The sequence below is a fragment of the Streptomyces sp. NPDC041122 genome (assembly GCF_055592445.1).
In genome coordinates this window covers 873794-930220 of sequence record NZ_JBVIYQ010000001.1, presented here as the reverse complement: position 1 = coordinate 930220, position 56427 = coordinate 873794, and the positions used below count along the sequence as shown (strand labels likewise).

The 56427-nt window shown below is 72.2% G+C and carries 52 protein-coding genes and 1 tRNA gene (2 of these 53 only partly in view); 36 read left to right on the top strand and 17 right to left on the bottom strand.

Annotated elements, in window-relative coordinates:
- The 4 genes from ACZ6B8_RS04075 to ACZ6B8_RS04060 all read left to right on the top strand — a co-directional run.
- On the top strand, positions 1–595 hold the end of the coding sequence (locus tag ACZ6B8_RS04075) for an acyltransferase family protein (RefSeq protein ID WP_471606462.1). 650 nt of this gene lie to the left of the window's left edge; only the last 595 of its 1245 coding nucleotides appear in the window; the start codon falls outside the window, past its left edge; it ends in the stop codon at positions 593–595.
- A gap of 373 nt (positions 596–968) precedes the next feature.
- The gene (locus tag ACZ6B8_RS04070; protein WP_471606208.1) at positions 969–1565 is read left to right on the top strand and encodes a hypothetical protein; all 597 of its coding nucleotides are present in this window, start codon (positions 969–971) and stop codon (positions 1563–1565) included.
- Between the two features lie 180 nt (positions 1566–1745).
- Positions 1746–2414, top strand: a complete 669-nt coding sequence (locus ACZ6B8_RS04065) for a hypothetical protein (RefSeq protein ID WP_471606207.1) — start codon at positions 1746–1748, stop codon at positions 2412–2414.
- 50 nt (positions 2415–2464) lie between these two features.
- Positions 2465–3454, top strand: coding sequence for a hypothetical protein (locus ACZ6B8_RS04060; protein ID WP_471606206.1), 990 nt, complete (start codon positions 2465–2467; stop codon positions 3452–3454).
- 42 nt (positions 3455–3496) lie between these two features.
- Here ACZ6B8_RS04060 and ACZ6B8_RS04055 read toward each other — a convergent pair whose 3' ends face one another.
- Both ACZ6B8_RS04055 and ACZ6B8_RS04050 read right to left on the bottom strand, forming a co-directional pair.
- Positions 3497–4150 (bottom strand): NAD(P)-dependent oxidoreductase, encoded by a 654-nt coding sequence (locus ACZ6B8_RS04055; protein ID WP_471606205.1) that lies wholly within the window; start codon positions 4148–4150, stop codon positions 3497–3499.
- Between the two features lie 113 nt (positions 4151–4263).
- The gene (locus ACZ6B8_RS04050; RefSeq protein ID WP_471606204.1) at positions 4264–5280 is read right to left on the bottom strand and encodes an EamA family transporter; all 1017 of its coding nucleotides are present in this window, start codon (positions 5278–5280) and stop codon (positions 4264–4266) included.
- 126 nt (positions 5281–5406) lie between these two features.
- Here ACZ6B8_RS04050 and ACZ6B8_RS04045 point away from each other — a divergent pair, with 126 nt between their 5' ends.
- The 9 genes from ACZ6B8_RS04045 (at position 5407) to ACZ6B8_RS04005 (ending at position 16132) form a co-directional block, all read left to right on the top strand.
- Positions 5407–5976 carry a MarR family winged helix-turn-helix transcriptional regulator gene (locus tag ACZ6B8_RS04045; RefSeq protein ID WP_471606203.1) on the top strand — a complete coding sequence of 190 codons (570 nt, stop codon included), beginning with the start codon at positions 5407–5409 and terminating at the stop codon, positions 5974–5976.
- Positions 5977–6147: 171 nt separating this feature from the next.
- On the top strand, positions 6148–7518 hold the full coding sequence (locus ACZ6B8_RS04040) for a nitrate/nitrite transporter (RefSeq protein WP_471606202.1): 1371 nt from the start codon (positions 6148–6150) through the stop codon (positions 7516–7518).
- Between the two features lie 151 nt (positions 7519–7669).
- On the top strand, positions 7670–8854 hold the full coding sequence (locus ACZ6B8_RS04035; RefSeq protein ID WP_471606201.1) for a uroporphyrinogen-III synthase: 1185 nt from the start codon (positions 7670–7672) through the stop codon (positions 8852–8854).
- Positions 8855–9016: 162 nt separating this feature from the next.
- Positions 9017–9610 (top strand): CGNR zinc finger domain-containing protein, encoded by a 594-nt coding sequence (locus tag ACZ6B8_RS04030; RefSeq protein WP_471088885.1) that lies wholly within the window; start codon positions 9017–9019, stop codon positions 9608–9610.
- Between the two features lie 143 nt (positions 9611–9753).
- Positions 9754–10329 (top strand): sigma-70 family RNA polymerase sigma factor, encoded by a 576-nt coding sequence (locus tag ACZ6B8_RS04025; RefSeq protein WP_471606200.1) that lies wholly within the window; start codon positions 9754–9756, stop codon positions 10327–10329.
- A complete protein-coding gene (locus ACZ6B8_RS04020; RefSeq protein WP_471606199.1) occupies positions 10326–11213 on the top strand; it encodes an anti-sigma factor family protein in 888 nt (295 codons plus the stop codon). The genes ACZ6B8_RS04025 and ACZ6B8_RS04020 overlap by 4 nt, the downstream gene beginning before the upstream one ends.
- A gap of 151 nt (positions 11214–11364) precedes the next feature.
- The gene (locus ACZ6B8_RS04015; RefSeq protein WP_471606461.1) at positions 11365–13737 is read left to right on the top strand and encodes a HelD family protein; all 2373 of its coding nucleotides are present in this window, start codon (positions 11365–11367) and stop codon (positions 13735–13737) included.
- 380 nt (positions 13738–14117) lie between these two features.
- Complete coding sequence (locus ACZ6B8_RS04010; protein ID WP_471088889.1) at positions 14118–15548, top strand: NAD-dependent malic enzyme; 1431 nt, start codon at positions 14118–14120, stop codon at positions 15546–15548.
- Between the two features lie 302 nt (positions 15549–15850).
- The gene (locus ACZ6B8_RS04005; protein WP_016645140.1) at positions 15851–16132 is read left to right on the top strand and encodes an HU family DNA-binding protein; all 282 of its coding nucleotides are present in this window, start codon (positions 15851–15853) and stop codon (positions 16130–16132) included.
- Positions 16133–16212: 80 nt separating this feature from the next.
- Here the strand turns inward: ACZ6B8_RS04005 and murA are convergent, their stop codons facing one another.
- Complete coding sequence (gene murA / locus ACZ6B8_RS04000) at positions 16213–17562, bottom strand: UDP-N-acetylglucosamine 1-carboxyvinyltransferase (protein WP_362368515.1); 1350 nt, start codon at positions 17560–17562, stop codon at positions 16213–16215.
- Between the two features lie 253 nt (positions 17563–17815).
- On the opposite strand from murA, the gene ACZ6B8_RS03995 reads away from it, so the two are divergent.
- Complete coding sequence (locus ACZ6B8_RS03995; protein WP_471088892.1) at positions 17816–18415, top strand: YqgE/AlgH family protein; 600 nt, start codon at positions 17816–17818, stop codon at positions 18413–18415.
- On the opposite strand, the gene ACZ6B8_RS03990 is transcribed toward ACZ6B8_RS03995, so the two are convergent.
- Positions 18388–19347, bottom strand: a complete 960-nt coding sequence (locus ACZ6B8_RS03990; RefSeq protein WP_471606198.1) for a LysR family transcriptional regulator — start codon at positions 19345–19347, stop codon at positions 18388–18390. The two genes, ACZ6B8_RS03995 and ACZ6B8_RS03990, sit on opposite strands and share 28 nt — an antisense overlap.
- Before the next feature lie 111 nt (positions 19348–19458).
- Between ACZ6B8_RS03990 and ACZ6B8_RS03985 the strand changes: the two genes are divergently transcribed.
- The 6 genes from ACZ6B8_RS03985 (at position 19459) to ACZ6B8_RS03960 (ending at position 28413) form a co-directional block, all read left to right on the top strand.
- Positions 19459–20619 carry an MFS transporter gene (locus ACZ6B8_RS03985; RefSeq protein WP_471606197.1) on the top strand — a complete coding sequence of 387 codons (1161 nt, stop codon included), beginning with the start codon at positions 19459–19461 and terminating at the stop codon, positions 20617–20619.
- Between the two features lie 15 nt (positions 20620–20634).
- Positions 20635–20943, top strand: a complete 309-nt coding sequence (locus ACZ6B8_RS03980) for a DUF3039 domain-containing protein (protein WP_471088898.1) — start codon at positions 20635–20637, stop codon at positions 20941–20943.
- A gap of 97 nt (positions 20944–21040) precedes the next feature.
- A complete protein-coding gene (locus ACZ6B8_RS03975; protein ID WP_471606196.1) occupies positions 21041–22666 on the top strand; it encodes a beta-N-acetylhexosaminidase in 1626 nt (541 codons plus the stop codon).
- Between the two features lie 364 nt (positions 22667–23030).
- On the top strand, positions 23031–23936 hold the full coding sequence (locus tag ACZ6B8_RS03970; protein ID WP_471088902.1) for an FAD binding domain-containing protein: 906 nt from the start codon (positions 23031–23033) through the stop codon (positions 23934–23936).
- Positions 23933–26125, top strand: coding sequence for a (2Fe-2S)-binding protein (locus ACZ6B8_RS03965; protein WP_471606195.1), 2193 nt, complete (start codon positions 23933–23935; stop codon positions 26123–26125). Before ACZ6B8_RS03970 ends, ACZ6B8_RS03965 begins: the two co-directional genes overlap by 4 nt.
- Complete coding sequence (locus ACZ6B8_RS03960) at positions 26122–28413, top strand: xanthine dehydrogenase family protein molybdopterin-binding subunit (RefSeq protein ID WP_471606194.1); 2292 nt, start codon at positions 26122–26124, stop codon at positions 28411–28413. Before ACZ6B8_RS03965 ends, ACZ6B8_RS03960 begins: the two co-directional genes overlap by 4 nt.
- Positions 28414–28441: 28 nt before the next feature.
- Here ACZ6B8_RS03960 and ACZ6B8_RS03955 read toward each other — a convergent pair whose 3' ends face one another.
- From ACZ6B8_RS03955 to ACZ6B8_RS03945, 3 genes are all read right to left on the bottom strand, one after another.
- A complete protein-coding gene (locus ACZ6B8_RS03955) occupies positions 28442–29281 on the bottom strand; it encodes a hypothetical protein (RefSeq protein WP_471606193.1) in 840 nt (279 codons plus the stop codon).
- Between the two features lie 103 nt (positions 29282–29384).
- Positions 29385–29456: transfer RNA gene (locus ACZ6B8_RS03950), tRNA-Cys, on the bottom strand.
- A 1620-nt stretch (positions 29457–31076) separates the two neighbouring features.
- Positions 31077–31832: a VOC family protein gene (locus tag ACZ6B8_RS03945; protein WP_471088909.1), complete on the bottom strand. Its 756-nt coding sequence runs from the start codon at positions 31830–31832 to the stop codon at positions 31077–31079.
- Between the two features lie 231 nt (positions 31833–32063).
- On the opposite strand from ACZ6B8_RS03945, the gene ACZ6B8_RS03940 reads away from it, so the two are divergent.
- Positions 32064–32444, top strand: coding sequence for a hypothetical protein (locus ACZ6B8_RS03940; protein ID WP_471606192.1), 381 nt, complete (start codon positions 32064–32066; stop codon positions 32442–32444).
- A 190-nt stretch (positions 32445–32634) separates the two neighbouring features.
- On the opposite strand, the gene ACZ6B8_RS03935 is transcribed toward ACZ6B8_RS03940, so the two are convergent.
- Entirely contained in the window at positions 32635–33063 is a 429-nt protein-coding gene (locus tag ACZ6B8_RS03935; protein ID WP_471606191.1) for an ATP-binding protein, read from the bottom strand.
- Positions 33064–33203: 140 nt separating this feature from the next.
- Between ACZ6B8_RS03935 and ACZ6B8_RS03930 the strand changes: the two genes are divergently transcribed.
- The 6 genes from ACZ6B8_RS03930 (at position 33204) to ACZ6B8_RS03905 (ending at position 39737) form a co-directional block, all read left to right on the top strand.
- Positions 33204–34055 (top strand): helix-turn-helix domain-containing protein, encoded by an 852-nt coding sequence (locus ACZ6B8_RS03930; RefSeq protein WP_471606190.1) that lies wholly within the window; start codon positions 33204–33206, stop codon positions 34053–34055.
- On the top strand, positions 34052–34270 hold the full coding sequence (locus ACZ6B8_RS03925) for a DUF397 domain-containing protein (RefSeq protein ID WP_471606189.1): 219 nt from the start codon (positions 34052–34054) through the stop codon (positions 34268–34270). Before ACZ6B8_RS03930 ends, ACZ6B8_RS03925 begins: the two co-directional genes overlap by 4 nt.
- An 80-nt stretch (positions 34271–34350) precedes the next feature.
- Positions 34351–35904, top strand: coding sequence for an MFS transporter (locus ACZ6B8_RS03920; RefSeq protein ID WP_471088917.1), 1554 nt, complete (start codon positions 34351–34353; stop codon positions 35902–35904).
- A gap of 160 nt (positions 35905–36064) precedes the next feature.
- Positions 36065–37864 carry a DEAD/DEAH box helicase gene (locus ACZ6B8_RS03915; RefSeq protein ID WP_471088919.1) on the top strand — a complete coding sequence of 600 codons (1800 nt, stop codon included), beginning with the start codon at positions 36065–36067 and terminating at the stop codon, positions 37862–37864.
- A gap of 314 nt (positions 37865–38178) precedes the next feature.
- Complete coding sequence (locus tag ACZ6B8_RS03910) at positions 38179–38820, top strand: IclR family transcriptional regulator (RefSeq protein ID WP_471088921.1); 642 nt, start codon at positions 38179–38181, stop codon at positions 38818–38820.
- Positions 38821–38930: 110 nt separating this feature from the next.
- On the top strand, positions 38931–39737 hold the full coding sequence (locus tag ACZ6B8_RS03905; protein WP_471606188.1) for a S16 family serine protease: 807 nt from the start codon (positions 38931–38933) through the stop codon (positions 39735–39737).
- Between the two features lie 13 nt (positions 39738–39750).
- On the opposite strand, the gene ACZ6B8_RS03900 is transcribed toward ACZ6B8_RS03905, so the two are convergent.
- The 5 genes from ACZ6B8_RS03900 to ACZ6B8_RS03880 form a co-directional block, all read right to left on the bottom strand.
- Entirely contained in the window at positions 39751–40719 is a 969-nt protein-coding gene (locus tag ACZ6B8_RS03900) for a glycine betaine ABC transporter substrate-binding protein (RefSeq protein WP_471606187.1), read from the bottom strand.
- A complete protein-coding gene (locus ACZ6B8_RS03895; protein ID WP_471089190.1) occupies positions 40716–41588 on the bottom strand; it encodes an ABC transporter permease in 873 nt (290 codons plus the stop codon). The genes ACZ6B8_RS03900 and ACZ6B8_RS03895 overlap by 4 nt, the downstream gene beginning before the upstream one ends.
- A 26-nt stretch (positions 41589–41614) precedes the next feature.
- Entirely contained in the window at positions 41615–42916 is a 1302-nt protein-coding gene (locus tag ACZ6B8_RS03890; RefSeq protein WP_471606186.1) for a betaine/proline/choline family ABC transporter ATP-binding protein, read from the bottom strand.
- Complete coding sequence (locus ACZ6B8_RS03885; RefSeq protein ID WP_471089192.1) at positions 42909–43556, bottom strand: ABC transporter permease; 648 nt, start codon at positions 43554–43556, stop codon at positions 42909–42911. The genes ACZ6B8_RS03890 and ACZ6B8_RS03885 overlap by 8 nt, the downstream gene beginning before the upstream one ends.
- Positions 43557–43620: 64 nt before the next feature.
- On the bottom strand, positions 43621–44091 hold the full coding sequence (locus ACZ6B8_RS03880) for an Lrp/AsnC family transcriptional regulator (RefSeq protein WP_355816871.1): 471 nt from the start codon (positions 44089–44091) through the stop codon (positions 43621–43623).
- Positions 44092–44212: 121 nt separating this feature from the next.
- Between ACZ6B8_RS03880 and hppD the strand changes: the two genes are divergently transcribed.
- The 4 genes from hppD to nthA all read left to right on the top strand — a co-directional run bounded on the left by hppD (position 44213) and on the right by nthA (position 46595).
- Positions 44213–45361, top strand: coding sequence for a 4-hydroxyphenylpyruvate dioxygenase (hppD, locus tag ACZ6B8_RS03875; protein ID WP_471606185.1), 1149 nt, complete (start codon positions 44213–44215; stop codon positions 45359–45361).
- 97 nt (positions 45362–45458) lie between these two features.
- Positions 45459–45740: a hypothetical protein gene (locus ACZ6B8_RS03870; RefSeq protein ID WP_471088931.1), complete on the top strand. Its 282-nt coding sequence runs from the start codon at positions 45459–45461 to the stop codon at positions 45738–45740.
- Complete coding sequence (locus ACZ6B8_RS03865; RefSeq protein ID WP_471088933.1) at positions 45733–46011, top strand: SH3-like domain-containing protein; 279 nt, start codon at positions 45733–45735, stop codon at positions 46009–46011. The genes ACZ6B8_RS03870 and ACZ6B8_RS03865 overlap by 8 nt, the downstream gene beginning before the upstream one ends.
- Positions 46008–46595, top strand: a complete 588-nt coding sequence (gene nthA / locus ACZ6B8_RS03860) for a nitrile hydratase subunit alpha (RefSeq protein WP_471088935.1) — start codon at positions 46008–46010, stop codon at positions 46593–46595. Before ACZ6B8_RS03865 ends, nthA begins: the two co-directional genes overlap by 4 nt.
- On the opposite strand, the gene ACZ6B8_RS03855 is transcribed toward nthA, so the two are convergent.
- The gene (locus ACZ6B8_RS03855) at positions 46592–47167 is read right to left on the bottom strand and encodes a quercetin 2,3-dioxygenase (protein WP_471088937.1); all 576 of its coding nucleotides are present in this window, start codon (positions 47165–47167) and stop codon (positions 46592–46594) included. The genes nthA and ACZ6B8_RS03855 overlap by 4 nt on opposite strands.
- Before the next feature lie 47 nt (positions 47168–47214).
- On the opposite strand from ACZ6B8_RS03855, the gene ACZ6B8_RS03850 reads away from it, so the two are divergent.
- A complete protein-coding gene (locus ACZ6B8_RS03850) occupies positions 47215–47682 on the top strand; it encodes a MarR family winged helix-turn-helix transcriptional regulator (protein ID WP_471088939.1) in 468 nt (155 codons plus the stop codon).
- Position 47683: 1 nt separating this feature from the next.
- On the opposite strand, the gene ACZ6B8_RS03845 is transcribed toward ACZ6B8_RS03850, so the two are convergent.
- Entirely contained in the window at positions 47684–49279 is a 1596-nt protein-coding gene (locus ACZ6B8_RS03845; protein ID WP_471606184.1) for a tetratricopeptide repeat protein, read from the bottom strand.
- 97 nt (positions 49280–49376) lie between these two features.
- Between ACZ6B8_RS03845 and ACZ6B8_RS03840 the strand changes: the two genes are divergently transcribed.
- A complete protein-coding gene (locus ACZ6B8_RS03840) occupies positions 49377–50747 on the top strand; it encodes an FAD-binding oxidoreductase (protein WP_471088943.1) in 1371 nt (456 codons plus the stop codon).
- 52 nt (positions 50748–50799) lie between these two features.
- Here ACZ6B8_RS03840 and ACZ6B8_RS03835 read toward each other — a convergent pair whose 3' ends face one another.
- Complete coding sequence (locus ACZ6B8_RS03835; RefSeq protein WP_471088945.1) at positions 50800–51285, bottom strand: SsgA family sporulation/cell division regulator; 486 nt, start codon at positions 51283–51285, stop codon at positions 50800–50802.
- Positions 51286–51552: 267 nt separating this feature from the next.
- Between ACZ6B8_RS03835 and ACZ6B8_RS03830 the strand changes: the two genes are divergently transcribed.
- Together ACZ6B8_RS03830 and ACZ6B8_RS03825 are read left to right on the top strand one after the other, a co-directional pair.
- Positions 51553–53169, top strand: a complete 1617-nt coding sequence (locus ACZ6B8_RS03830; RefSeq protein WP_471606183.1) for an RDD family protein — start codon at positions 51553–51555, stop codon at positions 53167–53169.
- A gap of 86 nt (positions 53170–53255) precedes the next feature.
- On the top strand, positions 53256–53972 hold the full coding sequence (locus tag ACZ6B8_RS03825; protein ID WP_471088949.1) for an RDD family protein: 717 nt from the start codon (positions 53256–53258) through the stop codon (positions 53970–53972).
- 65 nt (positions 53973–54037) lie between these two features.
- Here ACZ6B8_RS03825 and ACZ6B8_RS03820 read toward each other — a convergent pair whose 3' ends face one another.
- Positions 54038–54325 carry a hypothetical protein gene (locus ACZ6B8_RS03820; protein WP_471088951.1) on the bottom strand — a complete coding sequence of 96 codons (288 nt, stop codon included), beginning with the start codon at positions 54323–54325 and terminating at the stop codon, positions 54038–54040.
- A gap of 552 nt (positions 54326–54877) precedes the next feature.
- Here ACZ6B8_RS03820 and ACZ6B8_RS03815 point away from each other — a divergent pair.
- On the top strand, positions 54878–56427 hold the 5' portion of the coding sequence (locus tag ACZ6B8_RS03815) for an immune inhibitor A domain-containing protein (protein WP_471606460.1). The gene runs 817 nt beyond the window's last position; only the first 1550 of its 2367 coding nucleotides appear in the window; it begins with the start codon at positions 54878–54880; the stop codon falls past the right edge of the window.

The window sequence follows — 56427 nt, the reverse complement described above, 5'->3', positions numbered from 1 at the left end:
CGGCGAGACGGGCAACGCGGTCTCCGACTTCGCGGTGTACGGCAGCTGCTGGGTCCTGGGGTTCGCGCACCAGGACGGCCTGCTGGCGAAGGTGCCGCGCTACCTCGCGGTGTCGGGGTCGGCCCTCGTCATGGCCTTCGGCCTGTGGTGGGCGTCGGGGCACCTCGGGCCCGACGGCTGGGACCTCAACGACATCCCGCTGGCGCAGGCGGCCTGGTCGTTCGGCTTCGTGGTGATCCTGCTCCAGTACGCGCCGTCGTGGCAGGAGCTGCCGGGCCGGCTGGCGAAGTGGGACAAGCTGGTCACGCTCTCCAACAACCGCGCGGTCACGATCTACCTCTGGCACAACTTCCTCATCATGGCGACGGTGCCGATCATCGACCTGGCGTACGACCTGCCCGTCATGGAGAACGAGAGCTGGAGCTCGGCGCTCGACACGACGTACATGCTGTGGATGACCGTCCTCGTCTGGCCGTTGATAGGGCTGATGGTGGTGGCGGTGGGCTGGGTCGAGGACCTGGCGGCGAAGCGGCGGCCGCGGTTGTGGCCGAACGGGGCGCGGCGGAGGTCCGGAGGACGGCGGGCGGCGGCGTAACGAGGCGGCCGGAGTGGAGGAGTCGGCCGCCGGCTCCATGCGTTGTGTGACTGTTATGTAGCGGCAGCTGACCGCAATGCTCTGAAATGCCGTGCAAAAGGCGGGCGTCGGGAGCGGCGACCGCGTACCGCGCGGCGCCCGCACAGGCATTGCGCTTCGCTCCAGCGAACGTGCCGGTCGCCGAAGTCCGCTGTGCGCGGCGAGGTTGGGGGCGGCCTCGCGCGATGCGTTGCAATCGCCAACGCGCGTCCGGTGGTGGGCCGTAACGATCTCGACGCGCCCAGTGACCAACTCCTAAGCTGACGGCTCTCCCTGCCGCCCATGGGTCTTCTGTGCGCCGAGCGGCAGGCCCACCCTCTGCCAGGAGATCTCTTTGCTGAACCGGAAGTCCGTGCTGCGCGCGGCCGCGCCCGTCGCCGTACTCGCCCTCGCCCTGACCGCCTGCGGCGGCGGTGACGACAAGAAGTCGGACGACAAGAAGACGGACGCGTCCACGTCCCAGAACAAGCCCGCGGAGCCGACCTCCCTGAAGGCCGGCGAGAAGACCACGGGCAAGGTGAAGGAGGGCGACGTCGCCGTCACGTACGACGTCGCCGCGGAGAAGGTCGACCTGGGCACGGAGGCCGAGACCAAGAAGCTCGTCTCGGACCCGAAGCGGGCGAAGGGCCTGGTCGCGGCGACCGCCCACATGAAGATCACGCACAAGGCCGGCGCCCCGGTCAAGGACGTCCCGGACGTGGCCGACACCACGGAGATCTACGCGGACGGCACCCGCGGCGGCCTGCTCATCGGCGCCGCCGAGGACGCGCCCGGCTGCGAGGACGACCTGGAGCTGGAGGGCTGGAAGACGGGCGAGACCCACACCCTCTGCCAGACGTACCTGGTCCCGACGGGCTCGAAGAACGTCGAGGTCCACTGGGCGGCCAAGGAGGACGGCGAGCCGACGGTCTGGAAGTTCGCGGCGAAGTAGCGGACGGGCGGGGCGTGCTGGGGCCGGGCGGTACCTTTCGAGGTGCGGTCCGGCTTCTTCGTGTTCGCGTATTCGGCCCGATGCGACGCCGTGGACGGCGACCCCGGCGGTGGCAGCGCGTTCCCGTCATGGATAGCTTGGTTCACTCCAGAGAACTCTTCCCCCCACCAGGAGCTGATCGTGAACCGCCGCCCCACCCTGCTCGCCGCGGCCGCCGTGACTGCCGCGGCGATCGTCTCGCTCTCGGCCTGCGGGGGGAGTGACGGCGACGCCGGGTCCAAGGACGGCGACAAGATCGCCGGAGCGGACTCGGGTACGGAGAAGGGCGGGTCGCCGTCGCCGAAGGCGTCGGACGACGGGGTGAAGCGGCCGGAGATCAAGCTGCCCAAGGACGTGCGCAACGTCTTCGAGGGCGGCAGGACCGGTGACCCGAAGAAGGACGCGGTGCTCGCGGACAACGAGCGGTGGGTGAACTCCCTCATCGAGGCCGTGACCGTCGAGGCCAAGGACCACCCGGCGCTGAAGTTCTACGCGGCGGGCGACGGACTGCTGTCGTCGGCCGAGTACGTGCAGGGGTTCCAGGAGAAGAAGAAGAGCTTCGTCGGGACCATCCGCTACTACGACCGGCAGGTCACCTTCCTCAAGAGCGGGGTGGCGGCGGTGACGTACTGCAAGGACGGCACGAAGACGTACCCGAAGGACTTGAAGACCGGCACGGTGGACCGGTCCATCCAGGGGTCGGCGAGTGACTACGCGTTCGTCAACACCCGCGTGAAGAAGAACGACAAGGGTGTCTGGCAGACGGACTCCGTCACGTCGACCACCGCGTCGAAGAAGTGCACGCCGTGAGGGCGTGCGGGCCCTCGATCCGATGGGCCGCCCCTGCCCTGGCAGCGGCGGTGGCGCTGGTCCCCGGCGTGGCCCACGCCGGCGGCGGTGACACCGGCGGTGGCGGTGACGTCGGAACCGGACAGCAGTCCCAAGGAACCCGCCAGGGAAAGAACCTCGGCATCGAGACGAGGATCCAGACCACCGTCGACGGCAACCCGAAGTCCGCCAGGACCGGCACGCTCACGCCGGCCAACAGCAACTGGAAGCGCCCGGCCTGCTGGTACGAGCCCGCGTACACGCCGAAGCAGATCGAGTCCCTGGTCAAGGCGATCCGGACCATGCGCGTCTTCGGGATCGGCGACGCCGTGGGCGGCGTGTTCGACGCGTACTTCAAGGAAGGCCACCCGTACAAGAACTACAACCTCGACAAGCAGGGCGAGGGGAAGTTCTGGGCGGCGGCCGTCGACGAGGACCGCAAGGACGAACCCGAGGCCAAGGCCTGCGACAAGGCGCCCTTCTGGGTGAAGGACGGTGTGCCTCCGAAGGAGCCGCTCGCCGTCTCGTCCAAGATCCTCGCCGAGTACGCGTACGGACGGCTCCCCGTGCCCGACACCGAGATCAAGATGGCGCCGGAGGGGGAGACGAAGGTCAATCTGCCGACGTGGGTCTGGCTGGACAAGGCCAGGTTCAGGAAGACCTCGGTGACCGCGACCCTGCCCGGTACGGGCCTGTCGGCGACGACGACCGCCGAGCCGGTCTCCCTGAAGATCGAACCGGGCACGGGGGACGCCGAGACGTACCCCGCGTCCGGCGAGTGCCCGATCGTGGACGGCCGGATCGGCACGCCGCGCGCCAAGGGCACCCCCGCGGACACGGACCCGCCGTGCGGCGTGCGGTACCTGCGCTCCTCCCACGACGGTGCGTACGAGCTCCAGGCCACGATCACCTGGAAGGTGAGCTGGACGAGCACGTCGGGGGAGGGCGGCGACCTGCCGCCGGGTGAGTTCGGTGGCACGCAGGACGTGGTCGTGCGGGAGGTCCAGTCCGTCAACCGGTGACCCCTGGTGGGTGGTTACCGGTTGCGGGGTGGAGCCGCCCACTCAGTAGCCGACCGTGAAGCGGGAGCGGTGGTGGGCCGGGCGCTCCGCCTCGTCGAGGAGGGCCAGCGCCAAGTCCTCCATGGAGATGGCCGAGTTGCCGTCCGCGTCCACCAGCAACTCGTCCTTGCCGAGGCGGAACTCGCCGGTGCGGGCGCCCGGTTCGAAGTGGGCCGAGGGGCTCACGTAGGTCCACGACACCTCCGTGTCCGCCGTGCGGAGCACCTCGTACTGGGCGTTGGACGCCTCGGCGATGTGGCGCCAGGCCGCGGGGACGTACCTCGGGTCGTCGATGGCGAGGCGGCCGTCGGTGCGGCCGGGGACCGTGAGGCTGCCCGCGCCGCCGATGACGATGAGGCGGGTGCCCGGGGCGTGGCCGGCGAGGCCGGCCAGGAGGGATCTGCTGACGGCGGCGTGTTCGTGTTCCCGGCCGGGGGCGGGTCTCGTCGCGTTGACGACGAGATCCTGTCCGGCGCTCAACTCGGCCACGTGGCCCGGGTTTCCGGCGTCCCCGGCGCGGTGCGTGGCCCCGGGGTGCAGGGCGGCGAAGCGGGTGGCGTCGCGGACGACGGCGGTGACGTCGTGACCTCGGGTGAGGGCCTCGGCGACGACGCGGCTGCCCGCGTTTCCGGCTGCTCCGAAGACGGTGATGCGCATGGTGACTGCTCCTTGGGGATGCGGGGCGGGATGAGCGGGGACTGCGCGTGCCGTAGGCGTTAGGTGCGTCACGTGCGTCACGTGCGTCACGTGCGTCACGAGTGCTGCGAGGCTTACGGGCGCTTCGCTGTCCGGCGGCGCCCCTGGCCCAGGACCACGCTCGCCAGGACGAGGACCAGGCCGCCGACCTGCCAGACCGTGAGCGTCTGGCCCAGGAGGAGGAGTCCGGCCAGCGTGGCGACGACCGGGTTGGTCAGGCCGAGGAAGGACACGGAGGACGCGGGAAGCCGCTCGATGCCGCGGAACCACAGGGCGTACGCGAGGGCCGTGCCGATGATGCCGAGGTAGGCGTACCCGGCGATGTTGGCGCCGGTGAAGTGGTCCGGGAGACCTTCGGCGGTGAGGGCGACGGGGGCCAGGATCAGTCCGCCCGCGGTCAGTTGCCACCCCGTGAAGGCGAGCAGGGAGGCGCCCTCGGGGCGGCCCCACCGCTTGCTCAGCACGACGGCCAGCGCCATGAGTGTCGTGGCCGTCAGCATGGCCGCGATGCCCGCGAGGTCGACGGTGGCACTGCCGCGCAGGACGAGGAGGGCGACCCCGACGACCCCGACGAGGCCCGCGCCCAGGGTGCGACGGGTCGGCCGCACCTTCAGGACGCCGATCCCGAAGCCCGCCACCAGCAGCGGCATCACCGCGCTGATCGTGGAGGCGACACCGCCGGGCAGCCGGTAGGCGCCGAAGAAGAGGAGCGGGAAGAAGGCGCCGAAGTTGAGGACGCCGAGGACGCCGGCCTTCCACCACCAGTCGCCGCGGGGCAGGCGCCGGGTGAGCGCGAGCAGGATGAGGCCGGCGGGCAGCGCGCGCAGCGCGGCGGCGAGCAACGGGCGGTCCGGGGGCAGGAGTTCGGTGGTCGTGACGTAGGTGGTGCCCCAGGTGGCCGGGCCGATGGCGGCGATCGCGGCGATGGCGGCGGCGGCCTTGGCGGAGGTGCGGGGCGCCTGCGGCGGGCGGGGGGCCCGGGTCGCCCGGCCTTCCTCGGCGAGGTGCCGGATGCCGCTCCCGCTCGTACCGGTGCGTGCGCTGATGCTCTTGACGGACATGACGTTCCCCTCGTCCGAGACGTCGCCCATGACGCCCCCTCGTCGTTCCCTGAACGCTGTTATTCTCAACGTTGAGATAAATATGAGCCCAAGATCTCCGAACGTCAAGTATCTGAACGTTGAGAGATCTGGTTCCGATGCACGAGGAGGACGCCCATGGCCGCCCTGGAGGCCGCAGACCAGCCGACCGGAGGCCGCGCCGAGGCCCGGCCGCCCGTCGCGGACGCCATAGACGAACTCCGCGGGCAGTGGCGCCGTGAGCGCCCCGACCTGGACCTCGCGCACCTGGACGCGATGGCGCTGGTGGGCCGCATCAAGCGCGCCGACCACCTGCTGAGCAAGGGCATGAAGCGGGTCTTCGCCGAATACGGCCTGGAGTTCGCGGAGTTCGACGTCCTCGCCACGCTGCGCCGCGTCGGCGCCCCGCACGAACTGACCGCGGGCGGCCTCCTCAAGACCGCCATGGTGACCTCCGGCGCCATCACCAACCGCCTCGACAAACTGGAGCGCAAGGGCTTCATCGAACGCCGCCCCGATCCCGCCGACCGCCGGGCCATCCGCGTCCGCCTGACCGACGAGGGCAAGGACCTGGTCGACCGCGCGGTGGTGGACCACGTGGCGAACGAGGAGGCCATGCTGGCGGCCCTGACCCCGCAGGACCGCGAGGCCCTGGACGCCGCCCTGCGCCGCCTCCTGGTCTCCCTGGGCGACACCCACCTGGGCTGACCCGCCCCCTCACGAGCCCGCGTCACCCCGCCCCTCACCGCCTCCCCCCACCCCCCCGTGAGCGCAACGTTCCCCCGCGGTCACCCGGCGGCACGGGGTTGAAATGCGATTTCGCTACCTTCGGGTCCCGTCGGCCGCGGCCGAGGACCGTCGAGAGCCTGGAGGCGTGGGATGTGGATCGAGCGGTGGGATCCGGAGGACGAGACGTTCTGGAAGGAGGAGGGCGGAGAGCGGGTGGCCCGGCGGAATCTGGCGTTCTCCGTGCTCTCCGAACACGTCGGGTTCTCCGTGTGGAGCCTGTGGTCGGTGATGGTCCTGTTCATGGGGCCCGAGTACGGGATCGACGCGGCCGGGAAGTTCTTCCTCGTGTCGATGGCCACCCTCGTCGGGGCCGTCGTCCGCGTCCCGTACACCTTCGCCGTCGCGCGCTTCGGCGGGCGCAACTGGACCGTCGTCGCGGCCTCCCTGCTGCTCCTGCCGACCGTCGCCGCCTTCGTCGTCATGGAGCCGGGGACCTCGTACCCGACCTTCATGCTGTGCGCCCTGCTCACCGGCGTCGGCGGCGGGAACTTCGCGTCCAGCATGACCAACATCAACTCCTTCTTCCCACTGCGGAAGAAGGGGTGGGCGCTCGGGCTCAACGCCGGGGGCGGCAACATCGGCGTACCCGTCGTGCAGCTCGTCGGGCTCGCCGTCATCGGGGCGGGCGGCGGGCCGCGCGTCGTGCTCGGGATCTACATCCCGTTCGTCCTCGTCTCCGCCGTCTGCGCCTTCCTCTTCATGGACAGCATCGCGTCGGTCCGCAACGACACGGGCGCGGTGCGGGCCACCGTCCGGGATCCGCACACCTGGATCATGTCGTTCCTGTACGTGGGGACGTTCGGGTCGTTCATCGGATACGGGTTCGCCTTCGGCCTCGTCCTGCAGACGCAGTTCGGGCGCACACCCCTGGAGGCCGCCCAGCTCACCTTCCTCGGGCCGCTCCTCGGCTCGCTGGTCCGGCCCGTCGGCGGGTGGCTCGCCGACCGGTACGGCGGGGCGCGCATCACGTTCGGGAACTTCCTCGGGATGGCCGCCGCCACCGGCGTGGTGGTCGCCGCCTCCGTGCGCGGGTCGCTCGCGCTGTTCGCCGGCGCGTTCGTGACCCTGTTCGTGCTCACCGGGCTCGGCAACGGCTCGACGTACAAGATGATCCCCGGCATCTTCCAGGCGAAGGCCGCGGCCGACGGGCTCGCGGGGGAGGAGGCCGCGGCGCAGGGGCGGCGGCTCTCCGGGGCGGCGATGGGGCTGATCGGGGCCGTCGGCGGGCTCGGCGGGCTCGGCATCAACCTCGCGCTGCGGCAGTCCTTCCAGACGGTGGGCTCCGGGACCGGGGCGTATGTCGCCTTCCTCGTCTTCTACGGGGTGTGCTCGGCCCTGACCTGGGCCGTATACCTTCGAGGTGCGGCCGTGCGGACGACCTCAGGGCCGGCCGGCGCGACCGGCGCGACGGGTGCGGCCGGAGCGGAGGAGAAGCCGCGGCTCGGCTACGCCGAGGTGTGACGCGGCGCGGTGTGACGTAACACGGCGGACACCCGCGTGAACCGGGGCCGTCACGCGCCGTTGACAGGCTCGGTCCTCCGTCGGCCACGCACCCACGCGAGAGCGCGACACGCGACACGAGACACGAGCGGGACGGAACGAGATCAGAGCCATGCACGCGACATCGCCCGATGACACGCCGCCCCATGACACGCAGCCCGATGCCACACCGTCCGCCGCCGCCCACGGCCCCCTCGCCGGATTCACCGTCGGCGTGACCGCCGCCCGGCGCGCCGACGAGCTCGGCACGCTGCTCGAGCGGCGCGGCGCCACCGTGCTGCACGCGCCCGCGCTGCGCATCGTGCAGCTGGCCGACGACAGCGAACTCCTCGCCGCGACGAAGGAGTTGATCGAACGTGCCCCGGACATCGTGGTCGCGACCACCGCCATCGGGTTCCGCGGCTGGGTCGAGGCCGCGGACGGCTGGGGATACGGGGAGGCGCTGATCCGCTGCCTGCGCGGGGTGGAACTGCTCGCCCGCGGGCCGAAGGTGAAGGGCGCCGTGCGGGCGGCGGGGCTCACCGAGGACTGGTCGCCCTCGTCCGAGTCGATGGCGGAGGTGCTCGACCGGCTGCTCGGCGAGGGCGTCGAGGGCCGGCGCGTCGCCCTGCAACTGCACGGGGAGCCGCTGCCCGGCTTCGTCGAGGCGCTGCGGGCCGGGGGCGCGGAGGTCGTCCTCGTACCGGTCTACCGGTGGCTGCCGCCGGAGGACATCACGCCGGTGGACCGGCTGCTCGACGCGGCCGTCGCGCGCGGCGTCGACGCGCTGACCTTCACCAGCGCGCCGGCCGCGGCGTCGTTGCTCGCCCGCGCCGAGGAGCGGGGCATGACGGCCGAGCTCCTCGCCGCCCTGCGCCACGACGTGCTGGCCGCGTGCGTGGGCCCCGTCACCGCGCTGCCGCTGCAGTCGCTCGGGGTGGACACGGTGCAGCCCGAACGCTTCCGGCTCGGCCCGCTCGTCCAGCTGCTGTGCCGCGAACTACCGCACCGGGCACGGGTGTTGCGGATCGCCGGGCGGCGCGTGGAGATCCGCGGGCAGGCCGTCCTCGTCGACGAGGAGCTGCGGGCCGTACCGCCCGCGGGCATGACCCTGCTGGCCGCCCTCGCCCGCCGTCCGGGCTGGGTGGTCGCCCGCGCGGAGCTGCTGCGCGCGCTGCCGGGCGCGGGGACCGACGAGCACGCGGTGGAGTCCGCGATGGCGCGGCTGCGCTCGGCGCTGGGGACGCCGAAGCTGATCCAGACGGTCGTCAAACGCGGCTACCGCCTCGCGATCGACCCGGCGGAAGGGTCGAAGTAGCGGGTCACTTCGCCGGATCCCGGCGGCGGCTCACCCCCGCCGGGATCCCGGCGATCTCGGCGCAACCTGGTACGCCGGGTTCCGGACCCGCCCGGGGACGGGCACTGTAGGGGTACGCGACGGCATTCACTCACCGGTGACCCCCAAGGCGGTGACAGGCGCATGGCGTTGGGCACGGCCCCGGCTCCGTACGAGCTGCGATTCGACTCCGGGCGGAGCTGCCTGGACCTCGTGGCGACGAACCACCCCGTGGAACGGCTGACGTCCGTGGAGAGACTGCGCGGCTGGCTCGCGGGCGCCGGCCTCGTCCCCGCGGGCGCCCCGCTGCCCGGCATGGGCCCGCAGTGGCTCGCCGCCTTCCGTGAACTGCGCGGCCACACCGCCCAGTTGGTGCGCGGCGAGATCGAGGCGCGGCCCGCCGTCGCCGTCGCCGCGCTCGACCGCGTCAACGTCCTGGCCGCCGCGGCGCCCCCGGCCCCGTGCGCCGTCCGCGCTCCCGACGGCACCCTGGTCCGCGTCCTGCGCGGCGACCCCGGCTGCGCGGGACTTGTCGCCGCCGTCGCCCGGGACGCCGTCGAACTGCTCACCGACCCGGTCGCCCGCGCCCTGCTGCGCCAGTGCGAGGGCGACAACTGCCCCCTCGTCTACCTCGACACCTCCCGCGGCCGCCGCCGGCGCTGGTGCTCCAGCGAGGTGTGCGGCAACCGGGAACGGGTGGCCCGGCACCGGCGCAGAGCCGCCCTGGCCCGCCCGTGACGTGAGGCCCCGGCCGCCGAACGGCCGGCGGCCCGATGCCGTACGAGAATCCGCGCCCCGCGTTGAACACTTGCGCCCCCGCATCCGTACCTCCGACGTGAAACCCGCCCGACCCCGCGAAAGCGCGGACACCGGAGGTACGCGTGCGCAAGGATTCCGCCGTGGCCGATGAGCGCCCGCAGCCGCACCGACATCGTCTCGGCCGACCCCCGGGCCCGGACGAGGAGTTGATGCGTGCGCTCTACCGCGAACACGCGGGACCCCTGCTCGCCTATGTGCTCCGGCTGGTCGCGGGCGACCGGCAGCGCGCCGAGGACGTCGTGCAGGAGACGCTCATCCGTGCCTGGAAGAACGCCGGTCAGCTCAACCGAGCGACCGGTTCGGTACGCCCCTGGCTGGTGACGGTCGCCCGGCGCATCGTCATCGACGGCCACCGCAGCCGGCAGGCCCGGCCGCAGGAGGTCGATCCGTCGCCGCTGGAGGTCATCCCCGCGGAGGACGAGATCGACAGGGCGTTGTGGCTGATGACTCTCTCGGACGCGCTCGAGGACCTGACTCCCGCACACCGGGAGGTACTTGTCGAGACCTACTTCAAAGGGCGTACGGTCAATGAGGCGGCACGGACGCTGGGCATACCCAGTGGGACGGTCCGTTCGCGGGTCTTCTACGCGCTCCGCTCGATGAAGCTGGCGCTCGAGGAGCGGGGGGTGACGACATGAGCGGGTGGAGTGGGCCCTACGGCCGGAACGGCGATCAGGGCCACCACGGCATGGGCGAGGGCGACGACGTCCACGAGAGTGTCGGCGCCTACGCCCTGGGCGTTCTCGACGACGCGGACGCCGCCCGGTTCGAGGAGCACCTCGCCGGGTGCGGGCTCTGCCGGCACCGCCTGGAGGAGCTCTCCGGCATGGAGCCGATGCTGGCCGCCCTCGCCGACCTCCCGGGCCCGGGAGCGGGACTGGGGACGGGAGCGGGGCCAGGGGCGGGCCCAGGGATCGGGGCGGTGGCGGGCGGCGGGCCGGCCGCCGGCGAGCAGCTCGGCGTCCGGCCGAGCCCCCGCCTCGCCGAACGCCTCGCCGCCGAGGTAGCCGCCAAGCGGGACCGCACCCGCAGGCGTGGCCTGTACCTCGTCGCCGCGGCGGCCGTGCTGATCGTCGGCGGCCCGCTCACCGTCCTCGCGCTGGCCGGCGACGACGACGGCGGCGGCAGGGACGCGCTCGCCGACCCGCACCCCACCAGCCCCGCCGAGGACGCCTTCTTCCACCACATGGAGGAGAAGGCGCACGCCACGGACCCGGCGACCAAGGTCAGCGCCACGGTCGGCACCGAGAAGAAGGCGTGGGGCACGCACGCCGTCCTGGAGCTGAAGAACGTCAAGGGCCCGCTCAAGTGCTCGCTGGTCGCGGTCGGCAAGAACGGCGAGAAGGAGACGGTCACCAGCTGGTCGGTGCCCGCGTGGGGGTACGGCATCAAGGACAGCCCGGACAAGTGGGCGCGCAGCCCGCTGTACGTGCACGGGGGAGCGGCCATGGACCGCAACGACATCGACCACTTCGAGGTGACCACCTTCGAGGGCAAGCGCCTCGTCGAGGTCGACGTGTAGCGGGGCCCGGAGCGCACGGACGCACGGAACGGCCACCGCGCACCCACGACAAGTGCACAGGACGGGCCCCTTTCGCCTAAGGTGGACGGCTGCTCAACACGGGCAGCAGCACGGTGTGAAAGGGGCCTCGGTGGCCGACGTCAACGCAGTAATGCCGTCAGGCACACGCGACCGCGAGATCAGCGTCGAGCAGGACCATCTCGACCAGGTCTACCGGCGCCTCGAGGAGAAGATCCACGAGGCCGAGTTCCTGATGAACGACGCCGCCCAGCGCTCCCAGGTCGGTACGCCGGGCGCGCTCGCCGAGCGCGACGCGCAGGTCTTCCGGGCCGGTGTCCATCTGAACCGGCTCAACAACGAGTTCGAGGACTTCCTCTTCGGCCGCATCGACCTGCTCCGGGGCAAGGACGGCAAGAAGGGCCCCGACGGCGCGTACACGGCGGTCGAACCGGCCGAGGGCGCGGTCCGCGAGGACGAGAGCGGCAGTTACGCCGACATCGCCGAGACGCTGCACATCGGCCGCATCGGCGTCCTCGACGCGGACTACTCCCCGCTGGTCATCGACTGGCGCGCGCCCGCCGCCGCGCCGTTCTACCGCTCCACGCCGGTCGACCCGGGCCGTGTCGTGCGCCGCCGCGTCATCCGCTCCAAGGGCCGCAGGGTCCTCGGCGTCGAGGACGATCTGATGCGCCCGGAGCTCACCGCACGCCTGGACGGCGAGGAGCTCCCGGTGATCGGCGACGGCGCCCTGATGGCCGCGCTCGGCCAGGCCCGCAGCCACTCGATGCGGGACATCGTGGCGTCGATCCAGGCCGAGCAGGACATGGTGATCCGCGCGCCCGCCGCGTCGGTGACGTACGTGGAGGGCGGCCCCGGCACCGGCAAGACGGCGGTGGCGCTGCACCGCGCCGCGTACCTGCTCTACCAGGACCGCCGCCGGTACGCGGGCGGCATCCTCATCGTCTCGCCCACCCCGCTCCTGGTCGCCTACACGGAGGGCGTGCTGCCGTCCCTCGGCGAGGAGGGCCAGGTCGCGATCCGCGCGGTCGGCTCGCTGGTCGACGGGGTCGAGGCCACGGTCTACGACTCCCCCGCGGTGGCCCGCGTCAAGGGCTCGTCCCGGATGCTGAAGGTGCTCAGGAAGGCGGCGCGCGGCGCGCTGGAGTCACCGGTCAGGCCCGGACGGCCCGAGCGGCCGAAGGCGCAGGGGCAGCTGGCCTTCGGCGAGGACGAGGACGGGAACGGGGACGAGGACGGGTCTGGGGCGCCGGAGACCGTCACCACCCGCCTGCGCGTCGTCGCCTTCGGGCGGCGCCTGGAGCTCGACGCCGGGCAGCTCGACCGCATCCGGCACACCGCGCTCGGCGGCACCGCCCCCGTCAACCTGCTGCGCCCGCGCGCCCGCAAGCTCCTCCTGGACGCCCTGTGGTCCCAGTCGGGCGCGGCGGGCCGCCACTCGGACCCCGAGCTCGCCGCCGAGCTCCGCTCCTCCTTCGACGACGACGTCTCCTCCGAGGACGACTTCCTGCACTTCCTGGACGCCTGGTGGCCGGAGCTCACCCCGCGCGGCGTACTCGCCGCGATGGGCGACGAGCGGCGCCTCGGCCGCTGGGCCCGCCGCGTCCTCAACCCCGGCGAGGTCCGCAAGGTCGCCCGCTCCCTCAAGCGGGACGCCCTGTCCGTGCACGACGTGGCGCTCCTGGACGAGCTGCAGGCGATCCTCGGTACCCCGCACCGCCCCAGGAAGAAGCGCGAGCTCGACCCCCTCGACCAGCTCACCGGCCTGGAGGAGCTGATGCCGCAGCGCGAGGAGTCCCAGCGCGAGCGGGCCGAGCGGCTGGCCGCCGAGCGCACCGAGTACGCCCACGTCATCGTCGACGAGGCGCAGGACCTCACCCCCATGCAGTGGCGCATGGTGGGCCGCCGCGGCCGGCACGCCACCTGGACAGTCGTCGGCGACCCGGCCCAGTCGTCCTGGTCCGATCCGGACGAGGCGGGCGAGGCCCGCGACGAGGCCCTGGGCACCCGTCCGCGCCGCCGTTTCACGCTCACCGTCAACTACCGCAACCCCGCCGAGATCGCCGACCTCGCCGCCAAGGTGCTCGCCCTGGCGATGCCGGGCGCCGAGTCCCCCTCGGCGGTCCGCTCCACCGGCGTTCAGCCCCGCTTCTGCGTCGTACGGGACGGTGACCTCGCCGCCTCCGTGCGCCAGGAGGCGGCGCGCCTCCTGGAGCGCGTGGACGGCACGGTCGGCGTCGTGGTGGCCATGAACCGGCGCGAACAGGCCGCGCGCTGGCTCGCGGACCTCGGCGGGCGCGTGGTGGCGCTCGGCAGCCTGGAGGCCAAGGGCCTGGAGTACGACGCGACGCTCGTCGTCTCGCCCGCGGAGATCGCGGACGAGTCCCCGGCCGGGCTGCGCGTCCTGTACGTGGCGCTGACCCGCGCGACGCAGCAGCTCACGGTCCTGTCGGGGGAGCGCGACGACCCGGACGAGGACGGGGTCGCGGACCTGCTGAGGGACTGAGGGCGGCTGCCGCCCGCGGATCCGGCCGGTGCGGCTTCGCGGGACGGGAATTGCCTTACGGGGATCGTTTGTTACCGTGGATGTGGCACCGGCCCGATCCAAGCCCCCGGGCCCAACCATCGTCGCTACGAGCGACCACTTGCCGCGAGGCGAGCATGGCGGGTCGGTGTCATTGCGTCGGGAGAGGCCCACGTCACCAAGTGACGTGGGCCTCTTTCTGTTTGCCACAACTTCTCGTATGGTGGAAACCAGTTTCCGAAAACGAAGTGCTGCAGCCGATGAACACAACGTTCTCAATCCGGGGCGGCTACCACGTACTCGGCGGTAGGTGCGACCATCGGACGGCAAGAGCTACAAGGTGAAAGCAGAGGAAGTCGGCCATGGCAACGGCGCCCAGCGTCTCCTACTCGATGACGGTCCGACTGGAGGTGCCCGCGAGCGGAACCGCGGTCTCCCAGCTCACCACGGCCGTCGAGTCTTCCGGGGGCTCGGTCACCGGCCTCGACGTCACGGCCTCCGGCCACGAGATGCTGCGGATCGACGTGACGATCGCGGCGTCCTCCACCACGCACGCCGACGAGATCGTCGAGCAGCTGCGCACCATCGAGGGCGTCACCCTCGGCAAGGTCTCCGACCGTACGTTCCTGATGCACCTCGGCGGCAAGATCGAGATGCAGTCCAAGCACCCCATCAGGAACCGTGACGACCTCTCGATGATCTACACCCCGGGTGTCGCCCGGGTCTGCATGGCCATCGCCGAGAACCCCGAGGACGCCCGCCGCCTGACCATCAAGCGCAACACCGTTGCGGTCGTAACGGACGGTTCGGCCGTGCTCGGCCTCGGCAACATCGGCCCGATGGCCGCCATGCCGGTCATGGAGGGCAAGGCGGCCCTCTTCAAGCGCTTCGCCGACATCGACGCCTGGCCGATCTGCCTGGACACCCAGGACACCGACGCCATCGTCGAGATCGTCAAGGCCATCGCCCCCGGCTTCGCGGGCATCAACCTGGAGGACATCTCCGCGCCGCGCTGCTTCGAGATCGAGGCCCGGCTGCGCGAGGCCCTCGACATCCCCGTCTTCCACGACGACCAGCACGGCACGGCCATCGTCGTCCTCGCCGCCCTCACCAACGCCCTGCGCGTGGTGAGCAAGAACATCGGCGACGTGCGCGTGGTCATGTCCGGCGCCGGCGCGGCCGGCACGGCCATCCTGAAGCTGCTGCTCGCCGCCGGCGTCAAGAACGCCGTCGTGGCCGACATCCACGGTGTGGTGCACGCCGACCGCGAGGATCTGGTCTCCCACGAGGCCGACTCGCCGCTGCGCTGGATCGCCGACAACACCAACCCCGAGGGCCTGACCGGCACCCTCAAGGAGGCCGTCGTCGGCGCCGACGTCTTCATCGGCGTGTCGGCTCCGAACGTGCTGGGCGCCGAGGACGTCGCGGCCATGGCCGACGGCGCCATCGTGTTCGCGCTCGCGAACCCCGACCCCGAGGTCGACCCGGCGATCGCCCGTCAGACCGCGGAAGTCGTGGCCACCGGCCGCTCGGACTTCCCGAACCAGATCAACAACGTCCTGGTCTTCCCCGGCGTCTTCCGCGGCCTCCTGGACGCCCAGTCCCGTACGGTCAACACGGAGATGATGCTGGCCGCCGCGGGCGCTCTCGCGGACGTCGTCGCCGAGGACGAGCTGAACCGGAACTACATCATCCCCAGCGTCTTCAACGACAAGGTCGCGGGCGCCGTGGCCGACGCCGTGCGCACCGCCGCGAAGGCCGCCGGGGCCGCTGTGACGGGTGCCACGGCCTAGCGACACGGCGCGTCGCCGGACACGGGCCCGAGAGGCCCCTCTAGGGTGGCTTGGCAGCAAGCCCCCCGGTGCCCCCGTCTTTTTTCAGGGGCGGCGGACGCTTTTCGTGTGACCCCCAAGGGCGCCGGATTGGCTTTCCCGCCGCAGGTGGGGGCAGGATGCGTAATCGGGCGCGAGGGTCTGACGTCAGACCCGGGTCCGGGGACTGTCCGAGGACCCTGGCAGCATCGTCTTCGCTGTGCCCATCATGCGGCCCTGCCGCGTGGCACGCCTCAACGGCAAAAGAACACGGGAGTACAAACATGAACCGCAGTGAGCTGGTGGCCGCGCTGGCCGACCGCGCAGAGGTGACCCGCAAGGACGCCGACGCCGTGCTGGCCGCGTTCGCCGAGACCGTCGGCGAGATCGTTGCCAAGGGCGACGAGAAGGTCACCATCCCCGGCTTCCTGACCTTCGAGCGCACCCACCGTGCCGCTCGCACCGCCCGCAACCCGCAGACCGGCGAGCCGATCAACATCCCGGCCGGTTACAGCGTCAAGGTTTCGGCTGGTTCCAAGCTGAAGGAAGCGGCGAAGGGCAAGTAGCCCCGAGCAGCCGAAGAGGGGCGGTCACCCGGTCGGGTGGCCGCCCCTCTTCGCGTGCGTGGGGGATGGGGGAGCGGGGACTAGCCCAGCGCCGCCTTGCCCGGCAGCTCGACCTTGGCGCCGAGCTCCACGAGCTTGTCCATGAAGTTCTCGTAGCCGCGGTTGATCAGGTCGATGCCGTGCACCCGGGACGTGCCCTGGGCCGCCAGGGCCGCGATGAGGTACGAGAAGCCGCCGCGCAGGTCGGGGATGACCAGGTCGGCGCCCTGCAGCTTCGTGGGGCCGCTGACGACCGCCGAGTGCAGGAAGTTGCGCTGGCCGAAGCGGCAGTCGGAGCCGCCTAGGCACTCGCGGTACAGCTGGATGTGCGCGCCCATCTGGTTGAGCGCGGAGGTGAAGCCGAGCCGGGACTCGTAGACCGTCTCGTGGACGATGGACAGGCCCGCGGCCTGCGTCAGGGCCACCACGAGCGGCTGCTGCCAGTCGGTCTGGAAGCCGGGGTGCACGTCCGTCTCCAGGGCGATCGCGTTGAGCGAGCCGCCCGGGTGCCAGAAGCGGATGCCCTCGTCGTCGATCTCGAAGGCACCGCCCACCTTCCGGTAGGTGTTCAGGAACGTCATCATCGAGCGCTGCTGGGCGCCGCGGACGTAGATGTTCCCCTCGGTCGCCAGGGCCGCGGAAGCCCACGAGGCGGCCTCCAGACGGTCCGAGAGGGCGTGGTGGGTGTAGCCGCCGAGGCTGTCGACACCGGTGATCCGGATGGTCCGGTCGGTGTCCATGGCGATGATCGCGCCCATTTTCTGCAGGACGCAGATCAGGTCCTCGATCTCCGGCTCGACCGCGGCGTTGGAGAGCTCGGTCACACCCTCCGCGAGCACGGCGGTGAGCAGCACCTGCTCGGTGGCGCCCACGGACGGGTACGGCAGGCGGATCTTGGTGCCGCGCAGCCGCTGCGGGGCCTCCAGGTACTGGCCGTCGGCGCGCTTCTCGATGGTCGCGCCGAACTGGCGGAGCACCTCGAAGTGGAAGTCGATGGGCCGGCCGCCGATGTCGCAGCCGCCGAGGCCCGGGATGAAGGCGTGCCCGAGGCGGTGCAGCAGGGGGCCGCAGAAGAGGATCGGAATGCGCGACGAGCCCGCGTGGGCGTCGATGTCGGCGACATTCGCGCTCTCCACGTGCGACGGGTCCATGATGAGCTCGCCCGGCTCCTCGCCGGGGCGGACCGTCACGCCGTGCAGCTGCAGCAGGCCGCGCACGACCCGCACGTCCCGGATGTCGGGGACGTTGCGCAGCCGGCTCGGGGCGCTGCCGAGCAGCGCGGCGACCATCGCCTTGGGCACGAGGTTCTTCGCGCCGCGGACACGGATCTCGCCCTCCAGCGGGGTTCCGCCATGGACAAGCAGTACGTCTTCGGTGCCGGTGCCGGTCATGAATCTCGCGTTCCGATTGGATGGACGGGGGGCCAAAGGGCCAAGCGTAATGGCCGAGTACCCCCCTTCCGTAAGGCCAAGGGCGCCCGGAGCACGTCATGAGTCGGCCACAACACGAACCGTGCGTAACCGGACACTCCGGGTCACTGCCCGTGATATGCGCTCCACCAGCCCCTTCCGCCCCTGAGCTGCGTTCACTCCGGTATGTGCATTGGCTCCCCGCACACGGCAAAGATGCGGGATCATGTGGTCCATGACCGAGGTGTCCTCGCTCACAGGGCGGCTGCTCGTGGCCACACCGGCCCTGGCGGACCCGAACTTCGACCGCGCGGTGGTGCTGCTCCTCGACCACGACGAGAAGGGCTCCCTCGGCGTGGTCCTCAACCGGCCGACCCCGGTGGACGTCGCCGACATCCTGGAGGGGTGGGGCGAGCTGGCCGGCGCGCCCGGCGTCGTCTTCCAGGGCGGGCCCGTCTCGCTGGACTCGGCGCTCGGCGTCGCGGTGATCCCCGGCGACGAGGGGGCGCCCCCGGGCGCGCGGGCGCGCGCGGGCAGAGCGGACCCGGTGGGATTCCGCCGGGTGCACGGCGCGATCGGCCTCGTCGACCTGGAGGCCCCGCCGGAGCTGCTCGCCGCCGCGCTCGGCTCCCTGCGGATCTTCGCGGGGTACTCGGGGTGGGGCCCGGGCCAGCTGGAGAGCGAGCTGGAGGACGGCGCCTGGTACGTGGTCGAGTCCGAGCCCGGCGACGTCTCGTCGCCGGATCCGGAGCGGCTGTGGCGCGCGGTGCTGCGGCGTCAGCGCAGCGAGCTGGCGATGGTCGCCACCTATCCGGACGACGCGTCGCTGAACTGACCGGCTTCGCGCGGGCCGCCGAGCTGTCCGGTGCGGGGCGGGTCGCCGAGTTGTCCGGTGGCGGGCGGGTCGCCGAGCCGGGCGGCTTCGCGCAGGTACCGCTCGGCCAGCGGGTGGGCGTCCCGGGCCGGCACCGCGAGGGAGACGGTCACCGGCGGGGCGTTCCGCAGGCGTACGCGCCGCACCGCCGGGTGGGCGTGCCGGCGGGCCACCGGTTCGGGCGCCACGCCCACGCCGTGCCCCGCGGCGACCGCCTCCAGCCACTCGTCGAGGTTGTCGGCGGTGCAGGACAGCCTCGGGCGCCGGTCCGCGGGCCACAGGCCGGGGTGGGTGGTGCCGCCGACGGTGTTCACGACCAGTGGCAGCTCCGCGAGGTCCGCCCAGTCCACGACCCGGCGCCCGGCGAGCTCCGCGGCGCCGCGCGCGACGACGGCGACGCGCGGCTCGTGCAGCAGGACGCGGGTGCGGACCGCGGCGCCGGGCGGGATCTCACCCCGTACGACCGCGATGTCGCACGCGCCCGTCAGGAGCCCGGCGAGGGGTTCGTCGCGCCGCACCAGACGCACGCCCGCGCCGGTCGCGGCCTTGAAGGTGTGCACGAGGGCGGCGCAGGCCGCGGGCAGCAGCGAGGTGAAACCGAGCCGCAGGAGCGGGGGTTCACCGCCCGCCGCGCCCAGCGCGGCGTCGAGCCGGGAGAGCAGCGGCGCCAGCTCCTCGCGCAGCCGTGACCCGGCGTCGGTGAGCTCGACGCGGCGGGTGGTGCGGGTCAGGAGGCGGGTGCCGAGGGCGTCCTCCAGGGCCCGCACGGTCCGGGTGAGCGCGGGCTGGCCGACGCGCAGGACGGCGGCGGCGTGCGTGAAGCTCAACTCGTCCGCGACGGCGAGGAATCCGCGCAGGTGCCGGAGCTCGACGGCGGGCGGCAGGTGATCCATGCCGCCCCAGCATAAATGAGCGCCCCGGGGCATTTCCCCGGCGATGCGGAGGCTGCCTACGTTTCCCTCGCGCCGCGGGGAGCGGCGCGAGGCGACAGGGAGTTGAGCGCGGTGCGCAAGGTGTGGCTGTTGATGGTGGGGTCCTTCACGCTGGGGCTCGACGCCTACGTGATGGCGGGGCTGCTGCCCGTGGTCGCCGGTGACCTCGGCACGACCGTCTCGCTCGCCGGGCAGATGGTCACCGTCTTCACCCTCGCCTACGCGGTGAGCGCGCCGCTCGTCGCCGGGCTGCTGACCGGAGTGCGGCCACGCCTGCTGGTCGTCGCGGCGCTGGCCGTCTTCACCCTGGGCAACGCGCTCACCGCCCTCGCGCCGGGCCTCGCCGTGCTGCTCCTGGCGCGCGCGGTGGCGGGGGCGGGGGCCGGGGTCTACTCGGCGCTCTCCACGGCGGCGGCCGCCTCGCTCGCCGGCCCGGAGCGGCGCGGGCGGGCGCTCGCGATGGTGATGGGCGGGATGAGTTCGGGCACGGTGCTCGGCGTGCCGCTGGGGGTGCTGCTCGCCGGCCACACGTCCTGGCGGGCCACGATGTGGCTGGTGACGGGGCTCGGCACGGTCGCGCTGCTCGGTCTCGCGGCGTGGCTGCCGGAGGTGCCGGCCGAGCCGCCGGTGCCGGTGCGGGCGCGGCTCGGGGCGCTCGCCGACCGCGCGGTCCTGCCCGTCGTGGGCGTCTCCTTCCTGGGCGCGGTGGCCAGCCTCGGTCTGTACACCTACCTCGCGCCGGTGCTGGCCTCGTCGGGCGGCGTGGGCGGGGGCGAGGTGGCGCCGTACCTGTGGGCGTGGGGGATCGGCGGGGTGCTCGGCAGTCTGCTCGCCGGGCCGCTGGTGGACCGGACGGGCCGGGTGGCCGCGCTCGTGACGGGGATCCTCTCGGCCCTCGTGCTCGCGATCGGCGTGCTGCCGCTGCTCGGCGCCGCCGCCTTCCCCGCGCTCGTCGTCTGGGGCGCGGCGGGCTGGGCGTTCCAGGTCCCGCAGCAGCACCGCCTCCTTGCGCTGCGCGCCGAGCGCGGCACGGTGGCCCTCGCGCTCAACAACTCCGCCCTGTATTTGGGCAGCGCGGTCGGCTCCGGGGCGGCCGGGCTCGCCCTCGCCGCGGGCCTCGCCCCGCGCGCCCTGCCCTGGGCCGCCGCCGCGGTCGCCGCCGCCGGGCTCGTCCTGCACCTGCTGGGGCGCGGCCCCGCCCGTACGGGCGCTGACGGTACGCGCCGGGCGTGAGTACCCTTGGCCCTTATGAGCACTCTTGAGCCCGAGCCCGAGCGCGGGGCAGGTACGGGGACCCTCGTAGAGCCGACGCCGCAGGTGTCGCACGGTGACGGCGACCACGAGCGCTATGCGCACTACGTCCAGAAGGACAAGATCATGGCGAGCGCGCTCGACGGCACGCCCGTCGTCGCGCTCTGCGGCAAGGTGTGGGTCCCCGGCCGCGACCCGAAGAAGTACCCCGTCTGTCCCATGTGCAAGGAGATCTACGAGTCCATGGGCGCCGGCGGAGACAACGACAAGGGCGGCAAGGACGGCAAGGGCGGCGGCAAGAAGTAGCCCTTCCGGTCCCTTGTGGACCCTTTCGCCCGAGGGGCGTTGCGCCTGCCGCAACGCCCCTTTTGCGTTGCGCAATCGCGTGACAGCCTGTGGCTTCATGACCTTTGGGCAACTCATCCCGGCGCCCGCACGCGCCGAGGCCACGCAGAGCTCCTCCTTCGTCATCGACGCCTCCACCACCCTGTACGGCGGCCCCGGCACCGGGACCACCGAGCGGTGGCTGCGCACCACGCTCGGGCCCGCGCTCGGCCTGCCGTTCCCCGGCGGGACCGAGGGTGCGCACAACTCCCTCTCCCTGTACGTGGACGGCTCCCTGCAACCGGAGGAGTACCGGCTCACCGTCGACGCCGACCGCGCCGAGATCCGCGGCGGCGCGGGGGCCGGCGTCTTCTGGGGCGCCCAGACCCTGCGCCAGCTCCTCGGCCCCGACGCCTTCCGCCGCGCGCAACTGCGGCCCGGCGCCGCGCACTTCGTCCCGGCGGGGGTCGTCGAGGACGCCCCCCGCTTCGGCTGGCGCGGCATGATGCTCGACGTCGCACGGCACTTCATGCCGAAGGACGGGGTCCTGCGCTACCTCGACCTGCTCGCCGCCCACAAGCTCAACGTCTTCCACTTCCACCTCACCGACGACCAGGGCTGGCGCGTGGAGATCAAGCGCCACCCCGAACTCACCGAGGTCGGCTCCTGGCGGTCCCGCACCAAGTGGGGCCACCGCGCCTCGCCGCTGTGGGAGGAGCGCCCGCACGGCGGCTACTACACGCAGGACGACATCCGCGAGATCGTCGCGTACGCGGACTCCCTGCACATCACCGTCGTCCCGGAGATCGAGATCCCCGGCCACTCGCAGGCGGCCATCAGCGCCTACCCGAACCTCGGCAACACCGACGTCGTCGACACCGAGGCGCTCACCGTCTGGGACACCTGGGGGGTCAACCCCAACGTCCTCGCTCCCACCGAGGACGTACTCCGCTTCTACGAGGGGGTGTTCGAGGAGGTCCTCGACCTCTTCCCGGCCACGTTCATCCACGTCGGCGGCGACGAGTGCCCCAAGGACCAGTGGAAGGCGTCGCCCGCCGCGCAGGCCCGCATCAAGGAGCTGGGCGTCGAGGACGAGAAGGGGCTGCAGAGCTGGTTCATCCGGCACTTCGACAGCTGGCTCACCGCCCGCGGCCGGCGGCTCATCGGCTGGGACGAGATCCTGGAGGGCGGCCTCGCCGAGGGCGCCACCGTGTCGTCCTGGCGCGGCTACCGGGGCGGCATCGCCGCCGCCAAGTCCGGCCACGACGTCGTCATGTGCCCCGAGCAGCACGTGTATCTGGACCACCGTCAGCACGGCGGCCCCGACGAGCCGGTGCCCATCGGGTTCGTCCGCACCCTGGAGGACGTCTACCGCTTCGAGCCCGTCCCCGCCGAGCTCACCGAGGAGGAGGCGGCCCACGTCATCGGCACCCAGGCGAACGTCTGGACCGAGGTGATGGAGCACCAGGGGCGCGTCGACTACCAGGTGTTCCCGCGTCTCGCCGCGTTCTGCGAGGTGGCGTGGCGGCGGCTGCCGGCCCCGGCCGAGCGCGACTACGCCGACTTCGAGCGGCGGATGACCGCGCACTACACCCGACTTGACGCCCTCGGCGTCGACTACCGTCCGCCGAGCGGTCCGTTGCCGCGACAGCAGCGACCGGGTGTGCTCGGACGCCCGATCGAGGGGGCGCCCCCGAACGTGTGAGACACCCCGACGGGTGCGTGTTCCCGGCGGCCCGCGCGAGGAGCGCGGGCCGCCGGGAGCGGCGGCACCGCGCACCCGGAGTACCGGTGAGAAGCCGCCCGAGCAGCACCGGACCGGGGCAATTCACCCCACCCGGAGAGGGTCCGCCAAACCGGCACATCCCCCCGTACCAGGGGCGAATGCCTCCTAGCGGACCCCCGCGTCGAGGGCCGGGGAGAATGTGCCAGAGTTGCCACGTCCGGGTTGTGAGCACGTACCGTACGGCGGAACAGGCGTAACGGTGACACGTCGCGAAACGGCGAGCACTCCACATACACGTCGTACGTGGAGCACGCGGCCGGGCATCGGGAAGGGGCAGCCGGTTTTGAGCACGCACGCACCGCAGGCGACACAGACACCGCAGTCGGTGAAGCTGCCCGCCACGCTGGACGAGGCCGTGGCGGCGCTCACCGCCATGCCCGCCGCCGTGCCCGTCGCCGGCGGCACCGACCTGATGGCGTCGGTCAACTCGGGGCAGCTGCGCCCCGCCGCCCTCGTCGGCCTCGGCCGCATCAGCGAGATCCGCGGCTGGCAGTACCAGGACGGCCACGCCCTGCTCGGCGCCGGCCTCACCCACGCCCGCATGGGCCGCCCCGACTTCGCCGCGCTGATCCCCGCCCTCGCCGCCGCCGCGCGCGCCGCGGGACCCCCGCAGATCCGCAACGCCGGAACCCTGGGCGGCAACATCGCCTCGGCCGCGCCGACCGGCGACGCGCTGCCCGTGCTCGCCGCCCTCGAAGCGGTCCTGATCATCGCGGGACCCGGCGGCGCCCGCCGTGAGATCCCCGTCTCGCACCTCCTCGCCGGCATGGAGATGCTCCGCCCCGGCGAGCTCATCGGCTTTGTGCGGGTACCGCTCCTGCACGCCCCCCAGGTCTTCCTCAAGGCGACCGGACGCACCGGCCCCGGCCGGGCGACCGCCTCCGTCGCCCTGGTCCTCGACCCGGCCCGGCGCGGCGTGCGCTGCGCGGTCGGCGCCATCGCGCCGATGCCGCTGCGGCCGCTGGAGGCCGAGGAGTGGGTGGCCGCCCTGATCGACTGGGACGGCGAGCGCGGCAGCCTCGTCCCGGAGGCGGTCACCGCCTTCGGCGAGTACGTCGCCGCCGCCTGCATCCCGGAGCAGCCCCCGGCGGCCGACGGCACCGAACAGCCGCTGTCGCCCGCCGTACTGCACCTGCGGCGCACCGTCGCCGCGCTGGCCCGACGAGCACTGGGGAGGGCGCTGTCGTGAGCGACGACCAGAACACCCACAACGGCGGCGGCTGGCAGCCGCACCCGCAGGGCGAGTACGACTCCGACGCCACGGCGTTCGTGCAGCTCCCCGAGGGCATGCTGGACGCCCCGCTCGCCGCGCCCGGACACGGGTACGTCCCGCCGCAGATAACGGTCACCCCCACCACCGCCGACGCCACCGACCCGGCGGCCACCGGCACATGGGTCATGCCGCCGGAGGTGACGGGCGCGGCCGGTGCCGGACACGCGGTGCGGTGGCCCGAGGCGGGCACGGCGCCCCAGGCCCACGCGGATCACGGTCATCAGGATCACGCCCACGCGGAGCACGGCCATCCGGATCAGGGCCACGCGGAGGGGCAGGCGTACGACCCCCGCGCGACCGGGCAGTGGAGTTTCGCCGAGGCGGAGGCCGCGCAGGCGCAGCACCGGGGGTACGGCCACGGGCAGGCGTACGAGCAGGACTTCGGCCGGGAGCGGGAGTACGGGCAGGAGTACGGGCAGCCGGTCGCCGCGCCGCCCGCCGACGTCACCGGCCAGTGGTCGATCCCGGTCGCCGACGGTGACCTGCCGGACGAGTCCGGGGAGTTCACCACGTCGTCGCTGGCCACCCAGTGGGGCGGCACGCCGCCCGCCACCCTGCCCGGCGGCGCGCCCGCGCCGTGGGCGACGGGGGCGGGGGCCGGTGCGCCCTGGGGGGCGCAGGCGCAGGAGGCCCTCCGGACCGAAGTGCCTCCGGCCCCTTCGCCGGCCCCGGCGCCGGCGCCGACCGCGCAGGAGATGCTCCAGGCCTCGCAGGACGCGCTGCGGGCGCCGCACGAGCCCTTGCACGGGGCCGCGGCGGACGACGGCTCCGCGGAGCCGGAGAGCCGGTTCGAGAAGACGCAGTTGCTGCGGGCGATCCGGCTCCCGTCCGAGGGCGCCCCGGCGGAGCCCCCGGCCGCACCGGCTCAGGAGCCGGTGCGCGAGCCGGCCGACGAGCTCGTCGAGGAGCCCTTCGAGGAGTCGGTTCAGGAGTCGGTCCAGGGGTCGGTCGAAGAGGCCGCCGAGCCGGTAGCGGTTGAAGCCGAAGCCGAAGCCGAAGCCGAAGCCGCGCCAGAGGCCGAAGTCGATGCCGAGCCCGCGGACTTGTCGGACGAAGCGCACGTACCCGAAGAGGCGGGCGCGACGGACGAACCCGGCGTACCGGAACAAGCGCCGGAACCGGCTCCGGAGGACGCGCCGGAACCCTCGCACGCCGTCGAGGCCGCTGAGGCGGTGGCCCCCACCGAGGAGCCCGCCGAAGCCACCGACCCGGGTGAGGCCCCCGACGTCACCGAAGCCGCCGAAGCTGCCGAAGCCACCGGCGCCGCCGAAGTCACCGGGGCCGTCGAAGTCGTGGAGCCCGTCCCCACCCCGCTCCACGACGACCATCCCCTCGTCTCGTACGTCCTGCGCGTGAACGGCACCGACCGGCCCGTCACCGACGCCTGGATCGGCGAGTCGCTGCTCTACGTCCTGCGCGAGCGGCTCGGTCTCGCGGGCGCCAAGGACGGCTGCTCGCAGGGCGAGTGCGGGGCCTGCAACGTCCAGGTGGACGGACGGCTCGTCGCCTCCTGCCTGGTGCCGGCCGCCACCACCGCGGGCAGCGAGGTCCGCACCGTCGAGGGCCTGGCCACCGACGGGCAGCCCTCCGACGTGCAGCGCGCGCTCGCCGCGTGCGGCGCGGTGCAGTGCGGCTTCTGCGTGCCGGGCATGGCGATGACCGTGCACGACCTCCTGGAGGGCAACCCCGCCCCCAGCGATCTGGAGGCCCGCCGCGCGCTGTGCGGCAACCTCTGCCGCTGCTCCGGCTACCGCGGCGTGCTCGACGCCGTGCGCGAGGTGGTCGCCGAGCGCGAGGAGTCCGCGGCGGCCGCCGAACCCGCGGCCCAGGACGAGCAGGGGCACGGGCCCGAGCGGCACGGCCACGGACACCAGCAGGCGGACGTGGCCCGCATCCCGCACCAGGCGGGTCCCGGCGACGGCGGCGTCCACCCGGCGCCGCACGACGGCGCCTACGAGGGCGGTGACGACGGGACGTACGGCGACACCCCCGGTGGCCCCTACGACGCGCCCCACCCGTACGACGGCACCGGCACCGGACCCGCACCCGCACCCGCACCCGAAGGACCGCAGGGCCCCTACGGCCAGGACGGAGGCCACGCGTGACCACCGAAGCCACCGCGCCCGGCGCCGCCCCGCAGGAGACCGAGCCGAAGTTCGGCATCGGCGCGTCGCTGCCGTCCGCGCAGGCCCGCGTGAAGACCGAGGGCACCTTCCCCTACGCGTCCGACCTGTGGGCCGAGGGCCTGCTGTGGGCGGCGGTCCTGCGCTCCCCGCACGCACACGCCCGCATCGTCTCCATCGACACCCGGCACGCCCTGGAGATGCCGGGCGTGCACGCGGTCGTCACGCACGAGGACGTCCCCGGCGAGCCGTTGCACGGCCGCAGGACCGCCGACCGCCCGGTCTTCGCCGCCGACGTCGTACGCCACCACGGCGAGCCCATCGCCGCCGTGGCCGCCGACCACCCCGACACCGCGCGGATGGCCGCCGCGGCCGTCATCGTCGAGTACGAGGTCCTCGAACCGGTCACCGACCCGGAGAAGGCCTTCGAGGCCGAACCCCTGCACCCCGACGGGAACCTGATCCGGCACATCCCGCTGCGCCACGGCGACCCGGAGGCGGCGGGCGAACTCGTCGTCGAGGGCCTGTACCGCATCGGCCGCCAGGACCCCGCGCCGATCGGCGCGGAGGCGGGCCTCGCGGTGCCGCGCCCCGACGGGGGAGTGGAGCTGTACATCGCCTCCACCGACCCGCACGCCGACCGCGACCGCGCCGCCGCCTGCTTCGGCGTCAGCCCGGACCGGGTGAAGGTCGTCGTCACCGGCGTGCCCGGCGCGAGCGCCGACCGCGAGGACGCGAGCTTCCAACTGCCCCTCGGGCTCCTGGCGTTGCGGACCGGCTGCCCGGTCAAGCTCACCGCGACCCGCGAGGAGTCCTTCCTCGGCCACGCCCACCGCCACCCCACGCTCCTGCGCTACCGCCACCACGCCGACGCCGAGGGCCGCCTGGTCAAGGTCGAGGCGCAGATCCTGCTCGACGCGGGCGCGTACGCGGACACGTCGTCGGAGGCGCTGGCCGCGGCCGTCTCCTTCGCCTGCGGTCCCTATGTGGTGCCGAACGCCTTCATCGAGGGCTGGGCGGTCCGTACGAACAACCCGCCGTCCGGGCACGTCCGGGGCGAGGGCGCGCTCCAGGTCTGCGCCGCGTACGAGGCGCAGATGGACAAGATCGCCAAGAAGCTGTCCATCGACCCGGCCGAGGTGCGGCTGCGCAACGCGATGGCGACCGGCGACATCCTGCCCACCGGACAGACGGTGACCTGCCCCGCACCGGTGGCCGAACTCCTCGCCGCCGTACGGGACTTCCCGCTCCCCGACCTGCCCAAGGACACCCCCGAGGACGAGTGGCTGCTGCCCGGCGGCCCGGAGGGCGCGGGCGAACCGGCCGCGGTGCGCCGGGGCGTCGGCTACGGACTCGGCATGGTCCAGCTCCTCGGCGCCGAGGGCACGGACGAGGTCTCCACGGCCACCGTGAAGGTCCACGACGGCGCGGCGACCGTGCTCTGCGCGGCCGTCGAGACCGGCCAGGGCTTCACCACGCTGGCCCGCCAGATCGTCCAGGAGACGCTCGGCATCGAGGACGTGCGGGTCGCGCCGGTCGACACCGACCAGCCGCCGGCGGGCCCCAGTTGCCGCGGCCGCCACACCTGGGTGTCCGGCGGCGCGGTCGAGCGGGCGGCCAAGATGGTCCGCACGCAGCTGCTGCAGCCGCTGGCCCACAAGTTCGGCATGTCCACCGAGCTGCTCCAGATCAACGACGGCAAGATCACCTCGTACGACGGGGTGCTCTCCACGACCGTCACCGAGGCCCTGGAGGGCAAGGAACTCTGGGCCACGGCCCAGTGCCGCCCCCACCCGACCGAGCCGCTCGACGAGTCCGGTCAGGGCGACGCCTTCGTGGGCATGGCGTTCTGCGCGATCCGCGCGGTCGTGGACGTCGACATCGAGATCGGTTCCGTACGGGTGGTGGAGCTCGCCGTCGCCCAGGACGTGGGCCGCATCCTCAACCCCGCCCAGCTGAGGGCCCGCATCGAGGCGGGCGTCACCCAGGGCGTGGGCGCGGCGCTCACCGAGAACCTCCGCACCCCGCGCGGCCTGGTCCGCCACCCCGACCTGACCGGCTACGCCCTGCCGACCGCCCTGGACACGCCGGACATCCGCATCGTGAAGCTGGTGGAGGAGCGGGACGTGGTGGCCCCCTTCGGCGCGAAGGCGGCCAGCGCGGTCCCGGTCGTGACGTCCCCGGCGGCCGTCGCGTCGGCGGTCCGCGCGGCGACGGGCCGCCCCGTCAACCGCCTGCCGATCCGCCCGCAGGCGGCGGTGGCGACCTGAGCGGTCGCCGGTGGTGCTGGGGGCGTGCCTACCAGATGCCGCTGAGGTGGTGGGAGCCGCGGCTGTCGGTGGCTGTGGGGTCGGGGTCTTCCGAGGGTCGGGTCCTGAGGGGCAGCGGGGTGACGGCGAGGAGGCCGGTCTCGTCCGGGTGGACGATGAACGGGGAGTCGATCCGGGGGATCCAGGGGTAGTGGGGGAGGCCTTCGTCCTCCGGAGCGGGTTGCTCGGGTAGGGGTACGTGCTGTGACGGGAACTCGGTTACGTGCTTCGGCCATTGATCCGGCACGTAGGGAGGCCGGCGTCCGACCCCTACCTCTGCGCCCTCCCATATGGTCCTGCGCCAGTCCCCGTGGACGTACCCGAGGGCGAGGCAGGACCATTGCCGCTCGCCGTCCGCCTCCCGGCATGTGAGGTAGACGCGGACCTCCAGCTCGCCCAGGTGCCGGTCCGTCGTCCGGATCCGCAGGGTCTTCGTGGCGCCGGGGACGGTGTGCCGCCAGATCAGTACGCCGTCGTCGTTTGCGCCGACGACCACGGCCGGCTCGTCGTTCAGGTGGACCGTGACCCGGGCCTCGGCGACCGGGGAGCCGCCGGTCTGTCGGACGACGACGAGGATGTCGGGGGTGCCGACGCTCCGGCGCACGTCCGTCTCCACGACGGTGAAGACCGGCCGGTCGACCTCGTCGCGTGCCGCTCGCACCTGCGTCAACTGCTGGCGCACCAGCTCGACTTGGGCGAGAGCCGCGTGGGCCTGTGTCTCGGCGGCGAGGGCGGCCCGCCGGGCGGTACGTCCTTGCTGCCAGCCGATGCAGGCGGCGGTCGCCGCGACGAGGGCGCTGCCCGCCGCGATGTAGTCCCCAGCTTCCACGGCCGCTCACCTTACTGAGGTGGGGCACGCGAAAGGGGTGGCCCGGTGAGGACCACCCCTTTCGTGGGGGCGTTCGCGCTGCGCCGGCAGTCGCGTCGACCTGAGGCCGTGGCGGGAATCGAACCCGCGTTACTGGATTTGCAGTCCAGCCCCTAAGCCACTCGGGCACACGGCCATGTCGTTGTTGACCTGACCCAGTGAACGTAACGCGGCCCCCATCCGCCTCTCAAGAGATCGCGGCCCGCCGCAATGGGACTGCCATATGGCGTTCATGAAGGGAGTCTTCGGTGGCCCGGTGCCTGCGATTCCGACCGGGGCCGCCCGGGTTCTTGCGGAGTGTGGCGGCTCCGGGCCGGGAGTAAAGGGCGCTCCTTCGTCGCGTCGGCTTCGCCGATTCCGCTGCGCTCCACCCTTGACTCCCGTCCCTCCACCGCAGTGACATGTCCGACCCGGCCGGCCAGGGGATGGCGGCGGACTTAGCCGGTCGGGTCATCGGCTTTCGTCGCCGGGTGCCGACCGGCCTATCGTGGGCGGACGCCTCGGTGCGCGCTCGGCCAGCCGCCCGGCCACGCCGCTCGGGCCATCCACTTTCGTCGTCGAGTGCGGACCGGCCCATCGTGAGGCGACGCCACGGTGCGTGCTCGGCCCACGGCCGGTCTGGTCGGGTCATCGGCTCCCGCGGCCGGGTGCGGACCGGCCTATCGCCAGCGGATGCCACCTTTCGATGGACTGCTCGCCGGGGGGTCTGGCACCTACTTTGGGAAAGTTGCGAAGCGAGACGCCGCGCGCCCCCCTCCCACACCCCCAAGCGCCCCCGGACCCAACCAACCCGCCGCGAGGGAGGGGGCGGACGGGGTCTGTGCGTGACACGGGAATCGGGGGACGGATTGGATCTCGTAGCGCATGAGACCTATGGGACGGAGGAGTTGAGGGGGGACTGCCGGGCTCATGTAGACGGCGTGAGCCCGCGACCGACCACTCACCCGACGGCGCATAGAGCGCGGGGAGAGGGCGCGCGGGGATCTGCTTCGCAACTTTCCCGAAGTAGGTGCCGGAGGGGGTGGGCATGGGTGCGTATGTCGGAGGCGGGGCGCGCGTACCTGGGGGCGCATTCGCCGTGGTGGCGGGGGGCGCGCGGCGTCTCGGTTCGCAACTTTGCCGAAGTAGGTGCCAGACCCCCCGGGCGGGACATCGGGACATCGAGGGTGACGTCCGCTGACGATGGGCCGGGTTGCACCCGGCAGCGAAAGCCGATGACCCGCCCAGTCGGGCCGTGTGGCTGGCCGAGCTCGCACCGAGGCCCGCCGCCCACGATGGGCCGGTCCGCACCCGGCAGCGCGAGCCGATGACCCGGCCAGATCGGCCGTGGGCCGAGCGTGCACCGTGGCATCCGCCCACGATGGGCCGGACCGCACCCGGCGACGAGAGGGGGTGGACCGAGCCGCGTGGCCGCGTGGGTGGCCGAGCGCGTGCCGGGGCGTCGGCTCACGATGGGCCGGTCCGCACCCGGCAGCGAAAGGTGATGACCCATCCCAGCCGAACCCGCCGCCTCACCCCTGGCCGTCCGGGTCGAACGTCAACGTGCGGTGGAGGGACGGGAGTCAAGGGTGGAGCGCAGCGCAATCGGCGAAGCCGACGCGTAGCGCAGCGGAGCGCCCTTTACTGCCGGCCCGGAGGCGCCACACTTCGCTCTCCCCCGGGCGGCCCCGGTCACCGACAAAGGCGCCGAGCCACCGAAGACTCCCCCCAGCCACCGGCAACCGCACCGCCCCACCGAACCGAGAGGCCCCCCCCGTCACGCCGAAGGCAAGACGCAGAACTCGTTCCCCTCCGGATCCGCCAGGCACGTCCAGGGAGCGTCGCCCTGGCCGAAGTCGATGCCCGTGGCGCCCAGGGCGCGCAGCCGGGTCGCCTCCACAGTGTGGTCGCCGCCAGGGTAGGGGCGCAGGTCGAGGTGGACGCGGGGCCGGGCGGAAGGGCTCCACTCCGTGCGCACACCTGGCGTACGCAGGAACTCCAGGTACGGGCCCACCCCTTGGGCGGACCGCAGCCGCGCGAGGTCGTCGGAGACCTCGTGCAGCGTCCAGTCCATCGCTTCGTCCCAGAAGCGGGCCATGGCGCGAGGATCGGCGCAGTCGACCACGACCGCGGCGACCGGGCCGGTGTCCCGGTAGAGCTCCCGGGGTTCGAGCACGCAGAACTCGTTGCCCTCGGAGTCGGCGAGGCACACCCAAGGGACGTCTCCCTGGCCCACGTCGACGGGCGTCGCGCCCAGTTCGCGGAGGCGGGCCACCAACTCCGCCTGATGGGCGGTGGAGTTCGTGGCCAGGTCGACATGCACGCCGTTCTTCGCCGACTTGGGCTGCGGGTCGGTCACGACGTCGATGACGATCGCGGCGGGGTCGGGGTAGGCGAAACCCTCGGGTTCGAGGTTGGTCACACCCGGCCCCTCGCTGTCCACGCCCCAGCCGCCGAGCGCCTCCGCCCAGAACCGGCCCAGCGCCGCGTCGTCCCGGGCCTTCAGATGAATTTGTACGAGTCGCGTGGTCATGGTGCCGATCCTAGGGCTACGTTCCTGAAGTCCGCGGCGGTCCCTAATTGCACCCCTTATGGTCCGGCGTTCCATAAGGGTGCAATATGAATCTTAAATTCTTCACCAACTGCCCCTGTGGTTGCGCCACGTTGACCTAAGGTCTTCGGTAGCACCAAAAAACGGGAGGAATGTGTGAAGAGGATTCTGCGAGGCCTCGGCGTCGGTTCGGTCGCGCTTGCCTGCGTATTCGTGGGCAGTGGCGGAGCCCAGGCGGCCACCGGCCACGGGAAGGCCTATCACGGCTGCACGAATTACGTGAACGTCTGGCGCAGCAACGGCAAGGTGTACGCCTACGGCTACCAGAAGTGCAGCAAGAAGCGCAGCGTGCAGCGGCCTGAGGCGGCCCTGAGCTCGTACAAGGGCGGGAAGCTGAAGGACTACTCGGGGGGCAAGCTGGGCAGCTGCCACAACAAGAAGTACTGCAAGTCCCCGACGGTCTCGCTCAAGGTTCACAAGGGATATAAGTACCGGGCGACGAATACGGGGACTGCCTCGATCGGAATTCCCGACGAGGGCGATTACATCTGGCCGAAGCGCACGCAGGCCGTGAAGTGGTACACGGCACGGTAGGCGTACTGCGGGTCCCGGGTCCGACAGCGGGACTTCCGTAGAGGGCTCCAAAAGGCAGGTTCTCCATTTGCGCGTATCGCGCGGAGAACCTGCCTACCGGCATGTGTCGAGCCGGACGGGGCGGGCCATCCCGTCCTCGCGCCGGGCGCGGCCGAGTACGTCGGCGGTGCCGCCGACCCCGACGCCTCTCTCACCCGAGGTGTCGGGCACGCCCACCGGCTGACGCGTCGATCTCCGCCCACACGGTCTTGCAGGGCGGCGGCCCCGGCTCCGTACCCCACCGGTCGGCCAGGGCCGCGACCAGCACCATCCCCCGACCCGACTCGGCGTCCAAGCGCGGCAGTTGGGGGTTTCGGGGTGGCGTACGGTCCGTACGGGCATCCGTCACCCCGATACGGAGGGTGTTCGCCGCGCTCAGTGTCAGCGCGAGCCGGAAACTCCTCCCCGGCACGTGCCCGTGCAGCACGGCGTTGTTCGCCAGTTCGGCGACGATCTGTTCCGCCGCCTCGAACGGGCGTCCCCAGCTGCGCAGTTGCTCCCGCGTCAGGAGCCGCGCCAGCCGCGCGCCTCTGCGCGTCGCCGACAGCAGGATCGTGAACTGGTGTACGGGAGCGGGCACTTGTGCCCGGGTGGTTTCTTGGTTCACATCACTCAGCGTGGCCGCCTGTGCGTACCGTGGACATCGGGGCGGGCCGTGCGTACGGAGTCTGTCCGGACGTTGTCCCGGATTGTCCCGGCTGTCCCGGCGGAGGTGGCGTGGTGGAAGGCAACGACGGTGTGGACGGGCCCGGTTGGGACGTGGACCCCGAGGACGAGATCAGCGCGGTGGTCGAGATGGTCGGCAGCCAGCTGAAACTCCGCCGGGAAACGGCGAACCTGCGGGTGGCGGAGTTCGCGGAGGCGATCGGTTACGGGGAGGACTTGGTCCGCAAGATCGAGCGCGGTGCGCGCATCCCTCGCCCCGAGTACCTGGACAAGGTGGACGAGGTCCTCGGCGCGGGCGGCCTGGTCTCGGCGATGAAGAAGGAGATGCGGGAGGCCCGTTATCCGAAGAAGGCGCGGGACCTGGCGAAGCTGGAGGCCCAGGCGGTCGAGATCGGTCTCTACAGCAACCACAACATCCACGGGCTGTTGCAGACGGAGGAGCACATGCGGGCGCTCTTCGACATGCGACAGCCGTCTTACTCCGTGGACCAGGTGGAGAGGGATGTGGCTGCTCGTCTGGCCCGACATGTGATTTTCTCCCGCTCACCTGCTCCTGCTCTCCACTTCGTCCAGGAAGAGGCGACGCTGCGGCGCACCATCGGAGGGAGAATGGTGCTGCGTCGGCAACTCGAACACCTAGCGGAGGTTGCGCAGTTGCGGAACGTGACCTTCCAGGTGATGCCCCTCGACTGCGGGAGCCACGCCGGAATGGGAGGCCTGATCGAGGTGCTGAAGTTCCGGGATGGAACGGCAATCGGGCGCTCCGAGGGTGCTTTCGGTGGCCACCCCGTATCCGACCCGAAGCACCTCCGGATCTTGGAATTGCGCTATGGCATGATCCGGGCTCAGGCTCTCAGGCCACGGGAGTCCCTGGCCTTCATCGAGGAACTGCTGGGAGAGACATGATCCGCAAGGCTTCCGCCGGGAACGTCTCCGGACTGGAGTGGCGCAAGAGCAGCTACAGCAGCAGCAACGAGTCCGGCGACTGCGTCGAGGTCGCCCCCACCCCCCACGCCATCCACATCCGCGACTCCAAGACCCCCGACCGCCCCCACCTCACCCTCACCCCCTCCACCTGGTCCACCTTCCTCCCGTACGCCTCGAACGCCACCCCCCGCTGAGGGACGTACGACCAAGGGACCAGCGAGAACCCGCCCCCGGGACAGGGGCAAAAGAGGCCCACGCCTCTTACTCTGGCGTGATGACCGACACCGACGGAGTCCTGCGCAAGCCCTACCGCGCCCTGAGCACCGGCATCGTCTCCGTCGTCCTGCTGATCGCCTTCGAGGCGACCGCCGTCGGGACGGCGATGCCCGTCGCGGCGCGCGAGCTGGACGGCGTCTCGCTGTACGCCTTCGCGTTCTCCGGGTACTTCACCACCAGCCTCTTCGGCATGGTGCTCAGCGGCCAGTGGGCCGACCGGCGCGGCCCGCTGGGACCGCTCGCCACCGGCATCGGGCTGTTCGCGGCGGGGCTGCTGCTGAGCGGGACCGCCGGGGGCATGTGGACGTTCATCCTGGGGCGGGCCGTGCAGGGGCTCGGCGGCGGGCTCGTCATCGTCGCGCTGTACGTCGTCGTCAGCCGCGCCTACCCCGAGCACCTGCGGCCGTCGATCATGGCGGCGTTCGCGGCGAGCTGGGTGGTGCCGTCGGTCGTCGGGCCGCTGGTCGCCGGCACGGTCACCGAACACCTGGGCTGGCGCTGGGTGTTCGTCGGCATCCCGGCCCTCGTGGGCATACCGCTGGCGCTCGCGCTGCCCGCGATACGGCGCACCGCGTCCGGCCCCGTCGACCCGGACGCGCCGCTCGCCGCCTTCGACCGGCGGCGCATCCGGCTGGCGCTCGGGATCTCGCTGGGCGCGGGTCTCCTCCAGTACGCGGGCCAGGATCTGCGGTGGCTCTCCCTGCTGCCCGCCGCCGCCGGCGCCGCCGTCCTCGTACCGGCCGTCCTGGGGCTGCTGCCCAAGGGGACGTACCGGGCCGCGCGCGGGCTGCCGTCCGTGGTGCTGCTGCGCGGGGTCGCCGCCGGGTCGTTCATCGTGGCGGAGTCCTTCGTGCCGCTGATGCTCGTCACCCAGCGCGGGCTGAGCCCGACCATGGCGGGGCTTTCGCTCGCGGTGGGCGGCGCGACCTGGGCGCTCGGGTCGTACGTGCAGTCGCGGCCCCGGATGGAGCCGTACCGGTCGCGGCTGGTGGCCACCGGCATGCTGCTGGTCACGGCGGCCATCCTCACCGCGTCCACCGTCCTCGTCGAGGCCGTGCCGGTGTGGATCGTCGGCGTCGCGTGGGGCTTCGGGTGCCTCGGCATGGGCATGGTCATCGCCTCGACCAGCGTGCTGCTGCTGCGGCTCTCGCCGCCCGCGGACGCCGGGGCGAACTCGGCGGCGCTGCAGATCTCCGACGGGCTCTCGAACGTGATCCTCCTCGCGGCCGGCGGCGCCGCGTTCGCCGCACTGGGCGGCGGCTCGGTGGGGGACGCCCACGGGGCGGCCGGCGCGGCCGAGTCCCACCCCGCCGCCTTCGTCGCCGTCTTCCTGCCGATGGCGGCGGTCGCCCTGGCCGGGGCGTGGCTGGGGACGCGGCTCCAGGGGCCGCAGGCACCGGCGGCGGTCCCGGCGGCGGACGACACGGGGGTCGTGGTGACCGACGCGGTGACGGACGTACGCCTGGATGCCCTGTCGGACACGGGGCCGGACGTACGGGCGACAGGGGTGCGGGCGACGGAGGTACGGGCGGATGTGCGGACGGACGGGTAGGCGGACACACCGCAGAGCCGGGCGGCGCCCCGCGCCGCCCCTCGTGTGAGCCCCGTCCCACCCGCGCCCGGCACCGCCTCGCCCCCAGTGGAACGCCCCCGCATCACCGGTAAGGTGGCCCGGTTGTCATACGTGCCGCCGACCCGCGAACCCGGAGACCGTGACTACCACCAGCGCCGCCGCCAACTCCTCCCACCACCTCTCGCCCGCCTTCCCGGGCCGAGCGCCCTGGGGCACCGCCAACAAGCTGCGTGCCTGGCAGCAGGGTGCGATGGACCGGTACCTCCAGGAGCAGCCGCGCGACTTCCTCGCCGTCGCCACCCCGGGCGCAGGCAAGACGACGTTCGCGCTCACGCTCGCCTCCTGGCTGCTGCACCACCACGTCGTCCAGCAGGTCACCGTGGTCGCGCCCACCGAGCACCTGAAGAAGCAGTGGGCCGAGGCCGCCGCCCGGATAGGCATCAAGCTCGACCCCGAGTACAGCGCGGGACCGCTGAGCAAGGAGTACCACGGCGTCGCCGTGACGTACGCGGGGGTCGGCGTCCGGCCGATGCTGCACCGCAACCGCTCCGAGCAGCGCAAGACCCTGGTGATCCTCGACGAGATCCACCACGCCGGTGACTCGAAGTCGTGGGGCGAGGCCTGCCTGGAGGCGTTCGAGCCCGCGACCCGGCGGCTCGCGCTGACCGGTACGCCGTTCCGGTCCGACACCAACCCGATCCCCTTCGTGCAGTACGAGGAGGGCAACGACGGCATCCGGCGCTCCTCCGCCGACTACACCTACGGCTACGGCAGCGCGCTCGGCGACGGCGTCGTGCGTCCCGTCATCTTCCTCTCGTACTCCGGCAACATGCGCTGGCGCACCAAGGCGGGGGACGAGATCGCGGCGCGGCTCGGCGAGCCGATGACCAAGGACGCCGTCTCGCAGGCGTGGCGGACCGCGCTCGACGCGCGCGGCGAGTGGATGCCGAACGTCCTGAAGGCCGCGGACAAGCGGCTCAGCGAGGTCAGGAAGGCCATCCCGGACGCGGGCGGCCTCGTCATCGCCTCCGACCAGGACTCCGCGCGCGCCTACGCCAAGCTGATCCGCGAGATCACCGGCAGCAAGGCCACCGTCGTCCTCTCCGACGACGCCGGCGCCTCGCAGCGCATCGACGACTTCAGCGCGAGCACCGACCGGTGGATGGTCGCGGTCCGGATGGTGTCGGAGGGCGTCGACGTGCCGCGCCTCGCGGTGGGCGTGTACGCGACGACGATCTCCACGCCGCTCTTCTTCGCGCAGGCCGTCGGCCGTTTCGTACGCTCCCGCAGGCGTGGCGAGACCGCGTCCGTCTTCCTGCCCACCGTGCCCGACCTGCTCACCTTCGCCAACGAGATGGAGGTCGAGCGGGACCACGCCCTCGACAAGCCGAAGAAGGAGGGGGAGGAGGACCCCTACGCCGAGTCCGAGAAGGAGATGGACGAGGCGAACAAGGAGCAGGACGAGGACACCGGGGAGCAGGAGCAGTTCTCCTTCGAGGCCCTGGAGTCCGAGGCCGTCTTCGACCGGGTGCTCTTCGACGGCGCCGAGTTCGGCATGCAGGCCCACCCCGGCAGCGAGGAGGAGCAGGACTACCTCGGCATCCCGGGGCTCCTCGAACCCGACCAGGTGCAGATGCTGCTCCAGAAGCGGCAGGCCCGGCAGATCGCGCACAGCAAGAAGAAGCCGGACGAGGAGGCCGACCTCCTGGAACTGCCCGCCGAGCGGCGCCCGGTCGTCTCCCACAAGGAACTCCTCGGGCTCAGGAAGCAGCTGAACACGATGGTCGGCGCGTACGTCCACCAGAGCGGGAAGCCGCACGGGGTGATCCACACCGAGCTGCGGCGCACCTGTGGCGGGCCGCCGAGCGCGGAGGCCACCGCGGGGCAGCTGCGCCAGCGCATCGAGAAGGTCCAGGAGTGGGCGACCCGGATGAAGTGATCCGGACGGTGAGGCGTGCGTTCCGAGTGGGGAGGTGGTGTGCGAAGTCCGTGCGCCCCTCCGCACCGGGGGCCACCGCGTAACGGGGCAATGGGGGGCGCTCGGGGCGTCCCGGTGCCCGGATTCTGGACGAAGTCTTCCGCTGAGCGGGACGGCCTCGCTAATGTCCCCGCACAGCACACGCCCCGTGGCAGCGCCGCCGCGGAGCGCAGCCGGTGTTCCGACCGGCGGCCTCTGACGCGCGTCGCCCACGGGACCGGCGACGCAACCGCCGCGTAAGGGGGTCGCCGACCCTCACCTAAGGAGTGGGCGTCGTGACCGCGGAGACTTCTCAGACGCTCGACCGAGGACTGCGCGTCCTCAAGCTGCTGGCCGACACCGACCACGGACTGACGGTCACCGAGTTGTCCACCAAACTCGGGGTCAACCGGACCGTCGTGTACCGCCTGCTCGCCACGCTCGAACAGCACGCCCTCGTCCGGCGCGACCTGGGCGGCCGCGCCCGCGTCGGCCTCGGCGTGCTGCGCCTCGGCCGCCAGGTGCACCCGCTGGTGCGGGAGGCCGCGCTGCCGGCGCTGCGTTCGCTGGCGGAGGACATCGGGGCGACGGCCCACCTGACCCTCGTGGACGGCACGGAGGCCCTCGCGGTCGCGGTGGTCGAGCCCACGTGGACGGACTACCACGTCGCCTACCGAACGGGCTTCCGGCACCCGCTGGACCGGGGCGCCGCGGGCCGCGCGATACTCGCCGCCCGCCAGGGCCTGGTGACCGACCCCGGTTACGCGCTCACCCACGGCGAGCTGGAGGCGGGCGCGAGCGGGGCGGCGGCTCCGCTGGTCGGCGTCACGGGCCTGGAGGGCAGCGTGGGCGTCGTCATGCTGGCGGACTCGGTACCGGAGCGGGTGGGGCCGCGAGTGGTGGACGCGGCGCGCGAGGTCGCCGACGCGTTGCGCTGAGGCCGCGCGGGCGTGCGGTCATCCGTGGCTCGGTCAATCGCCGGCTGCGCCGAGCTCGTCCTCAAACGCCGGACGGGCTTGATATCCACCCCGCACGTTAGATTGATGCGGTGTTCTCTCTCTCCCGTCTCACGCGCCCCCAGGCCCTCGCCCTCTGCGCACTCCCCGTCGTGGCCCTGCTCGCCGTCGCGGGGCTCGCGCCGCTGCCGTTCGCCGTGGCGCAGCCCGGCGGCACGGCCAACGTGCTCGGGGACCACGAGGGCAAGCCGGTCCTGACCGTCTCCGGTGTGCCGACGCGGGAGACGAAGGGTGAGCTGCGCATGACGACGATCGTCGCCACGGGACCGCAGATGGACATCTACCTGGGCGACGTCGTCGACGGATGGTTCCGTACCGACCGCGCCGTGATGCCGAAGGACTCCGTCTACCCCGTCGGCGACAACGTGAAGGAAGTCGAGAAGCACAACCTCGGCGACATGAAGAAGTCGCAGGACGACGCCACGAAGGCGGCGCTGGCCTACCTGAAGGCGAACGGCGTGGACGACACCGACAAGGTGCGGGTCAAGGCCGACCTCGGCAAGATCGGCGGGCCGAGCGCCGGGCTGTTCCTCTCGCTCGGCATCATCGACAAGCTGGACGGCGACGGCAGCGGCGGCGACCTCACGGGTGGCCGCAAGATCGCGGGCACCGGCACGATCGACGCGGACGGCACGGTCGGCCCGGTCGGCGGGGTGGCCCTGAAGACACAGGCCGCGCGGCGCGACGGCGCGAGCGTCTTCCTGGTTCCCGAGGACGAGTGCTCGGACGCTCAGGCGGAGCTGCCGAAGGGGCTGCGACTCGTGCCGATCACGACGCTGAAGGGCACGGTCGCCTCCCTCCGGGCCCTGGAGAAGGGCACGAAGGTCCCGAGCTGCTAGCGCCGCGGCCCAGCTATCCCTCCTTCACGAACCCCTCCTGCACCAGCCACTCCAGCGCCACCTCGTGCGGGTCCTGGCCCTCCACGTCCACCTTGGAGTTGAGCTCCCGCGCCACCGTGTTGTTCAGCTTCTTCGTGATGGGCTCCAGGACCTCCGCCATCGCGGGGTGCTTCTTCAGGGACTTGCTGTTGATCTCCGGGGCGGCGTTGTAGTTGGGGAAGAAGTGCTTGTCGTCCTCCGTCGTCGTCAGCTTCATCGCCTTGATGCGGCCGTCGGTCGTGAAGACCTCGCCGAACGTGCACGACCCCTTGGACACCTGCGTGTAGATGATGCCGGTGTCCATCTTGGTGATGCTGGACGAGGGGATCTTCATCCCGTACGCCTTCTGCATGCCCGGCAGCCCGTCCTCCCGGGACGCGAACTCGCTCTCCACGCACAGCGATACGGCCTTCGGGTCGGACTTGGACAGGGCGGCCACGTCGGAGAGCGTCTTCGCCTTGTACTTGGCGGCGTTCTTCTCGTTCATCGCCAGCGCGTACGTGTTGTTGAGCTCGGCAGGCGCCAGCCAGGTGACCCCGTTCTTCAGGTCCGCGTCGCGCACCGCCTGCCACTGCTTGCGCGGGTCGGTGATCGGTTTCGTGTTGCCCTGGTAGGTGATCCAGGCGGTGCCCGTGTACTCGTACATGGCGTCCGCGTCACCGCCCTTGACGGCCTCGCGCGCGCCGATCGAGCCCTGGATGCCGGTGCGGTCGAGGACGTTCGCGCCGGCCGCCTCGAAGGCGATGCCCATGATCGCGCCGAGGATCAGCTGCTCGGTGAACTCCTTGGAGGTGACGGTGAGATCGACGCCCTTCAGGGGCAGGCCCTTGCCGATGGAACCGGGCTTGACGTCGTCCACCATCGGGCTGCCGCTGGTGAGCCCGCACGCCGCGAGCAGCACACCGCCCAGGGTCAGGGCGAGAGCCTTCCGTGCCGTCCTCATGAGCTCACCTCCAGCCCGCGCGGACGCAGGAGCAGTTCGGCCAGCGAGGCCAGCCAGTCGACGAGGAGCGCGAGCGCGATCGTCAGGATCGAGCCCAGCATGAGGACCGGCATCCGCTGGTTGGTCATGCCCGTGGTGATCAGGTCGCCGAGGCCGCCGCCCCCGCCGAACGTGGCGAGGGTCGCCGTGCCGACGTTGAGGACCAGCGCGGTGCGCACCCCCGCGAGGATCAGCGGTACGGCCAGCGGGAGTTCGACCCTGCCGAGGACGCCGAGCGGTGACATGCCGATGCCGCGCGCCGCCTCCAGGAGCGTCGGGTCGTTCGCCTTCAGGCCCGCGATGGTGTTGCTGAGCACCGGCAGGACCGCGTAGATGATGATGCCGATCAGGGCGGCCTTCTCGCCGATGCCGATCCAGATCACCAGGAGCGCGAGCAGGCCGATCGCGGGGGTCGCCTGGCCGATGTTGGCCAGGGCCATCGCCGCCGGGGCGCCCTTGCGGAGCTTCTTGCGGGTCAGCAGGATGCCCAGCGGGATGGCGATGATGAGGACGAAGAACGTCGAGATCGCCGTGAGCTGGATGTGCTGGCGCAGCCTGAGCCAGACGTTCCCGTCCGCCAGCGCGTTCTTCGAGATCGAGTCCAGCTCGGCCTGCTGGAACCACCACCAGGTCGCCAGCAGGATCACCGCGAGCACGGCGGGCAGGAAGGTGAGCTTCTGCCAGGTGACCTTGCGCGGCTGCTTCTGTGCGAGGCGCGGCGGTGGGGCCTCCTGTTCGGCCTCGCCCTCGTCGCGGAAGGCGAGCCCCTTGACCTCGTGCTCGCCCTCGGGGCGGGCCGCCTCCTTCGGCGACGGTCTGCGCTCCGGGATCCGGGGCCCGCCCCCGGCCGTGCCGCTCACGCCTTCGCCTCCCCGCCGGTGCCCTCCTGCTCGAAGTGCGTCACCCGGGCGCGCTGCTCCTCCAGCTGGTGCTGGTGCTCGACGGCTTCGAGGCGGTCGGCCTCCAGCATCTCGTGGACGGAGTTCATCAGCGTCTCCATGTCGACGACGCCCGTGTACTCGCCGCGCCGCCCGGTCACCGCGACGCGGCCCGCGTTGTCGGTGAGCACGGCCTCCAGCGCGTCGCGCAGGGTGGCGTCGCGGGTCACCGTGTCGTGGACGAGGGTGCCGGCGCGGGCCAGCGAGCCCTTGGCGCGCATCAGGTCGCCGCGGCGCAGCCACTTGTAGGGGCGGCGGTGCTTGTCGAGCAGGAGCAGTTCGTTGGTGCCGCTGCCGCGGAGCCTGTCGAAGATGTCCTGGAGCGGGTCGTCGACGGTCACCGTCGGGATGTCGGCGATCTCCACGTCCCGTACGCGCGTCAGGTTCAGCCGCTTGAGCGCCGCGCCCGCGCCGACGAAGCCGGAGACGAAGTCGTCGGCGGGGTTGGTGAGGATGGCCTCCGGGGTGTCGAACTGCGCGATGTGCGAGCGCTCGCGCAGCACCGCGATCCGGTCGCCGAGCTTGATCGCCTCGTCGAAGTCGTGGGTGACGAAGACGATGGTCTTGTGCAGCTCGTGCTGGAGCCGGATCAGCTCGTCCTGGAGGTGGTCGCGGGTGATCGGGTCGACCGCGCCGAACGGCTCGTCCATCAGGAGTACGGGCGGGTCGGCCGCCAACGCCCGTGCCACGCCCACGCGTTGCTGCTGGCCGCCGGAGAGCTGGCGCGGGTAGCGGCCGTGGAACTCGGCCGGGTCGAGCCCCACCAGGTCCAGCATCTCCTCGACCCGGGAGGTGATCCGCGCCTTCCCCCAGCCGACCATCTTCGGCACGAGGGCGATGTTCTGGGCGACGGTCATGTGCGGGAAGAGCCCGGAGGACTGGATGGCGTAGCCGACCTTGCGGCGCAGCTTCACCGGGTCGATGTCGGTGACGTCCTCGCCGTCGATGCGGATGCGGCCGCTGGTCGGCTCGATCAGCCGGTTGATCATCTTCAGGGTGGTCGACTTCCCGCAGCCGGAGGGCCCCACGAAGATGACGATCTCGCCCGCCTTGATCTCCATGTTGACGCTGTCCACGGCGGGGTCGCTGGTGCCCGGGTAGCGCTTGGTGAGGTTCTCCAGCTCGATGGTCGCCCCGGAGGTGGCGGACGCGGTGGCGGTGGCGGTGGGAGCGGAGGCGGCGGCGGTGGCACCGGCGCCGGAGTCGGACGCGTCAGACACGGATCCCCCTTGAGATGGTCAGCCGGCCGATCAGGACGTACGCGGCGTCGAAGAGCAGGGCCAGGACGATGATCCCCAGCGTGCCCGCGAGCACCTGGTTGAGCGCGTTCTTGCTGCCGAGCGAGCCGATGCCGCGGAAGATCTCGTTGCCGAGCCCGGGGCCGGAGGCGTACGCGGCGATGGCGGCGATGCCCATCAGCATCTGCGTGGAGACCCGGATGCCGGTCAGGATCGGCGGCCAGGCGATCGGCAGCTCCACCCGGAAGAGCCGGGCGAGCCGGGACATCCCGATGCCCTTCGCGGCGTCCACCAGGGACGGGTCCACCCCGCGCAGGCCGACGATGGCGTTGCGCACGATGGGCAGCAGCCCGTACAGGGTCAGCGCGATGACGGTCGGCGCGACACCGAGCCCCACGACCGGGATGAGCAGGCCGATCATGGCCAGGGAGGGCACGGTGAGGATGGTGGACGTGGTGGTCGTGGCGAGGTTGCCCGCCCATTCGCTGCGGTACGTGGCGATGCCGATCAGTACGCCGATGACGGTGGCGACGACCATGCACTGGAAGACGGCGCTGGCGTGCTGGTACGCGTCCGTCAGCAGTTGCTGGTGGCGGTTGCCGAGGTAGTCCCAGAAATTCACTGAAGTGCTCACCTCGCATCTGGTCGGAGGTACTCACGAAGGGCTCAGGTGACTCGCAGAAGGCTCAGGGGTCTTCCGACGCCTGCTCCACCAGCGGGATGATCCGCAGCGGAACGGGGTTCTCCATGACGATGGCCGTGGAGGCCCGGACGATGCCATCAAAGCCCACGACCCGGTCGATCACACGTTGGAGATCCGCGTTCGACCGGGCCACGAGGCGGCAGAGCATATCGCCGTGGCCGGTGATGGTGTGCAGTTCGAGCACCTCGGCGACCCCCGCCAGATGGGCCCGTACGTCCGCGCCCTGGCCCTGTTTGATCTCCAGGGTGGCGAAGGCCGTGACGGGGTAGCCCAGGGCCGCCGGGTCGACCTCCGGACCGAAACCGCGGATGACTCCATTGGACTGAAGCCGGTCCATCCGCGCCTGCACCGTGCCCCGTGCCACGCCGAGCCGGCGGGATGCCTCCAGGACCCCGATGCGGGGCTCCCGCGCGAGGAGCACGATGAGCCGCCCGTCCAGATGATCGATCGCCATGACGCCTCCCAGGTGGTCATGATGTACAGATAGCCCGCTCATCCTGGCCACCGGCTGTGCAGTTTGACCACTGAAAACGCGAACTATTGCGCACCTTGCTGTTCGGCGGGAACCTCGGGCCATGACTGAGACCACCACCCACACCACCCCCGACATCGCGCGCGAGGCCGACCCCTTCCCGGTCAAGGGAATGGACGCGGTCGTCTTCGCCGTGGGCAACGCCAAGCAGGCCGCGCACTACTACTCCACGGCGTTCGGCATGAAGCTGGTCGCCTACTCCGGACCGGAGAACGGCAGCCGCGAGACCGCGAGTTACGTGCTCACGAACGGCGGCGCGCGCTTCGTCCTCACCTCCGTCATCAAGCCCTCCACGGACTGGGGCCACTTCCTCACCTCCCACGTGGCCGAGCACGGCGACGGCGTCGTCGACCTCGCCATCGAGGTCCCGGACGCGCGTGCCGCGTACGCCTACGCCGTCGAGAACGGCGCGCGCGGCATCACCGAGCCGTACGAGGTCAAGGACGACAACGGCACGGTGGTGCTGGCCGCCATCGCCACGTACGGCAAGACCCGCCACACGCTGGTCGAGCGCGGTGGTTACGACGGCCCGTACCTGCCCGGTTTCGTGGCCGCCAACCCGATCGTCGAGCCGCCGGCCAAGCGCACCTTCCAGGCCATCGACCACTGCGTGGGCAACGTCGAGCTCGGCAAGATGAACGAGTGGGTCGGGTTCTACAACAAGGTCATGGGCTTCACGAACATGAAGGAGTTCGTGGGCGACGACATCGCGACCGAGTACAGCGCGCTGATGTCGAAGGTGGTCGCGGACGGCACCCTCAAGGTGAAGTTCCCCATCAACGAGCCCGCCATCGCCAAGAAGAAGTCGCAGATCGACGAGTACCTGGAGTTCTACGGCGGCGCCGGCGTCCAGCACATCGCGCTCGCCACGAACGACATCGTGGAGTCGGTGCGCACGATGCGCGCGGCGGGCGTGCAGTTCCTTGACACCCCCGACTCGTACTACGACACGCTCGGCGAGTGGGCCGGTGAGACCCGCGTGCCCGTCGAGATCCTGCGCGAGCTGAAGATCCTCGTCGACCGCGACGAGGACGGCTACCTGCTGCAGATCTTCACCAAGCCGGTGCAGGACCGTCCGACGGTCTTCTTCGAGATGATCGAGCGGCACGGGTCGATGGGCTTCGGCAAGGGCAACTTCAAGGCGCTCTTCGAGGCGATCGAGCGGGAGCAGGAGAAGCGGGGCAATCTTTAAGCGGGTTGATCGCGGGCTGCGCCCAGCTCGTCCTCAATCGCCGGACAGGCTCTGCCTGTCCGGCGATTTCGGCTTCCGGGACGGCTAGGGTGCGGGCATGGCCAGGATCAACGACGTCGGCGGGATGCAGGGCTTCGGGCCGCTCGACACCGCCGACGACACCGAGCCCTTCCACGCCGACTGGGAAGCGCGGGTGTTCGCGCTCAACAGCGCGCTCGTGCGCGAAGGCGTGTACAACCTCGACGAGTTCCGGGACGCCATCGAGACGATGGAACCCTCCGCGTACCTCGCCGCCTCGTACTACGAGCGCTGGTTCCACGCCATCCGCACGCTCCTGGAACGCAAGGGCGTCCTCGAACCCGGCGCGCTCGATGAGTGACCGGTTCGGGCCCGGCGCCCGCGTCCGCACCCTCGCCCACGACCCGCCCCACCACACCCGCCTGCCGCGCTACGCCCGCGGCAAACGCGGCGTGGTCGTCGAGCCGGAAGGTCCCCACCCGCTGGCCGACGTCCGCTCCCAGGGGCGCGGCGACGCCCCCGTCGAGCAGGTCTACGCCGTGCGCTTCGACGCCCGGGAGCTGTGGGGCGAGGGCGACCACCACGTCGTCCTGGACCTGTGGGAAAGCTATCTGGAGGACGACACCCCATGAGCGGTACGCACACGGACGCCACGATCTCGCGCCAAGTCCGGCGCCTGGAGACCCTGTTGGAGGAGCGCGGCATCGTCGTCGGCGCCGCCCTCGACGAGATGCTGGACGCGTTCCTCGCCGGGGCGAGCCCCGTGAACGGCGCCCGGGTCGTCGCGCGCGCCTGGACCGACCCGGCGTACAAGGAGCGGCTGCTCGCCGACGGCACCGCCGCCGTCACCGAACTCGGCTACTCCGCCGGGGGAGTCCAGCCGCAGCGGCTGCGCGTCGTCGAGAACACCGAGGGCACCCACAACGTCGTCGTCTGCACGCTCTGCTCCTGCTACCCGGTGCGGCTGCTCGGCCCCTCGCCCAGCTGGTACAAGAGCGAGGCCTACCGCTCGCGCGTGGTGCGCGAACCCCGCGCCGTGCTCGCCGAGTTCGGCCTCCGGCTGCCGGACACCACGGACGTCACCGTGTGGGACTCCAGCGCGGAGACCCGCTACCTGGTGCTGCCGCGCCGCCCCGCGGACACGGCGGGGCTGACCGAGGACGAGCTCGCGTCCCGCGTGACGCGCAACGGCCTGATCGGCACGGCCGCGCTCTAGGGCCGCGCGCGTTCCTGCTCCGTACGCCACTCGTGGCCGGGCAGGAACTCCACGTCGTACCGCGCGGGGACGGTCGCGAACCTGCGGGGCTCGGGGATCAGCGGCTCGGGCGGCAGGCCGTGCCGCTCCGTGGGGGCGCCGAGGTTCTCGAAGAACCGCTCGAAGGTGCCGCCCGGACCCGCGGCGACGCCCACGACCTGGCTGTGGTGGCGCTCCATGCGGTAGGCGTGCCGGCAGTTCTTGGGGACGAAGCCGAAGTCGCCGGGGGTGAGCAGCTTCTCCTGCTGGACGCCCTCGGTGTCCTCGACGAAGAGGCGGACCGCGCCCTGGGTCACGTAGAAAACCTCGTGGGTGTCGGCGTGCACATGGGCCGGTATGAGGTCGCCCTTGGGCCCCTCGACGGTGAAGAAGTTGAAGGTGTTCTCGGTCTGCTCGCCGCCCGCGTACACGGTGATGAGGTCGCCGAAGAGGTGCGCGCGGTCGCCCTCGCCCTTCTCGATGAAGTAGGGCTTGCCCGGCTCCGGGGGGATGCGGGAGGCCCGGCGGTGGCGGGTGGCGTACTCGATGGTCATGGGTGCGCTCCTTTGGTGGACGTCCTGTGTCAGGTACCCTGACATTAATGACGCAGAAGCCCGCCCGACGCAACCTCCCCCAGCTCCTCGGCGAAGCCCGCCGCTGGTTCGAGGAGGGGCTCCTCGACGCCATGGCGGCGGCCGGGGCCACCCCCGTATCGCCCACCCAGGTCCAGCTCTTCGCCGTCCTCGACGACGACGGCACCACCGTCTCCGAGCTCGCCCGCCGTATGGGCGTCACCCGGCAGACCGCCCACCAGGCGGTGCACGGCCTGGTGGGCGCCGGGCTGCTCGCGCAGGTGCCGGACCCCGCCTCGGCGCGACAGCGGCTGATCCGGCGCACGGCGGAGGGCGAGCGGGCGCACCGGGCGGCCGAGGCGGTCCTGCTGCGCATGGAGCAGCGGCTCGCCGAACGGATCGGCACGGCGGCGGCCGACGCCCTGCGCGCGGCCCTGGAGGCGCCGTGGGGCCCGCCGCCGGAACCGGAGCCGGAGCCGCTCGGCGCGGACAGCTGAGTCAGTTGCTTCCGGAGGAGCCGGAGGAGCCGGAGGAGGCCGACGAGCCGGACCACGACCCGGACCCGGACCCTGAGCCGGTTCCCGACCCGGACCCCGACCGCCCCGTCCCCGCGCCCCGAGGCGTCTGGCCGCGCGCCGACTGCCGCTGCGTCGTACGCCGCTGCGGCTGCCCCCGGCGCGGGGCGCGCCGCGGCGTCACGTCGGTGATCCGCGCCGCGGGACCCGACGCGTACATCTCCTCCGGACCGCCCTCCGGCGGCTCGCCCAGCGCCTCCAGCGCCCGCTTCGCCGCGGGCACGGCCAGCGGCGAGAAGAACGGATTGACGCGCATCGCCTCACCGATGTGCCGGCGGGCCGCGCCGTACTGCTCCGACTCCCGCTCGATCTCGCCCCGGTGATAGGCGATCAGGGCGCTGCGCGGCCCCTTGTCCATCGCCTTCGTCGCCAGCTTCAGGGCCGCCTTGTCGTTGCCCGCCCTGTGCAGCGCCCAGCCCAGCGCGTCCGCCGTCTGCGGGCTGCCGTGCCGCTTGTACTCCGCGGTGAGCCGCTTCACCGCCGCGTCGGCGTCGCCGTGGTCCGCCTCGAACAGGCCGAGGATCCGTTCGTTGTTGACGCCCCCCGCGGCCTCCTGCTTCACCCGCGCCCGCAGCGCGTCGTACTGCGCCCGCGCCGCCGGCCGCAGCTTCAACGACTCGTACAACTCACCCAGTTCCAGGTCGTATTCGGGCAGCGGATGACGCAGGAGCGCCGCACGGTAGGCCTGCAGCGCCTCCGAGGGGCGGCCCAGCGCGGCCAGCGCCCGGCCCCGGCCCGCCATCGCGGGGTGGTGGTCGGGGTCGGCGGCCAGCGCCGCGTCGTCGTAGCGCAGCGACTCCGCCGGCTCGCCCCGCTCCCACGCGAGCGCGGCGACCTGGTGCAGGGACGCCGCCCGCTCGGCCGGGGAAGCGGCCAGCGCCGCCGCGTCGGCGAGCTCCGCGTTCGCGTTCTCGCGCCAGCCCCGGTCGCGGTAGACCTGCCCGGCGCGGGTGCGGACCGCCGCGCCCGAGCCCAGCTTCTGCAGCGACTCCAGCGCCCGGCCGGCCCCCTTGGCGTCGCCGAGACCCGAGTACGCGTCGATCAGCGCGGCGTGGGCCGCCCACCGCTTCGGCGCCTGCTCGACCGCCAGCTCGCCCCACTTCTTGGCGGCGCGGTAGTCGTGCCGGGCGTTGGCGAGCGCGGCGAGCCCCGTCAGGGCCTCCGGGTTGCCCTCGGGCCGCACCCGGAGCGAGGTGTTCAGCGCGGTCTCGGCCCTGGGGAAATCCGCGACGACGGAGGTCCGCATGCCGCGCGCCACGTACGCCGAGCCGAGCACCGCCCAGGAGTGGTCGTCGCGCGGGTTCGCCCGCACAAACGCCTCCCGCTCGCCGATGAGCGCCGCGAGGTCCGGCAGCGCGGCCGGCACCCCCGCCCCGACCGCCGCCATCGCCCGCCCCGCGGGTCCCAGCGCGGGCCGCGCCGCCTTCTCCCCGGACGGCGGCAGCACCACATACGCGCCGCCGAGCACCACGCTGCCCGCGACGGAGGCGACCAGGACACGCTTCACCCAAGGCTTCATGCCGTTCACTGTGCGTCAATACGAAGAGCACATCCCGGCGGCGGAACGTTGTCGTACACGGGTTCACACCGATGGCCCCGGGTGCGAGGCTGTGATCATGAGCCGCACGCTGATCGATCTCCTCCAGGAGGGCCTCCCGGCCGAGGCGGTCCTCACCGATCCCGACGTGACCTCCTCGTACGCGCACGACATGGCGAGCTTCTGCGCCGCGGGCGCCCCCGCCGTCGTCGTGCTGCCGCGCACCGTCGAGCAGGTCCAGCACGTCATGCGCACCGCCACCGAGCTGCGTGTTCCCGTGGTCCCGCAGGGCGCCCGCACCGGTCTGTCCGGCGCCGCCAACGCCACCGAAGGATGCATCGTCCTGTCCCTGGTCAGGATGGACCGCATCCTGGAGATCAGCCCCGTCGACCGCGTCGCGGTCGTCGAGCCGGGCGTCGTCAACGCCGCGCTGTCCCGCGCGGTCGGCGAGCACGGCCTGTACTACCCGCCGGACCCCTCCAGCTGGGAGACCTGCACCATCGGCGGGAACATCGGCACCGCCTCCGGCGGCCTGTGCTGCGTGAAGTACGGCGTCACCGCGGAGTACGTCCTCGGCCTCGACGTCGTCCTCGCCGACGGGCGGCTGATGCGCACCGGGCGCCGCACCGCCAAGGGCGTCGCAGGCTACGACCTGACCCGGCTCTTCGTCGGCTCCGAGGGCAGCCTCGGCATCGTCGTCCGCGCCGTCCTCGCGCTCAAGCCCGAGCCGCCCCGACAGCTCGTCCTGGCCGCCGAGTTCGGCTCGACGCAGGCCGCGTGCGACGCGGTCTGCCGCATCATGGAGGGCGGCCACGTCCCGTCCCTCCTGGAACTGATGGACCGTACGACGGTGAAGGCCGTCAACGCCCTGGCCCGGATGGGGCTGCCCGAGACCACCGAGGCACTGCTGCTCGCCGCCTTCGACACCGCCGACCCGGCCGCCGACCTCGCCGCCGTCGGCGCGCTCTGCGAGGCTGCGGGCGCCACCCAGGTCGTCCCGGCCGAGGACGCCGCCGAGTCCGAACTCCTGCTGCAGGCACGGAGGTTGTCGCTCACCGCGCTGGAGGCGGTGAAGGGCACCACGATGATCGACGACGTGTGCGTGCCGCGCTCCAGGCTCGCGGACATGCTCGACGGCGTCGAGCGCATCGGCGAGAAGTACGGGCTCACCATCGGGGTCTGCGCGCACGCGGGCGACGGCAACACCCACCCCACCGTCTGCTTCGACGCCGCGGACCCCGACGAGAGCAGGCGCGCCCGCGAGTCCTTCGACGAGATCATGGCCCTCGGCCTGGAGCTCGGCGGCACCATCACCGGCGAGCACGGCGTCGGCATCCTGAAGAAGGAGTGGCTGGCGCGCGAACTCGGCCCGGTGGGAGTGGAGATGCAGCAGGCGATCAAGGCCGCCTTCGACCCGCACGCACTCCTCAACCCGGGCAAGCTCTTCTGACCGGACCCCGGCTCGGTCCCCTCCGTCTCCGCCGCCCCCGTGGCGGCGGAGCTCACTCACCGTCCTTGGACTCGTCCGACGGCCATGGGTCGCGCAGCCACAACTCGTCCGCGTGGGTGCGGCCCGACGCGGGCGCGAGCAACTCGGCGAGGCCGTCGTCGATGCCGAGCTGCTCGGCCTCGGACCCGGGCGGCACCACCCGCAGCGTCCGCTCCAGCCACGCGGACACGGCGGTGGCGGGCGCCTCCAGGAGCGCGTCGCCGTCCGGCGAACTCAGCGCCATCAGCACGACGCTGCGGCCGTCCACCTTCGTCGGCCACACCCGCACGTCACCGTGGCCGCACGGCCTGAACACCCCCTCCACCAGCAGCTCCCGGGCGAACGTCCAGTTCACCGGGTGCTCGGAGCCGATGTGGAAGGCGATGTGGACGGCGTACGGGTCGTCGGTGCGGTAGGTGAGACGGGCCGGTACGGGGATGACCCGCTCCGGCGAGAGGACCAGTTTGAGCTCCAGTTCGCGTTCCACCACGGAGTGCATGTCGATGCCCTTCCTTCCCTGTAGGGGCCCTGGGGGCGGACCCGTACGAGTGGAGAGCGCCGGATCGCCCGGCCATTACGCGGGTTCGGGAAGATTTCTCCGGACGCCGTCGCCGCGGTGGCCCTCAAGGGGCGGGGGAGAAGCGGGGGATGTGTGGGGAGCGTGCCCGGAAAGTGGTCCGTAGGGCGGGACCCGCCCGGTGGGACACGGAGGTCTGATAGATGTGGTGCCCCCAGAAGACCCCCGAGCAGATACGGGACGACGGACATGAGCGCCCCAACTCCGGCCCCAGGCGACGACCGGCCGCGCGAAGGCTACTACCCCGACCCGTCCATTCCCGGATATGTCCGGTACTGGAACGGTGCCGCCTGGGTGCCCGGTACGAGCCGTCCCGCGCCGTCCGACGGCGAGCCGTTGCCGGCCCCGCCCGGCGCGGGCGCCGGTTTTGGTGCCGGACCCGATGTGGGCGGGGGCGCGGGCGGTGCGCTGCCGCCCGCCGTGGAGGAGACGGGCCCGCACTTCTTCGACGAGGACCCGCCGGCCGGCGCGCCCCAGCGGTCCGGCACCCCTGAGCGGACCGGTGGCCCGGAGCGGTCCGGCCACGCCGACCAGCACGGCTCCCGGCCCGAGCCCGCGTCGGCGTGGGGCGCGGACGCGGGCCGCCAGACCGGCCTCGGCGGCGAGCCGGACCACAAGGTGGTCTGGGGCGCCCCGGGCCGGCCCGACCCGCGCGTACCGAACGACGGGGTGCCCCGCGCGGAGTCCGCCGCCCCGGGCGCCGCGCCCGAGCCCGGCGAGCCGCCGCGGGAGGAGAGCAACCCCGGCACGGTCACGATCCGCGCGGTACAGCCGGGCACGGCGCAGCCGCCCACCGGCGAGGGCACTGTGACGTTCCGCCGGCCGACCGGACCCGTGCCGCCCGCCGCGGGCAAGCCCGGGGGAGCCGCCACGCCCGCCCCCTCGGCCGGCACCGACGGCACCATGTCGATCCGCGCGATCCGGCCCAAGTCGGCGCTGCGGGGCGGCGGCAGGACCGCGGCCGCGCAGTCGTCCGTACCGCAGCAGGCGACCGACCCGGCCGCGCCGGCGCCGACCCCGGCGAACCAGCAGCCGCAGCCCCAACCCCAGCCCCAGTCGCAGCCCCAGCCGCACGCCCCACAGCAGCCCCAGCCCCAGCCCCAGCCCGCCGTGCCGCAGCAGGGCGGCGTCCCCGCCCCCGTGACCTCGGGGCCCGGCGGTGGCTCGCCCTCCTGGGCGCAGCAGGTGCACCAGCTCGCGCAGCCGCAGCCCGGGGCGGCCGCGCCGGCCGCCGCCCCCGGCCAGCAGGGCGAGGGGCAGCCCGTCGTGCCGTGGAAGCCGGTGGCCGAGGACCCCTTCCTCGCGGTCGCCCGCGCCCAGGCCGCGGCGCGCCCCGCGGGACTCGGCAGGCGCCTGGCGGCCCGGCTCATCGACACCGTCGCGCTCGCCGCGGTCACCGGCGCCGCCGCGCTGCCGCTGGGCACCAAGGCCGCCGACCACATCGACAGCAAGATCGACGCGGCGAAGCTCTCCGGCCAGAAGACGACGGTCTGGCTGCTCGACGGCACCACCGCGGGCTACCTCGGCATCGTCCTCGCCGTCCTGCTCCTCTTCGGCGTCGTCTACGAGGCGCTGCCCACCGCCAAGTGGGGCCGCACCCTCGGCAAGAGGGTGTGCGGGCTCCAGGTGCGCGACATCGAGGAGCACGAGGCCCCGACGTTCGGGGCGGCACTGCGGCGCTGGCTGGTGTACAGCGTGCCGGGTGTCCTGGTGATCGGCCTGGTGGGCGTGGTGTGGTGCGTCTTCGACCGGCCGTGGCGCCAGTGCTGGCACGACAAGGCGGCGAACACCTTCGTCGCGGGGTGACGGCGGGGCGGCGGGGGTGACGGCCGGGTAACCCGGTCAGCCGCTCGCCGGATGCGGAGCGGGGGCCGGCGCGGTCGACTCGGGCCATGAGCACCGAACCGCCGCAATACCCGCCGCCGGACGACGACCCGTTCAAGAAGCAGCCCCCGCAGCAGCCCCCGCAGGGCGGCGGTTCGCCGTACGACCCCCCGCCCGCGGGCCCGCCCCCGGGCGGCGGCTCGCCCTACGACACCCCGCCCCCGGGCGCGGGCGCGGGCGGCGGCTCCCCTTACGGCACCCCGCCGCCGGGCTCGGGACCCCCGCCCTACGGAGGCGACCCGTACGGCGGCGGGCACGGCGGACAGGATCCCCTCGCCGGGATGCCGCCGCTTGCCGACAGCGGCAAGCGGACGCTCGCCCGCGTCATCGACATGATTCTGGTGGGCATCGTCGTCGCCCTGCTGTCGTGGGCCTTCGGCACCGCCGCGTACGACATCGACCCGGACGACGTGAACACGGGCAGGTCGTTCGGCCAGTCCCTGCTGGCCGCCGTGCTCTACATCGCGTACGACACCTTCATGATCTCCAGGACCGGCCAGACGCTCGGCAAGAAGTGGCTCGGCATGCGCGTCGCGAACCTCAACGACGGGGCCACGCCGAGCCTGCAGACCTCGCTCGCCCGCGCGGCCGTGCTCTGGCTGCCGTTCGCCTTCTGCTGCGCCTGCATCTGGACGGCGATCTGCGGCGGCTGGAGCTTCTTCGACAAGCCCTACAAACAGGGCCTGCACGACAAGGCGGCCAAGACGGTGGTGGTCAGCGTCTAGAGCCGGCGGACGGCGTTCAGCGGTGACCGGCGCCCGGTGGCGTCAGGTGGTGGCGGGTCCGTGGGTCACGGGCCCGCCGGTTCGCGTACGGAGTCGGCGAGCACGGAGCGCTGCGCCGGGACGCGGTCGCCGGCGGCGGGGGCGGTCGCCGGCGCGGTGCGGGCGGCGGGCGCCGCGGGCTGTTTGGGCAGCGGCACCGTCATGGCGACCAGTAAGCCGAGGCCGAGCGCGGCCATGGCTATCACGGCGATGCCGACTCCCGAGGCGGTCTGGGAGAGCAGCAGCATCGCGAGGGTCGACAGGATGACGGTCACCGAACCGTAGGTGATCTGTGCGGTGGTCGGACGTGGCATGGGACGAGGCATGACGTGATCCGTCCTCGGCAGTGATCCCCCCACGCCTCGTGGGCCATGGGGGCGGATGCGGATATGGGAACGGCTGTTGCGAATCAAAGGGCGCCCGACGGAGGCGACTTGGGATGTGCCGCCCGGCGCGGTGGCGCACCGTCGATTGACTCTGTCGATTGACTCTATTCCGCACCATGCCCGACGGGAACGCTTGGTAAGCGTGACCTAACCCACGGTGCCGCAGCACAGGGGGCGCACGGGTTCACGACGTCCATCAAGTGGACCGTGCGGCGCGCCTGTTGGCCTTCTCCGGCGGGGCGTGAGCCGTGTCCGCATAGCGGTGTTCCGCTTCTGCATAGTGCACTTGGCCTGTGCAAGTCAAGGTCTGTCTTTTCTCCCGTACTTCCGGTCGAATGTCGTCACTTGTGACGCGTACATCGCGCGCGGACCTCCTCCGACCGGGATCTCGGTCCGCCATTTTCGCGCGGGCGCGGGGGAGGAAAACACCAAGTGACTGTCAGAACACGGACGTTCAGAGCCACCGCGGTGGCCGTGGCGATGGCCGCGGCCGCCGCGACGTTCTCTGCGGCGACGGCCTCGGCCGACGGCGGGACCCCGGGAGGGGCTCCGGCCGTCGACCGCCAGGACCCGTCGCGGACCAAGGCACAGGTCGACCACGACCTCGACGGACCCTTCAGCAAGCAGCAGGCGCAGCAGCGCAAGGCGGCTCTGCAGCAGGTCGTCGCGGGCGACGCCAAGATCCAGAAGAAGGGCGGCTCCCAGGTCGTCAAGCTCGACGACAAGAAGTACGTCGAGCTGGGCCGGGAGAAGACCGACAAGATCTTCACGATCCTCGTGGAGTTCGGGAACAAGGTCGACGACACGACCATGTACGACCCGGACGGCCCCGAGGGCCCGCAGCCGCCCGTCAAGAAGTACGGCGGCAAGCCCGGCCCCGCGCACAACAAGATAGCCAAGCCGGACCGTGCCAAGGACAACAGCACGGCCTGGCAGAAGGACTACAACCAGAAGCACTTCCAGGACCTGTACTTCGGCAAGGGCAAGGACGCCAAGGGCAAGGCCAAGCACTCGCTGAAGACCTACTACGAGAAGACCTCCTCGGGCCGGTACTCGGTCGACGGTGAGGTCTCCGACTGGGTCAAGGTCGACTACAACGAGGCCCGTTACGGCTCGAACTACTGCGGCGACACCAACTGCCCGAACGTCTGGGACGCGGTCAAGGACGGCGTGACCGCCTGGGCCAAGGACCAGAAGGCCAAGGGCCGCACGGACGCGCAGATCAAGGCGGACCTGGCCAAGTACGACCTCTGGGACCGCTACGACTTCGACGGCGACGGCAACTTCAACGAGCCGGACGGCTACATCGACCACTTCCAGCTCGTGCACGCGGGCGAGGACGAGTCGGCCGGCGGCGGCGCCGAGGGCGAGAACGCCCTGTGGGCGCACCGCTGGTACGCGTACGGCAATGACGCGGGCAGCACCGGCCCCTCGAACAACAAGGCCGGCGGCACCCAGATCGGCGACACGGGCATCTGGGTCGGCGACTACACGATGCAGCCGGAGAACGGCGGCCTCGGTGTCTTCGCCCACGAGTACGGCCACGACCTGGGCCTGCCGGACCTGTACGACACCACGGGCAAGGGCGACAACTCGGTCGGCTTCTGGTCGCTGATGTCGGCCGGCTCCTGGCTCGGCACCGGCAAGGACGCCATCGGCGACCTGCCGGGCGACATGACCGCCTGGGACAAGTTCCAGCTGGGCTGGCTCGACTACGCCAAGGCGAAGGCCGCGACGACGTCCGAGCACAAGCTGGGCGTCTCGGAGTACAACACCCGGCACCGCCAGGCGCTCGTCGTCGACCTGCCGAAGAAGTCCGTCACCACCAAGGTCGTGAAGCCCGCCGAGGGCGCCAAGCAGTGGTGGAGCGACCAGGGCGACGACCTCAAGAACACCCTGACGCGCTCGGTCGACCTGACCGGCAAGTCCAAGGCCGAGCTCTCGCTGCAGGGTTGGTGGGACATCGAGGCCAACTACGACTACCTCTACACCGAGGTCTCGACGGACAACGGCGCCAACTGGACGCCGGT

Excerpts from the sequence above, each read along its gene's own strand:
- ACZ6B8_RS04030 (WP_471088885.1), top strand. The coding sequence starts at position 9,017 with ATGGCGTTGGGCACGGCCCCGGCTCCGTACGAGCTGCGATTCGACTCC.
- ACZ6B8_RS04010 (WP_471088889.1), top strand. The coding sequence starts at position 14,118 with ATGGCAACGGCGCCCAGCGTCTCCTACTCGATGACGGTCCGACTGGAG.
- ACZ6B8_RS04005 (WP_016645140.1), top strand. The coding sequence starts at position 15,851 with ATGAACCGCAGTGAGCTGGTGGCCGCGCTGGCCGACCGCGCAGAGGTG.
- ACZ6B8_RS04035 (WP_471606201.1), top strand. The coding sequence starts at position 7,670 with ATGCACGCGACATCGCCCGATGACACGCCGCCCCATGACACGCAGCCC.
- ACZ6B8_RS04015 (WP_471606461.1), top strand. The coding sequence starts at position 11,365 with ATGCCGTCAGGCACACGCGACCGCGAGATCAGCGTCGAGCAGGACCAT.
- ACZ6B8_RS03980 (WP_471088898.1), top strand. The coding sequence starts at position 20,635 with ATGAGCACTCTTGAGCCCGAGCCCGAGCGCGGGGCAGGTACGGGGACC.
- ACZ6B8_RS03995 (WP_471088892.1), top strand. The coding sequence starts at position 17,816 with ATGACCGAGGTGTCCTCGCTCACAGGGCGGCTGCTCGTGGCCACACCG.
- ACZ6B8_RS03820 (WP_471088951.1), bottom strand. The coding sequence starts at position 54,325 with ATGCCACGTCCGACCACCGCACAGATCACCTACGGTTCGGTGACCGTC.
- ACZ6B8_RS03945 (WP_471088909.1), bottom strand. The coding sequence starts at position 31,832 with ATGACCACGCGACTCGTACAAATTCATCTGAAGGCCCGGGACGACGCG.
- ACZ6B8_RS03865 (WP_471088933.1), top strand. The coding sequence starts at position 45,733 with ATGAGTGACCGGTTCGGGCCCGGCGCCCGCGTCCGCACCCTCGCCCAC.
- ACZ6B8_RS04045 (WP_471606203.1), top strand. The coding sequence starts at position 5,407 with ATGGCCGCCCTGGAGGCCGCAGACCAGCCGACCGGAGGCCGCGCCGAG.
- ACZ6B8_RS03835 (WP_471088945.1), bottom strand. The coding sequence starts at position 51,285 with ATGCACTCCGTGGTGGAACGCGAACTGGAGCTCAAACTGGTCCTCTCG.
- ACZ6B8_RS03855 (WP_471088937.1), bottom strand. The coding sequence starts at position 47,167 with ATGACCATCGAGTACGCCACCCGCCACCGCCGGGCCTCCCGCATCCCC.
- ACZ6B8_RS04050 (WP_471606204.1), bottom strand. The coding sequence starts at position 5,280 with ATGGGCGACGTCTCGGACGAGGGGAACGTCATGTCCGTCAAGAGCATC.
- ACZ6B8_RS03840 (WP_471088943.1), top strand. The coding sequence starts at position 49,377 with ATGAGCCGCACGCTGATCGATCTCCTCCAGGAGGGCCTCCCGGCCGAG.
- ACZ6B8_RS04040 (WP_471606202.1), top strand. The coding sequence starts at position 6,148 with ATGTGGATCGAGCGGTGGGATCCGGAGGACGAGACGTTCTGGAAGGAG.
- ACZ6B8_RS03990 (WP_471606198.1), bottom strand. The coding sequence starts at position 19,347 with ATGGATCACCTGCCGCCCGCCGTCGAGCTCCGGCACCTGCGCGGATTC.
- ACZ6B8_RS03830 (WP_471606183.1), top strand. The coding sequence starts at position 51,553 with ATGAGCGCCCCAACTCCGGCCCCAGGCGACGACCGGCCGCGCGAAGGC.
- ACZ6B8_RS03825 (WP_471088949.1), top strand. The coding sequence starts at position 53,256 with ATGAGCACCGAACCGCCGCAATACCCGCCGCCGGACGACGACCCGTTC.
- ACZ6B8_RS04020 (WP_471606199.1), top strand. The coding sequence starts at position 10,326 with ATGAGCGGGTGGAGTGGGCCCTACGGCCGGAACGGCGATCAGGGCCAC.
- ACZ6B8_RS03880 (WP_355816871.1), bottom strand. The coding sequence starts at position 44,091 with ATGGCGATCGATCATCTGGACGGGCGGCTCATCGTGCTCCTCGCGCGG.
- ACZ6B8_RS03925 (WP_471606189.1), top strand. The coding sequence starts at position 34,052 with ATGATCCGCAAGGCTTCCGCCGGGAACGTCTCCGGACTGGAGTGGCGC.
- ACZ6B8_RS03850 (WP_471088939.1), top strand. The coding sequence starts at position 47,215 with ATGACGCAGAAGCCCGCCCGACGCAACCTCCCCCAGCTCCTCGGCGAA.
- ACZ6B8_RS03900 (WP_471606187.1), bottom strand. The coding sequence starts at position 40,719 with ATGAGGACGGCACGGAAGGCTCTCGCCCTGACCCTGGGCGGTGTGCTG.
- hppD (WP_471606185.1), top strand. The coding sequence starts at position 44,213 with ATGACTGAGACCACCACCCACACCACCCCCGACATCGCGCGCGAGGCC.
- ACZ6B8_RS04055 (WP_471606205.1), bottom strand. The coding sequence starts at position 4,150 with ATGCGCATCACCGTCTTCGGAGCAGCCGGAAACGCGGGCAGCCGCGTC.
- murA (WP_362368515.1), bottom strand. The coding sequence starts at position 17,562 with ATGACCGGCACCGGCACCGAAGACGTACTGCTTGTCCATGGCGGAACC.
- ACZ6B8_RS03920 (WP_471088917.1), top strand. The coding sequence starts at position 34,351 with ATGACCGACACCGACGGAGTCCTGCGCAAGCCCTACCGCGCCCTGAGC.
- ACZ6B8_RS03975 (WP_471606196.1), top strand. The coding sequence starts at position 21,041 with ATGACCTTTGGGCAACTCATCCCGGCGCCCGCACGCGCCGAGGCCACG.
- ACZ6B8_RS03845 (WP_471606184.1), bottom strand. The coding sequence starts at position 49,279 with ATGAAGCCTTGGGTGAAGCGTGTCCTGGTCGCCTCCGTCGCGGGCAGC.
- nthA (WP_471088935.1), top strand. The coding sequence starts at position 46,008 with ATGAGCGGTACGCACACGGACGCCACGATCTCGCGCCAAGTCCGGCGC.
- ACZ6B8_RS03870 (WP_471088931.1), top strand. The coding sequence starts at position 45,459 with ATGGCCAGGATCAACGACGTCGGCGGGATGCAGGGCTTCGGGCCGCTC.